Annotated in this window: 53 protein-coding genes (2 of these 53 only partly in view); 36 read left to right on the top strand and 17 right to left on the bottom strand. The window is 64.7% G+C overall.

Translation table 11 applies throughout. The annotated features are described in order from the left end of the window. Positions 1–840, top strand: partial view of a non-homologous end-joining DNA ligase gene (ligD, locus tag ACVIW0_RS31625; RefSeq protein WP_461355921.1) — the 3' portion only. The gene continues 84 nt to the left of window position 1, outside the view; the window shows 840 of its 924 coding nt (coding positions 85–924); the start codon falls outside the window, past its left edge; its stop codon occupies positions 838–840. Between the two features lie 275 nt (positions 841–1115). Here ligD and ACVIW0_RS31620 read toward each other — a convergent pair whose 3' ends face one another. From ACVIW0_RS31620 to ACVIW0_RS31610, 3 genes are all read right to left on the bottom strand, one after another. Next, positions 1116–1316, bottom strand: coding sequence for a hypothetical protein (locus ACVIW0_RS31620; protein WP_461355920.1), 201 nt, complete (start codon positions 1314–1316; stop codon positions 1116–1118). A 260-nt stretch (positions 1317–1576) separates the two neighbouring features. Next, positions 1577–1843 carry an HGGxSTG domain-containing protein gene (locus ACVIW0_RS31615; RefSeq protein WP_461355919.1) on the bottom strand — a complete coding sequence of 89 codons (267 nt, stop codon included), beginning with the start codon at positions 1841–1843 and terminating at the stop codon, positions 1577–1579. Then, positions 1840–2502 carry a hypothetical protein gene (locus tag ACVIW0_RS31610; RefSeq protein WP_461355918.1) on the bottom strand — a complete coding sequence of 221 codons (663 nt, stop codon included), beginning with the start codon at positions 2500–2502 and terminating at the stop codon, positions 1840–1842. The genes ACVIW0_RS31615 and ACVIW0_RS31610 overlap by 4 nt, the downstream gene beginning before the upstream one ends. A gap of 431 nt (positions 2503–2933) precedes the next feature. On the opposite strand from ACVIW0_RS31610, the gene ACVIW0_RS31605 reads away from it, so the two are divergent. Together ACVIW0_RS31605 and ACVIW0_RS31600 are read left to right on the top strand one after the other, a co-directional pair. After that, positions 2934–5255 carry a molybdopterin guanine dinucleotide-containing S/N-oxide reductase gene (locus ACVIW0_RS31605; protein ID WP_461355917.1) on the top strand — a complete coding sequence of 774 codons (2322 nt, stop codon included), beginning with the start codon at positions 2934–2936 and terminating at the stop codon, positions 5253–5255. 118 nt (positions 5256–5373) lie between these two features. Then, complete coding sequence (locus ACVIW0_RS31600) at positions 5374–6414, top strand: alpha/beta fold hydrolase (protein WP_461355916.1); 1041 nt, start codon at positions 5374–5376, stop codon at positions 6412–6414. A 41-nt stretch (positions 6415–6455) separates the two neighbouring features. On the opposite strand, the gene ACVIW0_RS31595 is transcribed toward ACVIW0_RS31600, so the two are convergent. Next, positions 6456–6968 (bottom strand): winged helix-turn-helix transcriptional regulator, encoded by a 513-nt coding sequence (locus tag ACVIW0_RS31595; protein WP_461355915.1) that lies wholly within the window; start codon positions 6966–6968, stop codon positions 6456–6458. A 210-nt stretch (positions 6969–7178) separates the two neighbouring features. Between ACVIW0_RS31595 and ACVIW0_RS31590 the strand changes: the two genes are divergently transcribed. From ACVIW0_RS31590 to ACVIW0_RS31535, 12 genes are all read left to right on the top strand, one after another. Further along, complete coding sequence (locus ACVIW0_RS31590; protein ID WP_461355914.1) at positions 7179–7817, top strand: DsbA family protein; 639 nt, start codon at positions 7179–7181, stop codon at positions 7815–7817. 86 nt (positions 7818–7903) lie between these two features. Further along, the gene (locus ACVIW0_RS31585) at positions 7904–9418 is read left to right on the top strand and encodes a class I adenylate-forming enzyme family protein (protein WP_461355913.1); all 1515 of its coding nucleotides are present in this window, start codon (positions 7904–7906) and stop codon (positions 9416–9418) included. A 50-nt stretch (positions 9419–9468) separates the two neighbouring features. Then, positions 9469–10206, top strand: a complete 738-nt coding sequence (locus ACVIW0_RS31580) for an SDR family oxidoreductase (protein ID WP_461355912.1) — start codon at positions 9469–9471, stop codon at positions 10204–10206. Positions 10207–10218: 12 nt separating this feature from the next. Continuing rightward, positions 10219–11400 carry an acyl-CoA dehydrogenase family protein gene (locus tag ACVIW0_RS31575; RefSeq protein ID WP_461355911.1) on the top strand — a complete coding sequence of 394 codons (1182 nt, stop codon included), beginning with the start codon at positions 10219–10221 and terminating at the stop codon, positions 11398–11400. Between the two features lie 20 nt (positions 11401–11420). Beyond that, positions 11421–12551: an acyl-CoA dehydrogenase family protein gene (locus tag ACVIW0_RS31570; RefSeq protein WP_461355910.1), complete on the top strand. Its 1131-nt coding sequence runs from the start codon at positions 11421–11423 to the stop codon at positions 12549–12551. 14 nt (positions 12552–12565) lie between these two features. Further along, entirely contained in the window at positions 12566–13756 is a 1191-nt protein-coding gene (locus ACVIW0_RS31565) for an acetyl-CoA C-acyltransferase (protein ID WP_461355909.1), read from the top strand. Positions 13757–13776: 20 nt separating this feature from the next. After that, positions 13777–14787, top strand: coding sequence for an NAD(P)H-dependent flavin oxidoreductase (locus ACVIW0_RS31560; RefSeq protein ID WP_461355908.1), 1011 nt, complete (start codon positions 13777–13779; stop codon positions 14785–14787). 11 nt (positions 14788–14798) lie between these two features. After that, positions 14799–15572 carry an enoyl-CoA hydratase-related protein gene (locus ACVIW0_RS31555; RefSeq protein WP_461355907.1) on the top strand — a complete coding sequence of 258 codons (774 nt, stop codon included), beginning with the start codon at positions 14799–14801 and terminating at the stop codon, positions 15570–15572. A 40-nt stretch (positions 15573–15612) separates the two neighbouring features. Then, the gene (locus tag ACVIW0_RS31550) at positions 15613–16773 is read left to right on the top strand and encodes an iron-containing alcohol dehydrogenase (RefSeq protein WP_461355906.1); all 1161 of its coding nucleotides are present in this window, start codon (positions 15613–15615) and stop codon (positions 16771–16773) included. A gap of 23 nt (positions 16774–16796) precedes the next feature. Beyond that, positions 16797–17603 carry a glutathione S-transferase family protein gene (locus ACVIW0_RS31545; protein WP_461355905.1) on the top strand — a complete coding sequence of 269 codons (807 nt, stop codon included), beginning with the start codon at positions 16797–16799 and terminating at the stop codon, positions 17601–17603. Between the two features lie 33 nt (positions 17604–17636). Continuing rightward, positions 17637–18338, top strand: coding sequence for an SDR family NAD(P)-dependent oxidoreductase (locus tag ACVIW0_RS31540; RefSeq protein WP_461355904.1), 702 nt, complete (start codon positions 17637–17639; stop codon positions 18336–18338). A 56-nt stretch (positions 18339–18394) separates the two neighbouring features. Continuing rightward, positions 18395–19597, top strand: a complete 1203-nt coding sequence (locus ACVIW0_RS31535) for an ABC transporter substrate-binding protein (RefSeq protein ID WP_461355903.1) — start codon at positions 18395–18397, stop codon at positions 19595–19597. Between the two features lie 27 nt (positions 19598–19624). Here ACVIW0_RS31535 and ACVIW0_RS31530 read toward each other — a convergent pair whose 3' ends face one another. Continuing rightward, a complete protein-coding gene (locus ACVIW0_RS31530) occupies positions 19625–21181 on the bottom strand; it encodes a glucosamine inositolphosphorylceramide transferase family protein (protein ID WP_461357482.1) in 1557 nt (518 codons plus the stop codon). A gap of 15 nt (positions 21182–21196) precedes the next feature. After that, positions 21197–22399 (bottom strand): glycosyltransferase family 4 protein, encoded by a 1203-nt coding sequence (locus ACVIW0_RS31525; protein ID WP_461355902.1) that lies wholly within the window; start codon positions 22397–22399, stop codon positions 21197–21199. A gap of 288 nt (positions 22400–22687) precedes the next feature. Between ACVIW0_RS31525 and ACVIW0_RS31520 the strand changes: the two genes are divergently transcribed. Next, complete coding sequence (locus ACVIW0_RS31520; RefSeq protein ID WP_461355901.1) at positions 22688–24790, top strand: GumC family protein; 2103 nt, start codon at positions 22688–22690, stop codon at positions 24788–24790. Between the two features lie 43 nt (positions 24791–24833). On the opposite strand, the gene ACVIW0_RS31515 is transcribed toward ACVIW0_RS31520, so the two are convergent. After that, on the bottom strand, positions 24834–26159 hold the full coding sequence (locus ACVIW0_RS31515) for a lipopolysaccharide biosynthesis protein (protein WP_461355900.1): 1326 nt from the start codon (positions 26157–26159) through the stop codon (positions 24834–24836). A gap of 485 nt (positions 26160–26644) precedes the next feature. On the opposite strand from ACVIW0_RS31515, the gene ACVIW0_RS31510 reads away from it, so the two are divergent. Further along, positions 26645–27865 (top strand): FAD-dependent oxidoreductase, encoded by a 1221-nt coding sequence (locus tag ACVIW0_RS31510; protein WP_461357481.1) that lies wholly within the window; start codon positions 26645–26647, stop codon positions 27863–27865. A 114-nt stretch (positions 27866–27979) separates the two neighbouring features. On the opposite strand, the gene ACVIW0_RS31505 is transcribed toward ACVIW0_RS31510, so the two are convergent. Then, complete coding sequence (locus tag ACVIW0_RS31505; RefSeq protein WP_461355899.1) at positions 27980–29110, bottom strand: GNAT family N-acetyltransferase; 1131 nt, start codon at positions 29108–29110, stop codon at positions 27980–27982. A gap of 505 nt (positions 29111–29615) precedes the next feature. Here ACVIW0_RS31505 and ACVIW0_RS31500 point away from each other — a divergent pair. The 3 genes from ACVIW0_RS31500 to ACVIW0_RS31490 all read left to right on the top strand — a co-directional run bounded on the left by ACVIW0_RS31500 (position 29616) and on the right by ACVIW0_RS31490 (position 32821). Further along, a complete protein-coding gene (locus ACVIW0_RS31500; protein ID WP_461357480.1) occupies positions 29616–30428 on the top strand; it encodes a WecB/TagA/CpsF family glycosyltransferase in 813 nt (270 codons plus the stop codon). 75 nt (positions 30429–30503) lie between these two features. Continuing rightward, complete coding sequence (locus ACVIW0_RS31495) at positions 30504–31793, top strand: O-antigen ligase family protein (protein WP_461355898.1); 1290 nt, start codon at positions 30504–30506, stop codon at positions 31791–31793. Beyond that, positions 31790–32821, top strand: coding sequence for a glycoside hydrolase family 5 protein (locus ACVIW0_RS31490; RefSeq protein WP_461355897.1), 1032 nt, complete (start codon positions 31790–31792; stop codon positions 32819–32821). The genes ACVIW0_RS31495 and ACVIW0_RS31490 overlap by 4 nt, the downstream gene beginning before the upstream one ends. Positions 32822–32967: 146 nt before the next feature. On the opposite strand, the gene ACVIW0_RS31485 is transcribed toward ACVIW0_RS31490, so the two are convergent. Next, on the bottom strand, positions 32968–34179 hold the full coding sequence (locus ACVIW0_RS31485; RefSeq protein WP_461355896.1) for an amidohydrolase family protein: 1212 nt from the start codon (positions 34177–34179) through the stop codon (positions 32968–32970). 133 nt (positions 34180–34312) lie between these two features. On the opposite strand from ACVIW0_RS31485, the gene ACVIW0_RS31480 reads away from it, so the two are divergent. Then, complete coding sequence (locus ACVIW0_RS31480) at positions 34313–35599, top strand: MFS transporter (RefSeq protein WP_461355895.1); 1287 nt, start codon at positions 34313–34315, stop codon at positions 35597–35599. Between the two features lie 67 nt (positions 35600–35666). Here ACVIW0_RS31480 and ACVIW0_RS31475 read toward each other — a convergent pair whose 3' ends face one another. The 6 genes from ACVIW0_RS31475 to ACVIW0_RS31450 form a co-directional block, all read right to left on the bottom strand. Beyond that, entirely contained in the window at positions 35667–35858 is a 192-nt protein-coding gene (locus ACVIW0_RS31475) for a hypothetical protein (RefSeq protein ID WP_461355894.1), read from the bottom strand. A gap of 181 nt (positions 35859–36039) precedes the next feature. Next, positions 36040–36855 carry a family 1 encapsulin nanocompartment shell protein gene (locus ACVIW0_RS31470; protein ID WP_461355893.1) on the bottom strand — a complete coding sequence of 272 codons (816 nt, stop codon included), beginning with the start codon at positions 36853–36855 and terminating at the stop codon, positions 36040–36042. A gap of 1 nt (position 36856) precedes the next feature. Continuing rightward, positions 36857–37909: a Dyp-type peroxidase gene (locus tag ACVIW0_RS31465; RefSeq protein WP_461355892.1), complete on the bottom strand. Its 1053-nt coding sequence runs from the start codon at positions 37907–37909 to the stop codon at positions 36857–36859. Positions 37910–38056: 147 nt separating this feature from the next. Next, positions 38057–38311: a DUF2171 domain-containing protein gene (locus tag ACVIW0_RS31460; protein ID WP_461355891.1), complete on the bottom strand. Its 255-nt coding sequence runs from the start codon at positions 38309–38311 to the stop codon at positions 38057–38059. A 101-nt stretch (positions 38312–38412) separates the two neighbouring features. Continuing rightward, positions 38413–41025 (bottom strand): ATP-dependent chaperone ClpB, encoded by a 2613-nt coding sequence (gene clpB, locus ACVIW0_RS31455; RefSeq protein WP_461355890.1) that lies wholly within the window; start codon positions 41023–41025, stop codon positions 38413–38415. 82 nt (positions 41026–41107) lie between these two features. Continuing rightward, entirely contained in the window at positions 41108–41575 is a 468-nt protein-coding gene (locus tag ACVIW0_RS31450; protein WP_461355889.1) for a hypothetical protein, read from the bottom strand. Between the two features lie 14 nt (positions 41576–41589). On the opposite strand from ACVIW0_RS31450, the gene ACVIW0_RS31445 reads away from it, so the two are divergent. The 5 genes from ACVIW0_RS31445 to ACVIW0_RS31425 all read left to right on the top strand — a co-directional run bounded on the left by ACVIW0_RS31445 (position 41590) and on the right by ACVIW0_RS31425 (position 44801). Continuing rightward, positions 41590–42933: a YXWGXW repeat-containing protein gene (locus tag ACVIW0_RS31445; protein WP_461355888.1), complete on the top strand. Its 1344-nt coding sequence runs from the start codon at positions 41590–41592 to the stop codon at positions 42931–42933. 86 nt (positions 42934–43019) lie between these two features. Then, entirely contained in the window at positions 43020–43202 is a 183-nt protein-coding gene (locus ACVIW0_RS31440) for a hypothetical protein (protein ID WP_456750018.1), read from the top strand. Between the two features lie 124 nt (positions 43203–43326). Then, positions 43327–44229 carry a DnaJ C-terminal domain-containing protein gene (locus tag ACVIW0_RS31435; RefSeq protein ID WP_461355887.1) on the top strand — a complete coding sequence of 301 codons (903 nt, stop codon included), beginning with the start codon at positions 43327–43329 and terminating at the stop codon, positions 44227–44229. Further along, complete coding sequence (locus ACVIW0_RS31430) at positions 44226–44501, top strand: chaperone modulator CbpM (RefSeq protein ID WP_461355886.1); 276 nt, start codon at positions 44226–44228, stop codon at positions 44499–44501. Before ACVIW0_RS31435 ends, ACVIW0_RS31430 begins: the two co-directional genes overlap by 4 nt. Positions 44502–44576: 75 nt before the next feature. Further along, positions 44577–44801 (top strand): hypothetical protein, encoded by a 225-nt coding sequence (locus ACVIW0_RS31425; protein ID WP_461346824.1) that lies wholly within the window; start codon positions 44577–44579, stop codon positions 44799–44801. 62 nt (positions 44802–44863) lie between these two features. On the opposite strand, the gene ACVIW0_RS31420 is transcribed toward ACVIW0_RS31425, so the two are convergent. After that, positions 44864–45097, bottom strand: coding sequence for a hypothetical protein (locus ACVIW0_RS31420; RefSeq protein ID WP_461355885.1), 234 nt, complete (start codon positions 45095–45097; stop codon positions 44864–44866). A gap of 61 nt (positions 45098–45158) precedes the next feature. Further along, positions 45159–46895, bottom strand: coding sequence for a YbaL family putative K(+) efflux transporter (ybaL, locus tag ACVIW0_RS31415; RefSeq protein WP_461355884.1), 1737 nt, complete (start codon positions 46893–46895; stop codon positions 45159–45161). A 114-nt stretch (positions 46896–47009) separates the two neighbouring features. On the opposite strand from ybaL, the gene ACVIW0_RS31410 reads away from it, so the two are divergent. The 10 genes from ACVIW0_RS31410 to ACVIW0_RS31365 all read left to right on the top strand — a co-directional run. Beyond that, entirely contained in the window at positions 47010–47675 is a 666-nt protein-coding gene (locus ACVIW0_RS31410; protein ID WP_461355883.1) for an HAD family hydrolase, read from the top strand. 8 nt (positions 47676–47683) lie between these two features. Next, positions 47684–48637 carry a sugar-binding transcriptional regulator gene (locus tag ACVIW0_RS31405; RefSeq protein ID WP_461355882.1) on the top strand — a complete coding sequence of 318 codons (954 nt, stop codon included), beginning with the start codon at positions 47684–47686 and terminating at the stop codon, positions 48635–48637. A gap of 362 nt (positions 48638–48999) precedes the next feature. Continuing rightward, entirely contained in the window at positions 49000–50313 is a 1314-nt protein-coding gene (locus ACVIW0_RS31400; protein ID WP_461355881.1) for an ABC transporter substrate-binding protein, read from the top strand. Between the two features lie 136 nt (positions 50314–50449). Continuing rightward, positions 50450–51322, top strand: a complete 873-nt coding sequence (locus ACVIW0_RS31395; RefSeq protein WP_461355880.1) for a carbohydrate ABC transporter permease — start codon at positions 50450–50452, stop codon at positions 51320–51322. 4 nt (positions 51323–51326) lie between these two features. Continuing rightward, positions 51327–52157, top strand: a complete 831-nt coding sequence (locus ACVIW0_RS31390) for a carbohydrate ABC transporter permease (RefSeq protein WP_461355879.1) — start codon at positions 51327–51329, stop codon at positions 52155–52157. Between the two features lie 15 nt (positions 52158–52172). Then, entirely contained in the window at positions 52173–53180 is a 1008-nt protein-coding gene (locus tag ACVIW0_RS31385; RefSeq protein WP_461355878.1) for an ABC transporter ATP-binding protein, read from the top strand. Between the two features lie 100 nt (positions 53181–53280). Beyond that, a complete protein-coding gene (locus ACVIW0_RS31380; protein WP_461346830.1) occupies positions 53281–54054 on the top strand; it encodes an SDR family NAD(P)-dependent oxidoreductase in 774 nt (257 codons plus the stop codon). Positions 54055–54170: 116 nt separating this feature from the next. Further along, a complete protein-coding gene (locus ACVIW0_RS31375; protein WP_461355877.1) occupies positions 54171–55823 on the top strand; it encodes an FGGY-family carbohydrate kinase in 1653 nt (550 codons plus the stop codon). A 9-nt stretch (positions 55824–55832) separates the two neighbouring features. Continuing rightward, positions 55833–56771: a carbohydrate kinase family protein gene (locus tag ACVIW0_RS31370; protein WP_461355876.1), complete on the top strand. Its 939-nt coding sequence runs from the start codon at positions 55833–55835 to the stop codon at positions 56769–56771. Between the two features lie 82 nt (positions 56772–56853). Next, positions 56854–57671 carry the 5' portion of an amidase gene (locus ACVIW0_RS31365; protein ID WP_461355875.1) on the top strand. It continues 613 nt past the right edge of the window, so 818 of the gene's 1431 nt are visible here — the first part of the coding sequence; it begins with the start codon at positions 56854–56856; the stop codon falls past the right edge of the window.

The raw sequence follows: 57671 nt of genomic DNA, 5'->3' as shown, positions 1-57671 counted from the left end.
ATCGACAAGGTGCCGAGCGGCGCCCGCTGGATTCACGAGATCAAGTTCGACGGCTATCGCGTCCAGGCTCATCTCGCCAATGAAGAGGTAAGGGTCTACACCCGCCGGGGCAATGACTGGACCAAGCGATTCAAGAAGATTGCCGAGGACGCCTGGCATATCTCCGCGGCCTCCGCAATCATCGATGGTGAAATCGTGGTACCTTCGCCAGACGGCACCACCGACTTTTCAGTGCTGCAGAACGAACTGCGCGGCCACTCGACCCGGATCGTGCTGGTTGCCTTCGATCTGCTCTATCTCAACGGCCGCGATCTGCGAAAATTGCCGTTGAAAGCGCGCAAGGCCGTGCTGAAGAAGCTCATCGCTGGCACGGAGGTCCAGTTCAGCGAAAGCTTCGAGGTCGACGGTCGCGAGATGTTCGCCCATGCCTGCAAGCTCGGCTATGAGGGCGTGGTCTCGAAGGTCACGGACAGCGTCTATCCGACGGGCACGCGCAGCCGCGACTGGGTCAAGAAAACCTGCGCCCAGCGCGAGACACTGACAATCGCGGGATTTGCACTGGACGGCAACGAATGGGACGGCATCTACCTCGGGAGGCGACGGGGCGATGAACTGATCTATGCGGGCAAGGTCGACCACGGCTTTGACAAGGCTTCGGCCGCTGATTTGCGCAAGCGCCTGACCCCGCTGATCCGCAAGACGCAGCCCTACGCCAAGCGCATCAGGCACAAGGGCATATGGGTCGAGCCGAAGGTGCTGGCCGAGATCGAGTACCGCGCCAAATCCGCCGAGGGAAAGGTACGGCATCCGTTCTTTCGCGGTGTGCGAGAAGACCTATGAGCACGCCTCGCCGCAGTTTGTGCGACGACACAAGATGGGTGTGCGAGAACCATCAGGACCAGCCATGGACCGGCCCGCACGCCTGCACCTGCGGCGGTGCCGGCGCGCCCTGTCCGGCCTGCAACCAGCCGGATGACGATCTCCCTCGTTTGCCGCAGGGATTCGAGCCAGAATGAAGCGAGGCTCAAGGGCGGTGCGTCCCCGCATGTCGCTGCGCCCTTGCTGGCCGGTCAGTTTCAGTGACAGTGCACTTAAGTTGGTGATTTAATGCACTGTCACCCGTAATTGGAACGGATCAAACGTCTCGGCTTAGCTTCACGCAGATACTGGGCCTGAAGGAGGTTCATTTCCGGGCGTGTGATCCGATGCGCGAACAGGCCAATGAGCAACTGCTCGAACTCGTCCAGTTCGACCGCATCACAGGCTAGGGCAGAGATATGATGGGCTAGCCGGTCCGGACCCTCAAAATAAGACACGCGGTACCTCCGAGCGAGGGCGATGCCCGTCACTTCTTCCAGTAGGGCCCGGCGCGACCGGCGCTTAAGCGTCGGCCGCGCCCAACAAATTATCTTGGCTCCGCTACGCAGGGCTGATTCAATTCAGCGGTTGATTCGGGCGCAGGAAACCCAATGGCGGCCAGCCAGCCACGGCAAGACCTTCTGGTTAGTATCCGCCCGCAGTATGCGGCTAAAGGGGCCTGCGAAATATCCGTGTAGCCTAGCCTGCGGAAACCCAGTCACTTTATCCCCTCCAGCATCCTCCGCGCTTCCACCAACAACGCCCGTATCTCCCTCCGCTCCGCGATCGCATCCCCGCCGAACCAGCCATGCTTCCGCGCATTCCGGTTCGCCCTCGGCGCGCCGGATCCCTTGGCGCAGCCGTGCATGCGGCAGCGCCTCTTGCCGTGCACTGCCGGCGCGCGGCATGCGCTGCCAGAGCGGGTTTTGGCGCCGCAGCGTGGGCTCGCCAGCATCGGGCCGATATGCCTGGCATGATCGCTCATGCCTGTGCGTCCTGCGTGCTATCTGCGGCTTCGCGCCGTCGCCTGGCGCCCACGGCCGGCGGCGCTTGCCGCGGCGCGGATGTCGGGGGCTGGTCGGAGACGATCACGCTCGCATGCTGGGTGACGTTGCCGAGAACCGCGTTGCCGCCGTCCGTCACCTTCACGTTCTGCACCCTGATGGCGGGCTCGCCCTGGCTGCGGTAGCGGCTCAGCGCCTCGATCTGGGCGGGAAAGGTGCGGGTCAGCCGGCCCAGCGCGCGCGCCGCGCTGTCGTGCTGGGCGAGGTCCTCGCTATAGGCGAGCTGATGGGCGCAGCGCATCGCCATCACATGAACCGACACCATCTGCGCCACCAGCATGGCCTCGACGGAATCCCGCGGGCCGATGCTCTTCACCATCGAGATCATGAAGGCAACGTTGACCTTGTCGGCTTTCCTGCGGCTCACGCCGGCCTTGACCAATTGCCTGAGGATACCCTCCATCGCCTCGCGATCGGGGGCGCCGAGCGCGTTCGCCATCAGCCGTTCGCCGAGCACGGGATCGGGATGGTCGATGGCGAAACCTTGCGGCGAGAACGTCACCCGCGGGGCGGCGGTGGCTTGGGTCGGGCCTGATGCGGCGATCGCCGGCGCCGGCGTGAGGTCGGGAGCGGTGTCCAAAGACGGTGTCCATGTCGAGTTCTCCTGGCGGGCGCGCGGCACGCGCGCGCGTTTGTGGCCACGCAGCGGCGTTGGCTCGCCGCGGCGAGGCGGTGCAGTTGCAATGGTGGGTGAGGATTGGCGGCCGCAATCGCGCCGCCGCCGCGCTCCGCCTGGGGCGGGACGACGCGGGTGTGCACGATTTCGGAATATTGGAAGTGTGCCCCTGAGTTGCCCGACGTGTCAAGTCGTCATTTACGCGCCGGCGGCCGTCTGCTCCTTTGCATGGGGTTGTTCCTCCATATTTGATGGGCACGGTGCGATCCGCATCGCAGCGCGGGGGTTCCTGCGTTTTCAGCAACCCTGCATTCGGAGACATCGGGATGCGGATCGTTATACTGGCGGCATTGTGATGACCGGGCCCGCTGCCCGCTTGCGAAGGACGCCGCTGAATGTCTGAGACCATTGGCCATCCCGATCCAGCCCTCGATCTGTCCGATGGTTTCAAGCCGCACACCTCGCATTGGGGGGTGTTTTCCGCGCGGTTCGGCCGGGCCGGGCTCGAGGTGCGGCCCTATGGCGGCGATCCCGATCCGAACGGCATCATCAACAACTTCCCCGGCGCGCTGCGCCACCAGGCCCGCATCGCGCGGCCTGCGATCCGCCGCGGCTGGCTGGAGCGCGGGCCGGGGCCCGACGACCGCCGCGGCCGCGACGAATTCGTCTCGGTCAGTTGGGACAAGGCGATCGACCTGCTCGGCGGCGAACTGGCGCGGATCCGCGACACGATCGGCCCCGGCGCGGTATTCGGCGGCTCCTATGGCTGGTCGAGCGCAGGCCGCTTCCACCACGCGCAGAGCCAGGTGCATCGCTTCCTCAACGTCGCGATGGGCGGCTATGTGCGTTCGGTGAACACCTATTCCTCCGGCGCCTCCTCGGTGCTGCTGCCGCAGATCCTCACCGGCTATGAGGACATCACCAAGCGCAACGTCACCTGGGAGCAGATCGTAGCCGAAACCGAGATCGTGCTGGCGTTCGGCGGCATGGCGCTGAAGAACTCGATGGTGGCCGGCGGCTCGATCAGCAAGCATGTCGAGCGCGGCGCGATGGAAGCCGCGCACCGCCGCGGCTGCCAGTTCGTGCTGGTCAGCCCGCTGCGCGACGATCTCCCCGTCGAGGCCGGCGCCGAATGGCTGACCGCGACACCCGGCACCGACACCGCGCTGATGCTCGGCATCGTCCACACGCTGGTCCGCGAAGGCCTGCACGACCAAGCCTTCCTCGATCGCTACACCGAGGGCTGGCCGGTGTTCCTGCGCTATCTCACCGGCGAGAGCGACGGCGTGCCCAAGAGCGCCGCATGGGCCGCCGCGATCTGCGGCATCGATGCCGGCACCATCACGGCGCTGGCGCGGCGGCTCGCCGGGCGGCGCGCGCTGATCACCGTGTCGCATTCCCTGCAGCGCGCCGAGCATGGCGAGCAGCCGGTGTGGATGGGCATGGTGCTGGCGGCCGCCCTCGGCCAGATCGGCCTGCCCGGCGGCGGCTATGCCTATTCGCTCGGCGCGATCGGCTACTACGGGCGCCGCGTCAACGCGGTGCCGGGGCCGACGCTCGGCCAGGGCCGCAACGGCGTCGCCGATTTCATTCCGGTGGCGCGCATCGCCGACATGCTGCTCAATCCCGGCACGTCCTATCGCTACAATGGCGAGACGCGGACCTATCCGGATATCCGGCTGGTCTACTGGGCCGGCGGCAACCCGTTCCACCATCACCAGGACCTCAATCGCCTGCGCAAGGCGTTTGCGCGGCTCGATACGCTGGTGGTGCACGAACTCGCCTGGACCGCCACCGCGCGTCACGCCGACATCGTGCTGCCTTCGACCATGACGCTGGAGCGCGAGGACATCGGCTATTCCAGCAACGATCCCCTGATGGTCGCGATGCACCGGATCGCCGAGCCGTTCGGCCTTGCGCGCGACGACTACGAGATCTTTGCCGATCTCGCCGAGCGGCTCGGGGCGCGCGAGCCCTTCACCGAGGGCCGCACGTCGCGCGAGTGGCTGGAACATCTCTATGAGCCGACGCGCAAGGCGCTCGCCGCGCGCGGGCTGGAGGCGCCGACTTTTGACGAATTCTGGACGCGGGGCAGCCTGGTGGTGCCGCAACAGCCTGACGACGGCGGCTCGCTGCGGCGTTTCCGCGAAGACCCGGTGGCGCGGCCGTTGCCGACGCCGAGCGGGCGGATCGAGATCTTCTCGCAGAAGATCGCTAGCCACGGCGATGCGGATTGTCCGGGTCATCCGGTCTGGCTCGCGAAATCAGACACGCCGACATCAGACGCGCCGTGCTTCCTGGTCGCCAACCAGCCGGTGACGCGCCTGCACAGCCAACTCGATTTCGGCGGCCACTCGCTCGACGCCAAGCATCGCGGCCGCGAGGTCGCGCGGATGAACCCGCGCGACGCCAAGTCGCGCGGCATCGCCGACGGCGACATCATACGCATCTTCAATTCGCGCGGCGCCTGCCTCGCCGCGGTGCACGTCACCGACGGCATCGCGCCCGGCGTGGTGCAGCTGCCGACCGGCGCCTGGTACGACCCGATGGATCCCGAGGACGAGGCGCCGCTCTGCGTGCACGGCAATCCCAACGTGCTGACCCGCGACATCGGCACGTCATCTTTCGCGCAGGGCTGCACGGGACAGCTGACGACCGTTCAGGTGGAACGCTTCAACGGCAATCTGCCGCCGATCCGGGCGTTCGATCCGGCGTGATTTCACCTGTTTGTCGCAGATTCACGGCCGATCACGAACAAATCATCTGTCGACGCTGGATGGCGCCCACACGTTCGGCTACGGCATCAGGAAATCACCTGATCTTGGACCTGTCGAGATGCACCTGAAAGCCCTGTTTGTTGCCGTCGCCGCGACCGTCGCGCTCGGTTCGTCCAATGCATGGGCGCAATCGGCCACTGAGCCGGCCTATGGGCCGGAGTTGCAGGGTTTTGAATATCCCTATCCGGTCGAGCATTATCGCTTCAGCTCGCAGGGCCAGGAGCTCGACATGGCCTATCTCGACGTCAAGCCGGCGACGCCGAACGGCCAGACCGCGGTGCTGCTGCACGGCAAGAACTTCTGCGCCGCCACCTGGGACGGCACCATCAAGGCGCTCAGCGGTGCCGGCTATCGCGTGCTCGCGCTGGACCAGGTCGGCTTTTGCAAATCAAGCAAGCCGGAACGCTATCAGTTCACCTTCCAGCAGCTCGCCGGCAACAGCCGCGCGCTGCTTGCCTCGCTCGGCATCGAGCATGCGATCATGGTCGGCCATTCGACCGGCGGCATGCTCGCGATGCGCTACGCGCTGATGTATCCGGAGGCCACCGACCGCCTGGTGCTGGTCGATCCGATCGGGCTGGAAGACTGGAAGGCCAAGGGCGTGCCGTGGCTCAGCCTCGACGGCTGGATGCAGCGCGAGACCCGCGTCACCGCCGACAGCATCCGCGCCTATGAGCGCGCGACTTACTACGCCGACACCTGGGATGCATCCTACGAGACCTGGGTCCAGATGCTCGCTGGCATGTATCGCGGCGAGGGCCGCGCCGCCGTGGCATCGAGCTCGGCGCGGCTCTACGACATGATCGCGACCCAGCCGGTGTTCTACGAATTCGAGCAGATCAAGCCGCCGACGCTGCTGTTCGTCGGCGACAAGGACACCACCGCGATCGCCAAGGACACCGCGCCGCCGGAGATCCGCAAGACACTCGGCAATTATCCGGTGCTGGGCAAGGAAGCCGCCAAGCGGATCCCGCATGCGCAGCTGATCGAATTCCCCGACCTCGGCCATTCGCCGCAGATCCAGGCGCCGGCGCGCTTCCATGACGCGCTGCTCGGCTGGCTGCAGCATCCGGAAACCGGCGCGATGCTGGTCAAGTAGGGCGGCCGGCCGGCTGTTTGCGCCGGCTGGTTCTGCAAAATCTAGCTTTGCCCGGCGACGCGCTTGGTGCGCTCCCGCGCGCTGGCGTGCACCGGCGACGATCGCCGGGCGCCGGGACCAGGATGCACATGGACGTGCTTCGCGCTCAGCGGTTCGCCGCATTCCGAGCAGACCATCACAGGGTCGAACATCTTGCCGCAGCTCTTGTGTTCGTGCAGCAACGGCCGGCCGCGCGCGTCGACCATGTGGATGTTGCCCCAGTGCACGATCGACATGATGATCGGATAGAGGTCGAGCCCCTTCTGCGTCAGGATGTATTCGTAGCGCTTCGGCGCGTCCTGATAGGGAATCTTGCGCAGCACGCCGAAGCGCACCAGCTTCTTCAGCCGGTCGGCGAGCAGATGCCGAGTGATGCCGAGCGATGCCTGGAAGTCATCGAACCTGCGGATGCGCAGGAAGCATTCGCGCAGGATCAAGAGGCTCCAGCGGTCGCCGATCACAGCCACGGTGCGAGCCAGCGAGCACGGCTCTTCTTCGAGGGCATCCCATTTCATCGGCGTCTCCAGCGATCTGCGACGACATCGCAACTCAAATTCTAAAACAGAACTGACGCGATCTCAATAGGATGCGCAGAAAACAGCAGCAGATCGGCTATTGCATGATAAATATCATATTGACAGTTCTAAAATAGAACTTAAGGTCCGGGCCACGATCAATCCAGGCCGTGGCAGACGGCCGATGCCAATCGAAGGGAAGAGCGTTCCATGGCAGCTCCGCTGAAGGTCGAATTCCACTTCGATTTCGGAAGCCCTAACGCGTATCTCGCCGAGCTCGCGCTGGCCGCCATCGAGAAGCGCACCGGTGTCAAGTTCGACTACATTCCGGTGCTGCTCGGCGGTGTCTACAAGGCGACCGGCAACATGTCGCCCGGCGAGTCGCTGCGCGGCATCAAGAACAAGCCGGAATACAATGCGCTCGAGACCGAGCGCTTCCTGCGCCGCCATAACATCACGAAGTTCACCATGAACCCGTTCTTCCCGGTCAACACGCTGGCGCTGATGCGCGGCGCAGTGGCCGCACAGTTCGAAGGCGTGTTCGAACCGTATTTCCGCGCGGCCTATCATCACATGTGGGTCGAGCCGAAGAAGATGGACGACCCGCAGGTGTTCCGCGAAGCGTTCCTGTCCTCGGGTCTCGACATCGACCGCATCATCGCTCGCGCCCAGCACGACGACGTCAAGAAGAGGCTGATCGACAATACCAGCGATGCGGTGGCGCGCGGCTCGTTCGGATCGCCGACGTTCTTTGTCGGCCACGAGATCTTCTTCGGCAAGGACAAGGTGCGCGAGGTCGAGGAAGAGATCGTCGCGCAGCTGGCAACAGGGCAGCGCAAGACCGCCTGAGCGGGAAATTCCTCAACACAACAAGCCCAAAGGGCAGCGACAGGGAGGTTTCAGTGCAGGCGTTGACGCAAGTGACGGAAGGAAGCGTGGAAGGCTTGCCCAACCGTATCCATGAGGTGATCAATCATCACGTGGTGGCGACGCCAGATCATTTGGCGCTGATCGACGACAAGATGCGGCTGACCTATCGCGAGCTCGATCAGGCGGTCGATCGCGTTGCAGGGGCTCTGCAGGCGTTGGGAATCCGCGCCGGCGACCGCATGATGATCGTGAGCGAGAACTCGATCCCACTGGCGTGTCTGCTGCTGGCGGCGAGCCGGCTCGATGTCTGGTCGATCGTGGTCAATCCGCGGCTGTCGCCGCGCGAGCTGGACCAGATCAGGGATCACAGCGGCGCCCGCCGCGTGTTGTTGACGGCCGACGTTTCGCAGGAGGCGGCCACACACGCCGCGCGTTATGAGGCCGGCATACAGGATGTCGGCCCGCTGCGCGGCATCGCCGTCACCAGCCTCAATCTGGCAACCGTCGCCGAGCCGGTCGAATCCGACGGCGCAAGCCAGGTCGCGGTTCTGATCTACACGTCCGGAACCACCGGCACGCCAAAGGGCGTGATGTTGACGCATCGCAATCTGCTGTTCAGCGCCCGCGGCACCGCCGCGTTCCGCAAGATGACGGCTGACGACGTGCAATATTGCGTGCTGCCGATCTCGCATATCGTCGGCATTTCGCTGCTGACGATGACCCTGATGGTCGGTGCCACCGTGCGGCTGGTCGCGAAATACGATCCGGCCGCGCTGGTCAAGGCGATGACCGAAGAGGGCATCACGATCCTGAACGGCGTGCCCGCGACGTATCAGCGTCTGCTGGAATACCGCCGCAACGCCGGTCTGCCGAAGCTGGATCGCGGTCGGTTGCGGGTCATCTCGGTGGCCGGCGCGCCGCTCGATCTTGAGCTCAAATCCCGCGTCGAGCAGGAACTCGGCCTGCCGCTGCTCAATGGCTACGGCATCACCGAATGCTCGCCGGGCATATCCGGCGTGCGTCCCGACAATCCGCGGGCCGACCACGCAGTCGGCACCGTGATGCCGGGCCTCGAAGCAAAGCTGGTCGGCCGCGACCTCAAGCCGGTTGCCCCAGGCGAAGTCGGCGAGCTGCATGTTCGCGGCCCCAATGTGATGCGCGGCTACTACCGCGCGCCCGATCTCACCGCCAAGGCGATCGATCCCGACGGCTGGTTCAACACCGGCGATCTGGCCCGTTTCGAGAATGACGCACTCTATATCGTCGGGCGGACCAAGGAGATGATCATCCGCTCCGGCTTCAACGTCTATCCGGCCGAGATCGAGGCGGTACTGAGCACCCACGATGCCGTGGTGCAATGCGCCGTGGTCGGTCGGGCGGTCGAGGGCAACGAGGAGGTCGTCGCCTTCGTTCAGCTGATCAAGGGCTCGACCGTCACCGCGGCGGACCTGATGGCCCATGTTGCTCCGCAACTGACCTCGTACAAGCGGCCGTCGGAGATTATCCTGATGGATGCGCTGCCCGCCACATCGACGGGCAAGCTCCTGAAGCACAAGCTTGCGGAATCGTTGCGCAGCTGAAGCTGCCGCGCCGCTGATCAGTTCACTCAGACAAACGACCGGAGAACACCATGCAGAAGAGAAACAGGACGGTTGCCGTCATTGGTGCCGGTGATTTCATCGGCGGCGAGATCGCCAAGAAGTTCGCCTCCGAGGGCTTTACGATCTTCGCCGGCCGCCGCAACGGCGACAAGCTCGCGCCGTTGGTCAAGGAGATCGAGGCGGCCGGCGGCGAGATCCACGCGCGCTCACTCGACGCGCGCAAGGAGGAGGAGATCACCGCGTTCCTCAACGACGCCGACAAGCATGCGCCGCTCGAGGTCTGTATCTTCAACATCGGCGCCAACGTCAATTTCCCGATTCTGGAAACCACCGAACGGGTGTTCCGCAAGGTCTGGGAGATGGCCTGCTATTCCGGCTTCCTGGCCGGACGCGAGGCGGCGCGGCTGATGACGGCGCGCGGCGAGGGCAATATCTTCTTCACCGGCGCCACTGCGTCGCTGCGCGGCGGCAGCGGTTATGCCGCCTTCGCCAGCGCCAAGTTCGGCCTGCGCGCCGTGGCGCAGGCGATGGCGCGTGAGCTCGGTCCGAAGAACATCCATGTCGCGCATCTGATCATCGATTCCGGCGTCGACACCGAATGGGTGCGGCAGCGCCGCCTCGAGGCGCTCGGCCCGAACGCGCTCGACAATCCCGATCTGCTGATGCCGCCGGCATCGGTCGCCGGCGCTTATTGGCAGCTCTACCAGCAGCCGAAGAGCGCCTGGACTTTCGAGCTGGAGATCCGGCCGTTCGGCGAGAAGTGGTAGGGAGCAGGTCAGATGGAGCTCGCGCTATCCCCGGAAGATGCGGCGTTTCGTGACGAGGTTCGCGCCTTCATCAAGGATAATTATCCGGCGGAGATGCGCGTCGCCAACCCGGAGACCGATCTCAGCAAGGAGCAGATGCTGCTGTGGCATCGCATCCTGCACAAGAAAGGCTGGATCGCGCCGCTCTGGCCCAAGGAATATGGCGGGCCCGGCTGGTCGATCACCCGCCGCTTCATCTTCGAGCAGGAGACGACGCGTGCGGGCACGATGCCGCCGCTGGCGTTCAGCGTCACCATGGTCGGCCCCGTGATCTATACATTCGGCAACGACGCGCAGAAGCAGAAGTTCTTGCCGCGCATCCTGTCCGGCGAGGACTGGTGGTGCCAGGGCTATTCGGAGCCGGGCTCCGGCTCGGATCTCGCCACCGTCCGCACCAAGGCGGTGCGCGACGGCGATCACTATATCGTCAACGGCCACAAGACCTGGACCACGCTGGCGCAGCACGCCGACTGGATCTTCTGCCTGGTTCGCACCGATCCCACGGCGAAGCCGCAGTCCGGCATCTCGTTCCTGTTGATCGACATGAAATCGCCGGGCGTCACCGTGCGTCCGATCATCACCATCGACGGTTCGCACGAGGTCAACGACGTATTTCTGGAGAACGTCCGCGTCCCCGCCGAGAATTTGATCGGTGAGGAGAACAAGGGCTGGACCTACGCAAAATTCCTGCTGGGCAATGAGCGCACCAGCATGGCCGGCATCGGCCGCTCGACGCGCTATCTCAATCGGCTGAAGAAGATCGTCAAGGCCGAAATCCCGGAAGACGATCCGGCGCATCTTGAATTCATCCGGGACATCGCCCGCGTCGAGCTCGACGTGCTGGCGCTCGAGGCAACCGAGTTGCGCGTCGTCGCCCAGATGGCGCGCGGCATCGACCCCGGGCCTGCGGCCTCGCTGTTCAAGATTCGCGGCACCGAGATCTTCCAGAATATCACCGAGCTGACGCATCGGGCGATCGGCAATTACGGGCTTGCGATTCGCGAGCATCCGGTCAGCGCCAACCACTTCATGCCGGGGCCGGATTATGGCCACACGGCGTCGGAGAAATATCTCAACTCGCGCAAGCTCTCGATCTACGGCGGATCGAACGAGATTCAGCGCAACATCATCGCCAAGGCGGTGCTTGGTCTCTAGTTACAGCCGACGAGGATCGGATGGATATCCAGTTCACGGAAGAGCAGGAATTGTTGCGGTCCAGCGTGCAGCGGTTGCTGCGGGACCAGTATGATTTCGAGGCCCGCCGCAAGATCGTCGCGAGCGAGGATGGTTTGGGCCGTGAGCAATGGGCCGCTTTCGCAGAGCTTGGCCTGCTCGCTGCGCCGTTCTCGGAAGCCGCCGGCGGGCTCGGCGGCGGACCGCTGTCGACCATGATCATCATGCAGGAGTTCGGCCGGCATCTTGTCGTGGAGCCGTTTGTCGAGACCGTCGTCGTTGCCGGCGGCCTGATCGAGCAGGTTGGTTCCGACGCGCAGAAGCAGGCGTACATCGCCGACATCATCGCCGGATCGAAGCTCTGGGCACTCGCCTGGACCGAGAAGGACTCGCGGTTCGATCTCGCGACCGTCACCACCGCCGCGCGCCGGGATGGCGACGGCTATGTGCTCACCGGCGAGAAGACCGCGGTGCTGGCCGCGCCCTGGGCGGATTACCTGATCGTCTCCGCCCGTACCTCGGGCCATCGGCATGATCGCGGGGGCGTCAGCCTGTTCGTGGTCGATCGCCGCGCTGCCAATCTCGATTTGCAGAGCTTCAAGACGATCGATGGCCGCAGGGCGGCCGAGATCAGCCTGCGCGGCGTGCGCGCGGAATTGCTCGGCAGGGAAGGCGAGGGCGTGGCTGCGCTGGAGGCCTGCCGCAACCGCGCCATCGGCGCGCTCTGCGCCGAGGCGGTCGGCGCAATCGGCGAGCTGAATGCGGCGACCCTGGAATATTCCAAGGCGCGCAAGCAGTTCGGTGTCACGATCGGCAGCTTCCAGGTGCTGCAGCACCGGATGGTCGACATGTTTATCGCGCATCAGGAGACGCTGTCCCTGATGCAGCATCTCAGCCTCAGTCTTCGGGACGATGAGGCCGGCGTCTCGCGGCTGGCTTCGGGGGCCAAATCGAAGATCGGCTATGCCGGCAAGTTCGTGGCCGACCAGGCGGTGCAGCTGCACGGCGGCATGGGCATGACCGACGAGCTCAATGTCGGCCATTACTTCAAGCGGATTTCCTCCATCAACATCCAGTTCGGCGATCCCGCCTACCACGTGCTGCGCTATGCGCAGCTCGACGCGGCCGCCTAAGCAGAGAGGCAAGCATGTCATCGTCAGACGCAGTCATCGTTTCCACCGCGCGCACCGGCGTCGGCAAGGCTTATCGCGGCGCGCTCAACAACACCGACGGGCCAACCCTGGCCGGGCACGTCATGGCCGAAGCCGTGAAACGCGCCGGCATCGCGCCCGGCGAAGTCGAGGACGTGGTGATGGGCTGCGCGATGCAGCAGGGCACCATGGTGATGAACGTCGCGCGCAAGGGCGCGATCCGCGCCGGATTGCCGGTCACGGTGGCCGGCACCACCATCGACCGGCAATGCGCCTCAGGTCTGCAGGCGATCGCGGTCGCCGCGCGCTCGGTGATGCTTGACGGCGTCGAGATCGCGATCGGTGGCGGTATCGAGTCGATCAGCCTGGTGCAGAACGAGCACATGAATCGGTTCCACGCCGTCGACGACGAGCTGATGGCGATGAAGCCCGAGATGTACATGTCGATGCTGGAGACGGCGGAGGTCGTCGCCGAGCGTTACGGGATCGGCCGCGACAAGCAGGACGAGTACAGCCTGGAGTGCCAGCGCCGAGTCGGCGCCGCGCTGCAGGGCGGCCGCTTCAGCGACGAGATCGTGCCGATCACGACCAAGATGGCCGTGGTCAACAAGGACACCAAGGAGGTCAGCTATCAGCAGGTGACACTAGCCAAGGATGAAGGCCCGCGGCCCGACACCACGGCGGAGGGCCTTGCCAAGATCAGGCCGGTGTTCGAGGGCAAGACCATCAGCGCCGGCAATGCCAGCCAGCTCTCCGACGGCGCCTCGGCCTGCGTGATCATGAGCGACAAGATCGCCGCGCAGAAGGGCCTGAAGCCGCTCGGCATCTTCCGCGGCTTCGTCGCCGCCGGCGTCGAGCCGGACGAGATGGGCGTCGGCCCGGTTGCCGCGATCCCGCGGCTGTTGAAGCGGCACAATCTGAAGATCGACGACATCGATCTCTGGGAGCTCAACGAGGCCTATGCGGTGCAGGTGATCTATTGCCGCGACAAGCTTGGCATCGATCCGCAGAAGCTCAACGTCAATGGCGGTTCGATCGCGATCGGCCACCCCTATGGGATGACCGGCGCGCGGCTGACCGGCCACTTGCTGATCGAGGGCCGGCGGCGCAAGGCGAAGTATGGCGTGGTGACCATGTGCATCGGCGGCGGCATGGGGGCGGCCGGCCTGTTCGAAATTATCAATTGACCGAAACGCGGGAGCGACTTGTGAAGACAGCAATCACTGAACTGTTCGGCATCCAGCACCCGATCATCCAGGGCGGCATGCATTATGTCGGCTTTGCCGAGATGGCGGCCGCGGTGTCCAATGCCGGCGGCCTCGGCATCATCACCGGCCTGACCCAGCGGACGCCGGAATTGCTGGCCAAGGAGATCGCGCGCTGCCGCGACATGACCGACAAACCGATCGGCGTGAACCTCACCTTCCTGCCGAGCTTCACCGCGCCGCCCTATCCGGAATACATCGCCGCGATCCGCGAGGGCGGCGTCAAGGCGGTGGAGACCGCGGGCCGCAGCCCCGAACAATACATGCCGGCGCTGAAAGCGGCCGGCATCAAGGTGATCCACAAATGCACCTCGGTGCGGCATTCGCTGAAGGCCGAGAAGATCGGCTGCGACGCGGTCAGCGTCGACGGCTTCGAGTGCGGCGGCCATCCCGGCGAGGACGACATCCCGAACATGATCCTGCTGCCGCGCGCAGCCGACGAGCTGACAATCCCGTTTGTCGCCTCGGGCGGCATGGCGGACGCGCGCAGCCTCGTCGCGGCGCTGTCGATGGGTGCCGCCGGCATGAACATGGGCACGCGCTTCATCGCGACCAAGGAGGCGCCGGTGCATCCCAATGTGAAGCAGGCGCTGCTCGATGCCGACGAGCTCGACACCCGCTTGGTGATGCGGGCGCTGCGCAACACCGAGCGGGTGCTGAAGAACAAGGGCGTCGATGAGCTGCTCGAGATCGAGCGCGAGAAAGGCGCCAAGCTCAAGATCGAGGACATCCACGAGCAGGTCGCCGGCGTCTACCCCAAGGTGATGATCGACGGCGAGATGGATGCCGGCGCCTGGAGCTGCGGCATGGTGGTCGGCCTGATCCACGACATTCCGACGGTCAAGGAACTGATCGACCGCATCATGACCGAGGCCGAAGCGATCATCCGGCAGCGGCTGACTGGCTTTCTCGACGGCAGGTTTGAAACCACGGCGGCCCGCGCGGTCGCTTAAGGGAGATTGCCATGACCGAGCGCGTCCAAGTCGAAATCGCCGCCGGCGTCATGACGCTGACCTTGCGCCGGCCCGAGAAGAAGAACGCGTTGACCGGCGCCATGTATGACGCGATGTCGAACGCGCTGAAGCAGGCCGAGGCGGATCCGTCCGTCCGCGTGATCCTGTTCCAGGGTGATGGCGACAGTTTTACCGCGGGCAATGATCTCGCCGATTTCGCGAGCCAAGCGCGCGGCGAAAGCGCGGTCGACAGCCCGGCGCATCGCTTCATCGAGACCATCAGCAAGGTCGGCAAGCCAGTGGTCGCCGCGGTGCAGGGCAATGCGGTCGGCGTCGGCACCACCATGCTGCTGCATTGCGACCTGGTTTATCTCGCTGAGAACGCCCGGCTGATCACGCCATTCGTCAATCTGGCGCTGGTGCCGGAGGCGGCATCGAGCTGGCTGCTACCCTTGCGGATCGGGCACGCGCGCGCCTATGCGATGTTTGCGCTCGGCGAGCCGATGGACGCGCCGGGTGCCCTGGCATCCGGTCTCGCCAATGCTGTGGTGCCGCCGGCCGATCTTCGGAACAAAGCCCATGATGCGGCAATCGCGCTGACCAAGCGGCCGGCGGGTTCGCTCAGCCTGACCAAGCAGCTGATGCGCGAGCAGCAGCGCATCGCGGCGCAGATCGCAGCGGAGGGTGCGCTGTTCAAGGAACGTCTGACGACGCCCGAGGCGCGCGAGGCCTTCGCCGCCTTCGCCGAGCGGCGTCAGCCCGATTTCACCAAGCTGTCGGCCTGACCGACAGCGCCATTCACGGATACATCGAGGGAGCGAAAGCATGCACGTAACCGGCAGCCATCAATACCCCAGCATGGAAACCGTGATCTACGGCAAGCCGGCAGCCGAGGCGCTGCGCGAGGAGGCCGAGCGGCTGGGCGCCAAACGCGTCTATCTGATCGCCAGCCGGACGTTGAACACTACGACCGACGAGATCGAGAAGATCCGCAAAGCGCTCGGCGATCGCCATGCCGCGACCTTCGACGGCGTGCCGCAGCACACGACCAGGGACGCGGTGACGCAGATCGCGCGGCTCGCCAGCGAGGCCAAGGCCGACCTCGTCGTCGCGATCGGCGGCGGCTCGGTGGTCGATGCGGCAAAGATCGTGCTGATGTGCATCGAGCACGAGATCTTCGCGCCCGCAGGGCTCGACGGCTTCGAGACTACGCCGGATCGCCGCTTCGGCGCGTTTCGAAACCCGAAGGTCCGGATGATCGCGATCCCGAGCACGCTGTCGGGCGGCGAATACAATTCGGGCGCACTGGTCACCGACACCAGCCGCAAGCTGAAGCAGATCTTCAACCACCCGATGATGATGCCGCGCAGCATCATTCTCGATCCCGCGATCACGAAGTATACGCCGGAGAAGCTCTGGCTCGGCTCCGGCACGCGCGCGATGGACCACGGCATCGAGGCGATCTGCTCGAGCCGCCCCAACGTGCTGGTCGATGCGGTGTGCCAGCAGGGGCTGCGCTATCTGCACGACGGCCTGCTGCGCACCAAGGCCAATCCCGACGACGAGGCGGCAAGGCTGAATTGCCAGCTCGGTTCCTGGCTGTCCGCGTTCGGATTGCAGTCGCGGGTGCCGATGGGCGCCAGCCACGCCATCGGTCACGTGCTCGGCGGCACCTGCAACGTCCCGCATTATTTTTGCACGGCGGTCATGATGCCGAGCGTGCTGCGCTACAACCGTCCTGCGACGGAAGCGGCCCAGCAATCGATCGCCGCCGCGCTCGGCGCGCCGGGACGCGACGCCGGCGAGGCATTTGCCGCATTCATCGCGGAGCTCGGCCTGCCGCGGCGGCTTGCCGATGTCGGTGTCGGCGAGGATCGCTTCGAGCTGATCGGCAAGAACGCGATGCTGTCGATCTTCACCCGCGCCAACCCGCAGCCGATCCGCGAGCCCGCCGACGTCGTCAAGATCCTGAAGCTGGCGGCCTGACGCAGCAGCACCCGGAGCACGCCATGGCCGCCTTGCGCATTTTCTCCTATCTGCCGAATCCGCGGGTCTGGAAGGCGACCGTCGCCGCGCGGTTCTGCGGCGTCGACGTCGAGGTCAGGGGCGCCTCGGGCAGGGAATTGCGCGACTGGTTGTGGGACTATGATGCCCGTCCGCTGGCGGAGCAGGAACGCGCCGAGCTGGCCTCTCTGGCGCGGACCGGCCGGGTCGGGCTGACCGGCGCGCAGCTGTTCAAGACCGACGCATTCATGGCAGCGCAGCCGTTCGGCAACGTGCCGGCCGCGTTCGGGGCCGATGGCAGGGTCGGTATCTTCGAATCGAACAGCATCATGCGCGCGGTGGCGCGGCTTGGCGAAGCGAAGTTTCCGCTCTACGGGCATGACGCCTATGAGGCGTCGCGGATCGACAGCTTTCTCGATGTCAGCCTGGTCTTCGCGCGGGACTCGCAGATCTATCTGCTGGCGCTGTCGGGCGGCACGGTCGATGCGGCCATTCACGCGCGCGCGAAAGACGCGTTCGCGATTTATGCCTCCGGGATCGAGCAGGCCCTGTCGGCACAGCGAGCGACGCTGGTCGGTGACGGAATCTCGATAGCCGACATCTGCTTTGCCGCCGAGCTCGCGCTGTTCATGAATGAGCATGCGCGGACCGAGCAACTGAGCAAGCTGGGCTTGCAGAAGATTCTGCATCCGGGCGCAAGGGATGAATATCCGCTGACGTTCGCGCACTTTGCCCGGCTGGTCGATCACGAACATTTCAGACCGGAGCTCAAGCCTTACGTCGAGAAGCTGTTGTCGAAGGCGGCCGCCTGAAATGCGTTGGCCGCAACGCCGAGGAGTGATCGCATGACCGCACCTATCTGTCTGATATCCGGCGTTGGTCCCGGCACCGGTTCGGCGCTCGCCCGGCGGTTCGCGGAGGGCGGCTATCGCGTCGCGCTGCTTGCCAGGAACGAGGAGCGTCTTGCCGCGCTCGCGCAGCAACTGCCGGGCGCCAAGGCCTATCGCTGCGATGTGTCCGATCCCGCGCAGGTCGAGGCGGTGGCGTCGGCCGTGGAACGCGATCTCGGCAACCCCGGCGTCGTGATCCACAACGCCGTCGGCGGCGCGTTCGGCACCTTCCGCGAGATCGATCCCGAAATTCTCAATCGCAACTTCCAGGTCAACACGATGGGCCTGCTGTATTTGGCGCGGCGCTTTGCGCCGGCGATGATCGGCGCAGGCAAGGGCGCCATCGTTGCCACCGGCAACACCTCGGCATTGCGCGGCAAGGCCGGCTTCGCGGGGTTCGCGCCGACCAAGGCGGCGCAGCGCATTCTCGCCGAAGCGATGGCGCGCGATTTGGGACCGCAGGGCATCCACGTGGCCTATCTCGTGATCGATGCAGTGATCGATCTCGCGTGGACCCGGAAGCGCTGGCCGGACCGGCCGGACGATTTCTTCATCAAGCCGCGGGCGATCGCGGACGAGGTCTGGCACATCGCCCATCAGGATCGCAGCGCGTGGTCGTTCAACGTCGAGATCAGGCCGTTCGGCGAGGCCTGGTAGGCAGCGCGGCGGCGGTCAAGAGCAAATTCAATTCATAAAAGCTCAGGGGGAATTTCATGTCGTTGAAGACGTTTGCTTTGTCCATTGCCGCGCTCGCGGCCTTTGCGGCAGCTTCGGTCCGCGCCGAAACGCCAGGGGTTTCGGAGTCGGAAATCAAGGTCGGGGCGACGTTCCCGTTCAGCGGTCCGGCATCCCCGCTCAGTAACGTTGGCAAGGGCCTGATCGCCTATGTCCATTCCGTCAATGACCGCGGCGGCATCAATGGCCGCAAGATCAACCTCATCACCTATGACGACGCCTACACGCCGCCGAAGGCGGTGGAGCAGACCCGCAAGCTGATCGAGAGCGACGAGGTGGCGTTCCTGTTCAGCCCGCTCGGCACACCTGGGATCGGTGCGACCATCAAATACGTCACAGCGAAGAAGGTGCCGCATCTGTTCGTGGTCAGCGGCGCCACCAAATTCGCGAATTTCAGCGAGTTTCCGCTGACCACCACCGGATTGCCGAGCTACAACACCGAAGGCAAGATCTACGCAAGATACATCACCCAGACGGCGCCCGATGCGAAGATCGCGATCCTCTACCAGAACGACGATCTCGGCCGCGATTTCGTCGCCGCGTTCAAGGAGGTGCTGAAGGCCGATTTCGACAGGAAGGTGGTGACGTCTCCCTATGAGGTCACCGAGCCCACCATCGAATCCCGCGTGGTCACGCTCAAAGCGTCCGGCGCCCAGGCGTTCCTGATCGCCGGCACGCCGAAATTCGCCGCACAGGCGATCAAGAAGGCGAACGAGATCGGCTGGACGCCGCTCACCATCGTCAATTATGTGTCGAGCTCGGTCTCCTCGACCATCGTGCCGGCCGGCGCGGACAAGGCGGTCGGCGTCGTGGTCGCGACCATCGCGAAGGACCCGAACGACAAGAAGTGGGCCGACGATCCCGGCATCAAATGGTATCGCGCCCATTTCGAGAAGTATCTTCCGGGCTCCGATATCGGCGACAGCAACTATCTGTTCGGCACCCATCAGGGCCAGATCCTGGAGCAGGTGCTGAAACAGTGCGGCGACGATCTGTCGCGCGAGAACATCGTCAAGCAGGCGCGCAACATCAAGGGGCTGGTGCTGCCGACCCTGATGCCGGGCATCACCGTCAACACTGGTCCTGACAACAGCATGGCGTACACGCAGCTGCAGCTGCAGCGCTGGACCGGAAGCTCATGGGAGCAGTTCGGCGGCGTGCTCAGCGCCGACACGAACTGAGCGCGGGCCGGCGGTCAATGCAGCGCGCTAGTGCGGCCTTCGCGCGATCGGCTTCGCCAGCGCGCTGCGCCAATCCCATTGCGACGACCGGTCGCTCGACCGAAGGCTCGCCAGCAAGGCCGCGGTCTTAGGCTGAACCCGCGAGCCGTCGATCACCTCGAGCCGGCCGCAGCGGTTGAGCGTGTGCAGCTTGCGTCCGGTCCACAACGGCCCGGGCTTGAGCAGGTGTCGCACGGCCTGCTTGTACGTCGTCGGCGACAGTTCGAGCACTTCCGCAAGGCCGAGCGCCGCGCCATATCCGGTGCTGCAATCCTGCACCGGCCGCCATAGCTTGCCATCGATGGTTACGAAATTGCCTGCCGGCCGCGTGGTTGCGCGATCCATCAGGATCGGATTGGCGGCATGCGGTTGCCAGGGGCCGAACAAATGCTCGGCGTAGTAGATCGCCAGCGTGTCGGAATACCCGCCGGTGCCGTCGCGCCAGGCGCCGAACATGTAATAGAGGCCATTGTGCTGCGTGATGGTCACGTCAGCCAGTTCGAGCCCCGACAGCAGCGTGGAGTGCCGCTCCCATTTGTCCGGAAAGCGGATGCATTTGTAGATGGGAACGTCGCGATGCGCGGTGCTCTCCGGGATCATCCAGAGTTCGCCATCGCTCTCGATCAGGAACGGGTACGACAGGTGCCAGGGCTCCTCCAGCACGGGCAGCACCGTGCCGACCGGTCCGTTGCCGTCGAACTCGATCGTGGAGATGATGCCCTTGCCGGTCCGGTGATCGAGATCTTCGAAGAAGACGAACGTCCGACCCTGCCATTTCACGGGGAAGGGATCTGCATAGAAATGGTTGCCGGGATCGCCGAGTACGTTCCAGGACGGCCCCGACAGATCGCCGGTACGCCAGACATCGGCGTTCTCGGCGTAGCGCCAGCCGACATGCCAATGCGGCGCGTAGCAGCACAGGCGGTAGATTTCCTTTGCGATCGAGGTCGCCACGCCGCGCAGGACAAAGGGCGCGGGATTGGGCGCTGCGCCGCCGGTCGCCGGAGCGGCCAGTTGCGGCACCAGCCGCGGCGCCCCCGACAGGATCGGCGGCAGCATCGACAGCGTTCGTGTCATCACCGTTTCCAGCCCGCCGCTCAGGCCGGTCGCGATTTCCGCCGACGGATGGCCGCGGTCCATGACCGTGCCGTCGCGCTCATTGACGATTTCGATCACCGGCAAGTCACCAACGAGAATGGCCGCGAGCGCGGCATCTTCTCCGGCGTGCCCGTTGAACCGTGGACGGAGGTAGAGCCGGGCGGCGCAGTTCGGATCGCGCTCGGCCGCGGTGAAGTCGACCACCACGTCGGGGTCGCCTGCGCGCGGCCGCTCCGGGATCACCTTCAGCCTGTCGGCGCCTCCGGTCTTGCCCTTGCGCAGAACGATGCGCTCCAGCTCGAACAGTGCGTCGAGGCCCGCTGGGCGCGGGCCCGGCGTCGTGATCCAGGTGATTTGAACGGGAATATCCTGATCGTTGATGCGCAGCGACTCGCGGCACATCCAGAGCCGCGCCTGCCCACGATCGCAGCGAAACTCGATAATCATGGCCAACCCAACTTCCTAGTGCGCGTCAGCTCCCACGGCATTGCCGAGAATGCGGACGTATTCCTCTATCATGGCATCCAACGAATAGCGCGACTTGAGGCCCACGGCGCTTTGCCGCAGCTGGTCGCTCAACAAACGGTCGGTCAGGACTTTCGATACGGCGGCGGCAAACTCGGCATCGTTCGCGGCGTCAACGAACACCGCGGCAGGTTGTCCCTGGTACGACAGCACCTCGCGCAGCACGGGAAGATCATTGACGACGCAGGGAATGCCGGCGCTCGCGGCCTCCACCGCCGCAAGGCCGAAGGTCTCGGCTTGTGACGGGAAGACGAAGACGTCGAGGCAGGCCAAAAAGTCGGCCATCTGGCGCGGCGGGATCTCGCCGATGAAGTGCAGCCGGTCCGAGACATCAAGTTGATTCGCCAGCGTGCGCAGCCGGTCTTCATCCGCGCCCTGGCCGGCGAGGGCAAGGTGCCAGGACGGGTCGGCAGCAAGCAGGCGAATGGCCGCATCGAGCCGCTTGTGCGGATGCAGTCTCGCGGCGCAGCCGAGCAGGGTGCGATCCGGCGGCAACTTGAACTGCTGCCGCGCAATAGCCTTTGGCAGGCTGTGCGACTTGTCGTCGAAGCCATGCGGGACATGCTTCATGCGCGATCGATAAGGCGCGGGATAGCGGGCGTATTCCCGTTCCATGTCGCGCGAGTTCAGCGTGATGCACTGGAAGAAGCCGGTCGAGCCCATGATGATGTCGGCGGCGCGCACCGGCATGCTCATCGACAGCGCCGAGGAAACCTGGTTGGCGACGACAGGCGCGCGGCTGACCAGGCGCGACACGCCGCCGCCGATCACGTTGCCGAAATGCTGGAAGGTCAGGACGACATCGGGCCTGATGCGCCTGAGATGACCGGCGAGCGTCCACAGCATGCGCAGCAGCGCCACCGGGTTTCCCGGACGGCTCGGCGCGCAATAATACGTATTGGGCGGCTCGTCGAACGAATCCGACTTGCGGAAGAAGAACAGGTTGGTGACGTGATAGCCGCGTGCGCTAAGGCCGGCGCCGAGCAGCCGCGATATCTCCTGCGCGCCGGCGTTCTCGGCCTGGGTTTGCACCAGGACAACGCGCAGCTTTGGCTTGCTCTCGTTCGGTCGATCGCCTGCTGCGATCGATGCGTCGCGCAGCTCTATGCTCAGTTCTGTACTTGGCGTGTAATGGAGCACGGATTCCTCACCCGTCGGGGGAGTGGATTGGTCTTCCCCATTTTTGCGCGCGTACTTATCACGCGAAGCGTGCTCGTGCACCGAGTAGCGCGTGGTGAGGTTACTGCTCATTTAGTGCGATCAGACATTGCCAGCAATCGAGAGCCATCGTCTCACACACAGAGTACAGCTGGCTCGTTAACTAATTGGTTACGGCCGCGCAAGGAGAGGGTAACCGCAGGTTAACCATAGATATTTACGTTGGGCGCGCGCTGAGCAGCGCCGTCAGTTGAATTTGAGTTAGAGCCCATGAAGTTCGGTAGCCGCGTCGGCCCGAGACGTTCCGAAGCCACGGGACCCGCAGCGTCGTGGGAGGGTTCCGGCGTGCCGACCGGCCAAGCTTCCCCGGAAACCACCAAGGGCGTGCTGAGCCTTTCCGGCGTGCTGGCGTTTTTTCGCGAGAACGGCCAACGCATCCTGATGCTCGCCGCGGTCATTTTCGCCGTCGGTATCATCTTGCTGATGTTGATCCCGGCGCGCTACGCCGCGACTGCGCTCGTCGTGGTCGACCCGCGGGAACAACGTGTCACCACCGATCAGGACGTCCTGCCGGGGATCGGTCAAGATGCCGCGGCATTGCAGAGCTATGTCGAGATCGCCAAATCCGATGGATTTCTCGGGCCGCTGATCGAGCAGCTCAAGGTTGCCCAGGACGATGACATCGCAGGCGGCAGAACCGACGCCACGCGCCTGCTCGACCGGTTTCGCAACCGGCTCGACATCAGCAGGCGTGGGTTGACCTATGTCATCGCCATCAAGTTCACGTCCAACGACCCGCAGCGGGCAGCGTATTACGCCAATGCGGTGGCCGAAGCGTTCGTCGCCAGCCAGCGCGGAACCCGCAGCGTGGCAACCGACGAAGCCGCCGACTGGCTGAAGAGCCGGCTCAAGACATTGAACGAACGGCTGCGGTCGTCGGAAGATGCCGTCGCCAAATTCAAGCTCGAGCACCGCATCGTCAATGCCGGCAAGGAATCCACCACGCAGCAGCTGCGCGTCACCGACCTGACGCAGCAGGTCGCCGCCGCGCGCGCCCGCGCCGAAGAGGCCAAGGCTCGCTACGAGCAGTCGCAACGCGATCTGAAGGCCAATGTCGACGGGCCGGTCAAGCAGGACCTGCTGAGCGCGCTGCGCGCCCAGCGCTCGGCGCTCAACGACCAGATCGCGCAGAAGCGCGGGGTGCTCGGCGATCGTCATCCCGATCTCGTGATGGCGCTGAGCCAGCTCAGCGACCTCAACAGGCAGATCGAGATCGAGCGCAAGAAGAACATCGCCACCGCGAAGTCCGAATACGAGGCGCAGCGCGATCAGCAGAAGGCGCTCGAGGACCAGCTGAAGGCGGCCGAACAGCAGATCCTGGTCGACGGTCAGGCGCTGGTGAAGCTGCAGGAATTGCAGCGCGACGCCGACGCCAACAAGAATATCTACGAGCAGTTCCTGTCGCGCTACAAGACGACCGACGAGCAGCGCCTGCTGCAGGCTTCGCAGACCAAGGTTGCGTCGCCCGCGACGCCGCCAGTGCGTTCGACGCTTCCGCCGCTTCCGTTGTTGCTCGCCGCGCTCGCGATCGTCTCGCTGCTGACGTCGACCGCGATTGTCGCGATTCCCGGTCTTAATCTGGCGCAGCTCCCGCTCAAGACTATCCAGCCGCTGCGTCGTGCCGAGGCACCTGCGCTGCAACCCGCGCCGCAGCCTGCGCTGCCGCCGGGATTGCCGGTGTTGGCGCGCATACCCGACATGGTGTCGCCGGATGCGGTCCGGAGCGTCTGGCAGACCCCGATTGCGACGACGGCCGAGCCCGATCTTAGCGAGCATCTTCAGTTGCTGATCGAGAACATCGAGCAGCTTCCAGGCGACCACGGCAAGGTGGCGCTGCTGATGTCGGCCGAGGCCGGTGCAGGCGGCAGCACCGTTGCACGGTGGCTCAATCGATCGGCCGTGAAGAACGGCTTGCTCAGCGTCCTGATCGAGATGGAATCCAGGCGCGCAGAAGCTGCACCGCCACAGGGTTCCGGGATCATCAAGGCCGATCTGCCGTCCGTCATCGAACTCTTGGGCGGCAGCAGCAAGGCGCCGCCTTATCCGCCGGACGATATCCGCGCCGATTTCGGCCTGATCATCGTCGATGCGTCGTCACTTGCCATGGAGCCGGCTGCGGTGGCGCTGGCCGTCCACGCCGATCTGGTCATCCTGGTGGTTCGCGAGGGGGCCGCCAACTCGGCCGCGATTGGCAAGGCGCGGGCCGATCTCGCCAAGCTTGGTTCTGTCCCCACCGCGCTTGTCGTCAATCGTGTGGCGGTCAATGCCGCCGTTCGCGCGCCTCAGGGTAAAGCCCTGGGTTTTGCAAGCTGAAGCCGGATTAACTTCCCCTAGGGGGAAGTCTGGTCGTTGGCGTCTAGTCGTTGCTATCCGCAACGCGGACGGTGTAGACGCCAGCCTTCGACGACGATAGATGCGACAACACCAGAACAGACGGGTCGACGCCGGTCCGCCGGCGGCACAGCACATTGAGCGCGATGGTGACAAGCACCAGCGACACGGTGGCCGAGATCGCGGCGCCGAGCACGCCGAGCCAGGGGATCAGCACGACAAATCCGACCAGCCGCAACGCCACGTTGGCGGCGACGACCGGAACATAATCGCGCTCATGCCCCGTCAGCTGCAGCACCGCAGCCGACGGCCCGCCTGCCGCCTGGAAGGCCGTGCCGATCGCGAGCACGATCAACACCCATTGCTGCGCGGCGAAATGCGGTCCGAACAAGCCGAGCAGATAGGGAGCGCCGATCCAGACGATCACGAGTCCACTGAGCACGCAGAGCGCGGTCACCTCGGCCATCAGCTTCAGCGTATGTTCGAGCTCGCGGTGGTTCTTGCTGAAATAAAGCGAGGGCAGCCGGCGCGCGCCGAATGTGTAAAGCGCCGCCGAGAGCATGGCGAAGATGTTCGCGAGCCGCGAGGCGGCGAAATAGACACCTGCCGTGGCCGGATCCAGCATCCAGTAGACCAGGATGACGTCGAAATACTGGTTTGCCGCTTCGAGGATGGACGCGAGCCAGAAGCGGAATGCGCTCCGGTTCCAGCGCGAGCTTTCGAAGCGTGCCGTGACCTCGCGCAGGTTCGGCAGCGCGCGCAGGATCGACACGACCTGCACGACCAGCCCTAGGGCCATCGCGACCGTCATCGCGGTGAAGAGTTCGGCGGGAGTGAGCTCGCGGTGGCCGAACAGCACGGCGATCAGGAACAGGACAACGGCAACCCGCCAGAAGAACTCGCGATTGCCCTCGCCCATCAGGATGCTGACCAGGGATCGCGCGATCTGGCTGCCAAGCATCAACCCGGCATTGACGGCGGCGAACGCCGAGACCGAGAGGATCAAGAGCCACCACTCGCCGCGAACGCTCGCCACCGCGGCGATCGCCGCGATCGAGATCAGCATCCCGATCGCGGAATTCCTCAGGCTCGACAGCAGCACGCCCTTGGTGAACTCGGCCTGGCCGCGTACCTGGTACTCGTTGAGGAAGCGAACCAGCAGCAGCTCCTGGCCGACCAGGCCCGCGACCGAAGCGATCTGGGCGATGGAAAGCAAGGTCGCAAAATCTCCAAACGCGTCGGGCGTCATTGCCCGCGCGGCCAGCGAGAACAGGGCAAATGCGAGCCCGCCGCTGCCGACCTTGAGGAGGATGGTCCCGGCAACACCGCGCGTGACATCGCGCCGTAGCATTTGAAGTACAGAGGCAATCACCGGAGATGTCTCAATATCCAGTCAGGCTGTTGACCCTAGCAGTCGGTGAGATCAGGAGTGTTAATGTTCTCTTGCTAAAATTTCGTTCCTTCCGACTGCCCTCCAGGTGGCGCAGTCGTGCACCCGGCCACTATGTCGCGCTGCTCCATTCTGGAACGTCGCCGTCCGCGCTGTCTCCAAACGACGCAGCTTTGCTTTCTCCCCCGCACCGGCCGGGTTTGCGCGTCAAGAACACGCCGCGAAGCTCCACGGCCGGGCAATTGCCCCGCCATTCGGCTGCGGAAGCTCACAGGGGTCAGTGTCATCACCGCTCCTGGTGCAAGCCATGTGCCGAGAACCCGCTGATCGTGCGCAGAGTGCTGGCGTTAACCTCAATAACGGAAGTCGTCATGCTGGTTCGGCGAGGCGGCAGGGCAGGCAAGGAAATTGCAGTTCCGTGCCAATTAGCCGTCGGAGCGGACATGATGATTGCCGAGGACACCATGACCCAGCCGATTGCAGCCGGCGAGGCTGAGGTCATCGAAGCGGACGTTGCCATTGTTGGCGCCGGTTTGGCAGGCTCGCTCGCGCGGGCCGTGCTCTCCCGTGCCGGGCACCGGGTCGTGCTGATCGACAAGCGCTCGATCCCGCCGGATGAATTCCGCGTCGAGAAGGTCGCGGGACGGCAGATCGATATCTTCCGCCGCCTGGGCTTCATCAACGACGTCGAGGCTGTCGCCTCGTCATACGACCGGGTGCTGAACATCCGGGGCGGCAGACTGGTCGATATCGGTGTCGGCCGATCTTATGGCGTCTCCTATGCCGACCTCGTCAACATGGCCCGCGGCCTGACGCCTGATACGTCGACCTTCCTGCTCGACCAGGTCACCAATGTCAGCTGCAGCGAGGACCGCCAGCAACTGACGCTGGCCTCCGGCAAGCGCGTCGTCTCGCGGCTGGTCGTTCTGGCGACCGGCATGGCGAGCGCGCTCGGCTACAATCTCGGAATGCGCCGGCAGGTGATCGCCGCGCGCCACTCGGTGACGTTCGGCTTCACGATCGCGCGGCCGGATCATGCGCCGTTCGGCTTCGACGCGCTGACCTGCTACGGCAAGGAGGCGGCCGACGGCGTCGACTATCTCAGCCTGTTTCCGATGTCGGGCGGCATGCGGGCGAACCTGTTCATGTTCCGCGATCCGACCGACCCGATCATGCGCGAGCTGCGCCGCGACACCAGGCGGACGCTGCTCCGTCTGATGCCGGGTCTGGAGCGCTATCTCGGCGATTTCCAGATCGTCGGCCAGGTGCAGAACTGGGTCATGGACCTGTCCGTGACCGAGGGCCATCTGCAGCCGGGCGTCGTGCTGATCGGCGATGCGTTCCAGACCAACTGTCCGGCCGCCGGTACCGGCGTGAGCCGCCTGCTGGTGGATGTCGAGCGTCTTTGCACCGAATATGTGCCGCGCTGGCTTGAGACCGAGGGCATGGGCACGGAGAAGATCGCACAATTCTATTCCGATCAGCACAAACTCGCTGCCGACCGCCACTCGCTGCAACTGGCGCGTTACCGGGAGGCCTTAACTTCCAAGACCGATGTACGCTGGACCATGCAGCGGAAGCTGCACTTCCTGCGCCGCATGATCACGCACCGGCTGGACCGCATTCATCCGGGATGGGTTATGCGCGTCCGCAGCGCGCTTCGCTAGAGCGCGATGAGATCGGGTTGAATCGTCGTCGCGCTTTTTGGCTCCTTGTTGAGCATGATCTCCGCGCAAACGCCTACCGCTTCGCACTTTTCCGGATCATGCTTTTAGGCGACCTTACCGTGTGCCGGTCGAGGCGCGGACCGGCCTGAGGTCGGTCATCCGCTTGGCGGCCTGCTTGATCCAGGGCGCCTGCTTCAACGCAAACAGGGCAAGCGAACCGGCCGCGCTGCCGGCCTGCGTCACCGCCGACATCGGCGTGGGTTGGCCGCCGAACTGCTTCTTGTAGGGCTCGTCGCCGATCGTGAAATCGAGCACGCGATCGCCGCGCGCGATGCAATCCTTGGCGACGCTCTCGAATGTCAGCGCGCCGATCGACTGGCTCTTGTATCCTTCGATGTCGAATGCCGTCATGACGACGAGGACGCTGCCGCGATGGACCAGCCCGAGCGCGGCGGCGATGACGTTGCCGTCCATCTTCATGGCATAGAGCCGGGCGAACGAGCCCATGCCGCGGAGCGCGACGTCGGAGTAGAAATCGAAATATTCCGAACGCTGCAGCAGGTCGCCGTCACCCTGTTCGTGAAACCGCGGACCGCGGAACTTGCGCATCGTCTCCATCGCCTCGCCGATCGAAGCGCTGTCGTCGCAGCACGCGAAGGTGAGCGTGCCCTTCTTCTGGATCTGGCGCCATTTCTTTGCCAGCTCTTTCTGGTAGGACTTCCCGAGCGCGTTGACTTGCCATTGCTCGAACGGCGCGATCAGCACCGTCGCATAGGCGTTGGTGTCCATCAGGCTGCGGTGGGGCGCCCCGAGCAAATTCTCGATTGGCATCCTTGCATCGAGCAGCTTGGGCATGCGCAGAAGATCGAACGGCCGCACCAGCTGTCGAATCCGCGCGCAGGCCGCCTGGTCCTGCAACAGCTCGGCAAATGTCGCGATACTGCAGACCGGCGACAAATAGTCGGACACGCGAAGATCGGCGAATTCGATCGTGCGCATCGGCCCGCGCCGCACGCGCAGCATCGGCAGCACGGCTGCGAGTGCCTTGCTTGCGCGACGACGGACGACGACGACCAGCGGCTTCGCCGCGGCTGGAGCAGCGAGCTTGCGATAGAGGCTATCCAGCCACAGCGGATGCTGGAAGGCGGTCGCGTCCGATCCTTCGAACAATTCCGCATATTCTTCGGATAAGAAGTCGAATGCGTCGTCGATGCTGGCATCGAACGCGTCATCATCCTTATTCATGTGAGACCAAACAAAACGACAGCTTCAAAGCGCCGATCAAGCCGACGCGGCGTTGTTATAGCAAAGGCTGATCGGATCGGGCAGCGAAAGAATATGATTTGTATTAATGTAGTTCATCGATCTTTGCATAGTGTTGCTGGTCGAGCGTCACTTCGCTGGATCAGTTGCGAACGCTGCCGTCCTCCTGCCGCGCAACGAGCATCGTTAACAATCCACTTACGGTTCGAGCCGAATCCGGATGCGACGAGATATCACGCGTGATCTGGACCGGATATTGCAGTTGAGGGCAGATAAGTTCTGGAGCCCCGCTGAAATGTCGAGTCACTGCCCAAAAGCCCGTGTTTCCTACGCAATTTCGTCCTCGCAGACCGATCGCGAGCGGCCTCGGCGTATCAATTCGGACATGGCTGCTCCGCCTGTCCGGATTTGCAACACTTCGCGTGGCGAGGCTGTGTCCTCCGCGAGCGGGCCGGCGGGATCGTCGATGCCTAACGGCGTGGCCGGCATGCCGGAGCGTCGCATCAATCCGGTCGGCAGGGCTGCGACCGCCAGCGTTCCGCGGGAAACCATCGGCGGGCTGCGGCTCGCCGTGCTCGATCGCGAGCAGACCGCCGACTTCATGGTCGAGGCGGTGCATCCGAACCGGCGGGTCGACCGCCCGCTGTATTTGACCTCCGCCAATGGCGAGGTGCTGTCGCGTTGCTCGACCGAGCCGATGACCGATCGGCTGTTTCGCGCCGCCGACCTCATCAACGCCGACGGGCAGCCGCTCGTCATGGTGTCCAGGCTGCGCTCGTCGACGCCGCTTCCCGAGCGCGTCGCGACCACGGATTTGTTTCATGACGTTGCATGCAGGGCGGAGAAACTCGGGCTGACCTTCTATCTGTTCGGCGCCAGCGAGGCCGAAAACAAGGCGGCCATTGCCAATGTCCGCCGGGCGTATCCGGCGCTCAAGATCGTCGGACATTCGCACGGCTATCTGCGCGGCGAGGCGCTGCGGGACAAGGTCGACGAGATCAACGCCCTGGCGCCGGATTTCCTCTGGGTCGCGCTCGGCGTGCCCTACGAGCAGGCCTTCGTCGACGAATTCATGCCGCGGCTTGGCAATGTCGGCGTCATCAAGACCTCGGGCGGACTGTTCAACTTCCTGTCCGGCTCGCGGCCGCGCGCGCCGAGATGGATGCAGATCGTCGGCCTCGAATGGGCCTGGCGGCTTTGGCTCGAGCCGCGCCGGCTGTTCTGGCGTTACCTGACGACCAATCCGCACGCGCTCTACCTGCTTTTCAACCGGACCCGGCCACCATCGGCTAAAAACTGAAATACCACGTGCAATGTGCGCTCCGGCCCGATCCTCCGGAATTGCAGGCTCACTAAGTGAGCGGAGTACAATCAAATGGATGGACGCGCGCTCGATAGCTCGGTCTGGCAGACGCCCGGCGTGGCGGCGGAAAACTTCGCACGGACCATCATCAATTGGTCGATCAGCGTCAACGTGATCGTGTCGATGGGGATCTTCAACTTCGCGCTGCTGCCGCCGGAACTGACCCTGCTGCAGCAGGTGGCCGCCCTCTTGATGTGGGGCGTTCTGATCTACGCGAGCCTGTTCGTGCGTCCATGCCTGCGGCTGGACTTCAGTCTCGTCACGCTGGCGGTTGTTGCATTCTACGCCTTTGCCGCGATCTCGGTATTCTGGACCAATTTGAACGTCGAGGCGCTCATGAAAACCGCGGCGCTCGTCATCACGACACTTGGTGCGTTCTGTCTGATCACCCGTGTCGACATCGATGACATCGTGAGATCGATGAACCGCGGCCTCTTCGTCCTGATCGCGGCATCTGCGGCCTGCTCGGTATTCGTTCCGGATATCGGCCTCGACCAGAGCTGGCAGCACATGGGCCAGTGGCAGGGCATCTTCGCATCGAAGCAGGCTCTCGGCTTTACCGGAGCCTATCTGATGTTCTTTGCCTGCTATCGAAAGATCACCGGACAGGCATGGTTGCCCTTCCTCGTGACGTTCGCGCTCGCCTCGGCTTGCGTCATCATGTCGGAGTCGCGCGGCGCCGGCGCGCTGGCGCTGGTTGCCTGTGCGCTGGTCCTGACCTCGCTGTGGTCGGTCAGGTGCATGCAGATCTATGCGGTTCTCCCTTGCGTGATGTGCGTCGCGGCCGTCGTGCTGGTCCTGTACTTCTACACCACCGGGTATGACGCGATCCATGTCTTCGACACCGCGATCGATTTCACCGAGCGAACGTTCATCTGGCAATACGCCATCAGCCATTTCGATGATGCACCACTGTTCGGATTTGGCATCAACGGGTTCTGGACCACTCCGGAGATCTACGATTATTTCAACCAGAGCCGCGGCTGGGTGCTCGACAACTATCACAACGGCTATATCGCGATCCTGATCGAGACCGGCTTCCTGGGCTATTTCCTGTTCACGGCAAGCGTCTTCCTGTTCTCCTACAAAGTGCTCTGCCTGATCGCGGATCGGGCGATCGATCGTCCGCATTGCGCGTTGATCATCGGCTTCGTCTTCCTCAGTTGCCAGACGAATTTTACCGAGACGGTCTTCCTTCGCTCGACGATGTTCACGTCGGTGTTGCTGGTGGCGTTCTTCCTGGCGATCTGCCGGCCGATGCCATTGTCGCGAGCGCAGTCTCGCGGGGTGGAGCAGTCATGACGATTGTCCGGGCGTTTCTGTCAGGAGCCGTCGCCGTGCTGGTGGCGGTCTTCGCGGTCCTGGCGACGGTGCCGATCTCGCCGGTGAATGCGGCCGGGCAGGGCGCGTCCTCCGGCGTCGCGGCCTTGGGGCGCGGCATCAATATTCTCGGCTATGACGGCGTCTGGGAGGGGGTCTGGAACGCGCCCTTCCGCCTGGAAAACTTCGATGCGATCCGCAAGGCCGGCTTCTCGCATGTCAGGATCAACTTCTTCGGCTTCAAGCACATGGACGCGGACAACGTGCTCGACGACGCCGTCCTGCGACGCCTCGACGGCGTCATCGAGGAAACGCTTGCGCGGAAGCTGATCCCGGTCCTCGATGAGCACGACACCGATCTCTGCCAGCGCAACGCTACGGAATGCGCCGTGAAGCTGAAGGCCTTCTGGCGTCAGATCGCGTCGCGCTATGCGCGGAAATACCCGACGCTGGTGTTCGAGATCCTGAACGAGCCCGGTGGGAACATGACGTCGGCCGAGTGGAATGCCTTGCTCGGCGAGTGTCTGGCGATCGTCAGGGATAGCAATCCGACGCGGAAGGTCGTGGTCGCGATCCTGAACACCGAGGAGCTCCCGGTCGATCGGCTGGCGCTGCCGGCGGGCGACAGGAACCTGATCGTCACGTTCCACTATTACCTGCCGCTGCAATTCACCCATCAGGGCGCGCCGTGGTCGCCGAAATTCTCAAAGATGGCTCCGTTGAGCTGGGGCTCGGCGCAAGACGAAGCCAAGACCTCGGCCGACTTCGACAAGATCAGGTCCTGGTCGGAGAAAGAGCAGCGCCCGGTCTATCTCGGCGAGTTCGGCGTCTATGAGCGTGCGCCGGCCGACAGCCGAGTTAAGTACCTGTCGTTCCTGACGCGAAGTGCGGAACGGAATGGCTGGTCGTGGGCGTTCTGGCAGTTCGACCACGATTTCTCGGCCTTCGACGGCGCCCGGCAACGCTGGAAGCGGGACATCCTCAACGCGATCATTCCGCCGGTCCGCTAGAGCATGATCCGGAAAAGTGGAAACCGGTTTTCCCTCGCGACAAACGCCAAAGGCGTTTGCGCGGAGATCATGCTCAAACAAAGAGATGAGATCATGATGCGATTCCGTGGAAACGCATCATGATCTAAAACCTTCGGCGCCCCGCTTCAGGATCGGCTGGCATCCCTGACGACGCGATTGTCGCGCGCCACCAGGACGCCGCCCTTGTAGACGGACCGCCCGGAGGGCCGCGCGACCACGGCCTCCTGAATATGCACGGCGTTCAAGGTGACGAAATCGGCCTTGGCGCCGACATGCAGGCCGTAGCCGTCAAGCCGCAGCGCCTTGGCGCCGGCCGCGGTGACCATGTCGAACGCGATCGCGAGCTCCTCGTCAGTGCAGAAGCCCGAGCGGTATCCGATCATCATGGCGCGGCCCAGCATGTCGCCGTCGCCATAGGGCCACCAGGAGTCGCGGATGTTGTCGTTGCCGCTGAACACCGTGACGCCGGCTTTTCTGAGCGTGGCGACGGGCGGGAACGGCCGCGCACCCGGCGCATTGGTCATGATCGCGACGCCCGAGCGCGCCAGGCTGTCGGCGGTCTTTTTCAGCGCATCGGCAGGGATATCGCCGAGTCCGTAAGCGTGGCTGACCGCGACGCGGCCTTCCATGCCGAGCGCGCGCGTCCGCGCCGCGATCTGCTCGAGCTCGAAGGCACCGAGCATGCCGCCATCATGCAGATGGATGTCGATATCGACGCCGTGCTTCTGCGCGACGCCGAACACGACGTCGAGATGCCCTTCGACATCCCGGTCGAAGCTCGCGGGATCGAGGCCGCCGACGGCGTTGGCGCCGAGCTTGATGGCCTCGTCGAGCAATTGCGGCGTGCCGGGACTGCTGAGGATGCCGCTCTGCGGAAACGCCACGAGCTGGATATCGATCAGATTGCGGTATTCGTCGCGCACCTTGAGGATGGTCTCGAGCGACTTCAGGCCCACCGAGCCGTCGACCATGACGTGGCTGCGCATCTGCGTCGTGCCGTGCCCGATGCAGAGATCGAGCTGGTTGCGCGCCCGCACGTCCATCGGGGCGGCGGCCGCGAGGTTCTCGGCCTGGAACGCAACCCGTTCGTGAACGTCGAATCCATTGCTGCAGGGGCGGTGCGGCCGCCAGGTGTCGCCGTAGAAGCTGGTGTCGAGATGGATGTGGCCCTCGACGAAGCCGGGCACGACCAGCGCATTGCCGAGATCGACGATCTCGACCCCGGCCGGGCGCGCGGCGCTCACCTCGATCGCCGTGATGCGGCCGTCGCGAACCAGTATGTCGCGGCGCGTGCCGTCACCGAGTCTGGCATTGATGAAGAGCATGTCAGCCGGCATCGGATCTGTCCTTCCGTTGATTGTGTCACATGCAAATCGCGCGGCGTGCCATGCCTCAACTCGACCATGCCTTGCCTAACATGATCGGAGGAATAATACTCGCATCGAACGGCCAGACAAGGAACCGAGAGCGTTGCCAGAGATTGCGAGCAGGGAATTCGACGTCAAGCGCGCAGCCTTTGCCGCGACCATCGGCAACATGCTGGAGTTCTACGACTTCATCACCTACAGCTTCTTTGCGACCGAGATCGGGCGCACCTTCTTTCCCGCGCACAGCGAATACGGCAGCCTGATGCTGTCGCTTGCGACCTTCGGCGCCGGTTTCCTGACGCGCCCCGTTGGCGGCATCGTGCTCGGGATCTTCTCCGACCGGGTCGGCCGGCGGCCGGCGATGCTGCTGAGTTTCGCGCTGATGGGTGGCGCAATCCTGACCATCGCGCTGACGCCGTCCTATGCCGCGATCGGCATCGTGGCGCCCTTTATCGTGATCCTGGCGCGGATGGTGCAGGGATTTGCGCTCGGCGGCGAGGTCGGCCCGACCACCGCCTATCTGATCGAGATCGCAGCACCCAGGAATCGCGGCCTGGTGGTGGCCTGGCAGCCGGCCAGCCAGGAGATTGCGGCGACGGTCGGCGCGCTGGTCGGCGTCATCCTGAGCAGCACGATGGCGCCCGACATGCTCGAGGCTTACGGGTGGCGCGTCGCGTTCCTGCTCGGGGCGGTCTGCCTGCCGTTCGGCATCTGGATGCGCCGCACGCTGCCGGAAACGATCTCGCATGGCGAACACGTCGCCGGGCAGGTTGAACGCTCAAGTCACGTCGCGCTGGCGCGCCGGCATCTGCGTGTGATCGCGCTGGCCGTGATGATCCTGGCCAGCGGCACGATCTCGACCTATGTAACGCAGTACATGACGACCTACGCCAGGAACACGCTGCATGTGTCGCCGTCGCTGGCGTTCACCGTGTCGCTGGTCAGCAATGGCTTGCAGATCATCGGCGCCGTGCTCGGCGGCTGGCTGGCCGATCGGCTCGGACGCAAGCCGATCATGATCTGGCCGCAGCTCGTCGTGCTGGTGCTGACCTATCCGGCCTTCCTGTGGATCGTGCGCGACCCCGGCGCCTGGTCGCTCTTGTTCGGCTTCGGCATCCTGTCGTTCATCGGCTCGCTGCCGTTCACGGCCTTCTATGCCGCCTTCACCGAAGCCTTGCCGCAGAACATCCGCGGCGGCGTGTTCGCGACGATCTATGCGGTCGCGATCGCGACGTTCGGCGGCACCGCGCAGCTCGTGGTCACATGGCTGCTGCATGTGACGGGCGATCCGCTGGCGCCGTCCTGGTATCTCCTGCTCGCGGCCGCGGTCGGGATCGTGGCGATGAGCCTGATGCCCGAGACCGCGCCGGTGAAGACAGGCGATAAATAAGGCGTTTTCGAGCGAAGTGGATACCGGTTCGCGTGAAGACAACGCATCAAGACAAAACGCCGCGGCGTTAATCCATGTCGCGGAAGGCGTGGCCGTTGGCCTCGATCTCCTTCACGAGCTGCGCCGGCAGATTGGCCTGCCCGAAGGTTCCGTCAAATACCCAGTCCTTGGCATCGACAAGATCAGGCAGACCGGCGCCCTTGCGAACATAGAGACCGATCGAGGCCTTCTTCGGATTGATATAGAGATCGTAGTCCATTGCGCGCCTCCTCTCCGTTTCACGTTTGGCGGAAGTCCCGGCCACGGCCGGAGACTTCCCGGATGAAGCAACGCCGGAAAGACTAAAGCGCGATGAGATTGGGTTAAACCGCTATCGCGCTTTAGCTCTATTTGAGCATGATCTTCTCGGAAAACCGCTTCGCACTTTTCCGGATCATGCTCTAGGCGGGTTTCTTCGCCTCCGGCGCAAGCACCACCGATGCCTCGCTGGTCAGCATCAGGAAGGCCATGGTCTCCTGGAAATACAACCGGACCGAATCCGCGGAGTGGCTGAGATAGCCGATCGACAGGTCCTGGCCGATCGAGAGCTGGAAATCGCCGCCGCGGGTGGTCAGCAGGACGCCGCCCTCGATCGCGGGCGCCCAGATGATCTTGCCGTCGACCAGTCGCTGGATGTGCTGCAGCACAGGGTAGCCGTCGTCGGTCGCGCCGCCGATCGCAGTATAGGGCTCGGTGCCGAGCAGCAGCGTATAGGGGCCGTTGACGCCGGCGAGCCGCAACTGGCTCACCGCCTGCGCGACCACGGTGGGGTAATTCTTGACGCTCGCCGGCAGCGTCAGCACCGGGTTGCTGCTGCCCTGGCGGATTCCCTGAATGCCGGCGGCGGTGTAGCCGTCGAACACCACGCGATCTTCGGCGAACGCGATTTTTCGCGCGGCGTCCTTCAGTGGGTCCCAGTCGGAATCATTTGCACCGCGCTCGACATCGTCGATCGCCTGGCGCGATAGATCGAACGGCACGCGCAATTCGACCAGCGCGCGGACCTCACGCTGCGTCGCCTCGACCCCGTCGCCGGGCGTCGCGATTTTTTTCAGATGGCCGGTGCCCACGGCGGAGAAATCCGTGCCCTTCGGGCCATCGACGTCGACGACACGGCGCGCCGCCAGATGGCGCTTCAACGTGCGCGCGGCTTCCTCTTCGATCTGGGCCCATGCCGTGTCCGAGATGGGGGCCAGCCCCCGATGCAGATTATTCATGTCAGGTGTTTCCTTTCAGCGAGCCGATACCAAGTGAGCCTTCGGCCGGCGGTCGTGTCGGTGCAGGTGCGTCGTCGGCAGCGGCGTCATCCGGCGATGGCTCAGCGGGCGAGGCCGCCGGTGCTGCATTCGCGGCATCTTCCAGGAAGGTCGCCGACGGAACGAAGTACAGCGTACCGGTCACGGCGCGGCTGAAGTCGAGCAGGCGGTCGTAATTGCCGGGCGGCCTGCCGACGAACATGTTCTCCAGCATCTGCTCGATCCGGTGCGGGGATTTCGCATAGCCGATGAAATAGGTGCCGAACTCGCCCTTGCTGACGCTGCCGAACGGCATGTTGTCGCGCACGATATCGAGCTCTTCGCCGTTTTCGACGATCGTCGTCAGGGCGTTGTGCGCGTAGCTCGGCTTCACCGCATCGTCGAGCTCGATGTCGGACAGTTTTTTGCGGCCGATGATCTTTTCCTGCATCTCGACCGACAGTTCGTTCCACTTCTTCAGATCGTGCAGGTATTTTTGTACGATCACATAGCTGCCGCCGGCGAAGGTTATGTCCTCGTCGCCGATGATGGTGGCCTCCAGCGCGGCCTGGTCTTCCGGATTTTCGGTGCCGTCGACAAAGCCGAGCAGGTCGCGCTCGTCGAAATATTTGAAGCCGTGCACCTCGTCCGAGGTGGCGACCGCATCGCCGAGCCGCGACATGATCTGGGTCGCGAGCTCGAAGCACAAATCCATCGGCACGGCACGGATGTGGAACAGCAGGTCGCCGGGCGTCGCGACCGCGTGGTGGACGCCGTTGATCTCGCGGAACGGATGCAGGCCTTGCGGCTTCGGCGCGCCGAACAGCCGGTCCCATGCATCCGAACCGATCCCCATGACGCAGGACAGCCGGCCTTCGAGATCGCGGAAGCCCACCGCACGCAGCAGCGCGCCCAGATCGGCGCACAGCGACCGTACCACCGCATCATATTCCGGATTGGGCTTGATCGTGACCGCAAGGAAGATGGCCGCGCGCGTCAGCTTCGCAGCGACCGGTTGCGGAACGGCTGATGGCACGCATGTCTCCTTGACTAAACGGCACTTCCACGAGGACAAAAGGCAGGCGCTGGACGCCGGATCGGCGTCCAGACAGGGGCAGAGGAGCATGCCACTGGAACCTTTACAAGGGCTCGAATGGCTCACGCTCTTGCAGAGGTGCCTGCCTCAATCGACGGGCTTGCCGGACTTCTCTTCCTCGAGGGTCACCGCGATCGCGGCGTTGGCCGAGAGCCGAACCTTGGAGCCTTCGACACCCGCCACGAAGCCGAGCTCGATGAAGTGATGATGGCCCTTGTGGAAGCCGTCGCTGTCGCTCTTCTTGAGCTTGATGCGGTTGCCCTCGACGTGATCGAAGGTGCCGACATGCACGCCATCGGCGCCGATGACCTCCATGTTGTCCTTGATCTTGTGCTGCGTCATGGCGCTCTCCTGGTTGCAGGTCAGCTTGTATATTCGGCTTGCATATGATGCGCCCAGACGACGCGGCGATGACACCGCGTCGTTGTCCATTCCGGCCTGTCTCACACCGGCTCGAATTCGTCCGCGGCCGCGTTCTCGGGCTTCTTGCCGTTGAAGGTGAGGCCGGCCTTGGTGGCGGAGAGTTTGACCTGCGAGCCGTCGCGCACCTCGCCGGCGAGGATCATCTCGGCGAGCGGATCCTGCACGCTACGCTGGATCACCCGCTTCAGCGGGCGGGCGCCATAGGCCGGATCCCAACCCTTCTCCGCCAGCCAATCGCGCGCCTTCGGCTCGAGCTCCAGATCGATCTTGCGATCCTCCAGCAGCTTGCGCAGCCGCGAGAACTGGATCTCCACGATGCGGCCCATGTCGCTCTTCTGCAGCCGGTGGAACAGGATGATCTCGTCGATGCGGTTGAGGAACTCGGGGCGGAAATGCGCCCGCACCATGTTCATCACCTGCTCGCGCACGGCGCTCGTGCTCTGGCCCTCCGGCTGGTTGACGAGATATTCGGCGCCGATGTTCGAGGTCATGATGATCAGCGTGTTGCGGAAGTCGACGGTGCGGCCCTGACCGTCGGTGAGACGGCCGTCGTCGAGCACCTGCAGCAGTACGTTGAAGACATCGGGGTGCGCCTTCTCGATCTCGTCGAACAGCACCACCTGATAGGGCCGCCGCCGCACCGCTTCGGTCAGCGCGCCGCCCTCGTCATAGCCGACATAGCCGGGCGGGGCGCCGATCAGCCGCGACACCGAGTGCTTCTCCATGTATTCGGACATGTCGAGCCGGATCATCGCGGTCTCGTCGTCGAACAGATATTCGGCGAGCGCCTTGGCGAGCTCGGTTTTGCCGACGCCGGTCGGCCCCAAGAACATGAACGAGCCGATCGGCCGGTTCGGATCCTGCAATCCGGCGCGGGCACGGCGCACCGCGGTCGACACCGCACGTACGGCCTCGGCCTGGCCGACGACGCGCTTGCCGAGCATCTCCTCCATGCGCAGCAACTTGTCTTTTTCGCCTTCCAGCATCTTGTCGACCGGCACGCCGGTCCAGCGCGAGACCACCTGTGCGATGTTGTCGGCGGTCACGGTCTCGCTGGCGGACGAGGTTTCGCTGGCCTCGACCGCCGCGAGTTTTTTCTCGAGCTCCGGGATCCGGCCATAGGCCAGTTCGCCGGCCTTCTGGAATTCGCCCCTACGCTGCGCATTGGCAAGCTCGGTGCGCAGCTGCTCGAGTTCGCCCTTCATCTTCTGTGCATCCGACAGCTTGCTCTTCTCGGAGCGCCATTTCGACGTCATGTCCGCCGACTTCTTCTCCAGATCGACGAGATCCTTCTCGAGCGTCTGCAGTCGGCTCCTGGAGCCGAGATCGGTCTCCTTCCTCAGCGCCTCCTGCTCGATCTTGAGCCGGATGATCTCGCGGTCGAGCGAGTCGAGGTCTTCGGGCTTGGAATCGACCTGCATCTTCAGCCGTGCCGCGGCCTCGTCCATCAGGTCGATGGCCTTGTCGGGCAGGAAGCGGTCGGTGATGTAGCGGTTCGACAACGTCGCGGCGGCGACGAGCGCCGAATCCGCGATACGCACGCCGTGATGCTGTTCGTATTTGTCCTTCAGCCCGCGCAGGATCGAGATGGTGTCTTCGACCGTGGGCTCCGAGACGAATACCGGCTGGAAACGTCGAGCCAGCGCCGGGTCCTTCTCAACATGCTTGCGGTATTCGTCGAGCGTGGTCGCGCCGATGCAATGCAGTTCGCCGCGCGCGAGCGCGGGCTTCAACAGGTTCGATGCGTCCATCGCGCCGTCGCCCTTGCCGGCGCCGATCAGGGTGTGCATCTCGTCGATGAACAGGATGATGCCGCCCTCGGCCGACGTCACCTCCTGCAGCACCGCCTTGAGCCGTTCCTCGAACTCGCCGCGATATTTCGCGCCGGCAATCAGCGCACCGAGATCGAGCGCGAGCAGCGCCTTGTCCTGCAGGCTTTCCGGCACGTCGCCATTGACGATGCGCAGCGCCAGGCCTTCGACGATCGCGGTCTTGCCGACACCGGGCTCGCCGATCAAGACGGGATTGTTCTTGGTGCGGCGCGACAGCACCTGGATGGTGCGGCGGATCTCCTCGTCGCGGCCGATGACGGGATCGAGCTTGCCGTCGCGCGCGGCCTGGGTCAGGTCGCGGGCGTATTTCTTCAACGCGTCATAGGCATTCTCGGCCGACGCGCTGTCGGCGGTGCGGCCCTTGCGCAGCGCGTTGATGGCGGCATTCAGGTTCTGCGGATTGACGCCACCCTTGGCGAGCAGCTTGCCGGCCTCGCTGTCCTTGTCGGCCGCGAGCGCCTGCAGCAGGCGTTCGACCGAGACGAAACTGTCGCCGGCCTTGTCGGCGGCCTGTTCCGCCGCGGTGAAAGCGCGCGCGGTCTCGGGCGCCAGGTAGATTTGACCGGAGCCGCCGCCGCTGACCTTCGGCACCTTCGCCAGCGCCTCTTCGGTTGCCTTGAGGATCGCGCGCGAGTTGCCGCCGGCGCGGTCGATCAGGCCGGCTGCAAGGCCTTCGGGATCATCGAGCAGCACCTTCAGGATATGGAGCGTCGAGAATTGCTGGTGTCCCTCGCGCATCGCGAGCGATTGTGCCGACTGAATGAAGCCGCGCACGCGATCGGTATATTTTTCTATGTTCATCGTGGCACCTCAAGGCAACGCGGGCTCATCGAGATCTCGTCATGCCACCGCGCGCGCATCGTGTGGTCGTTTCAGGGGAGTGTCAATCGCCCCGCGCGGCCGCCGGAATGTTGCACCTAAACTCTTGCGCCGGCACCTGTTCGTCCCTGGCACTCGGCCGGGCGCACTGCCACGGACGCGCCGTCAGACCCGGCGTCCCCACATCACGCCGATGGGCGGTCCGGTGATCGCCGAAATGTCTGGGTCGACGGGCCTGGATCACGACAATCGTATGAAGCAAGAAGGTCATATTCGCGCTTTCGGAAACGATCACGTCGCATCGAGTGGTGCGTGCGATCGATGATGCATTGCGCGTCGCGATGTTCCATTGAATCGCACGATACGACGTCACCGCACACTCTGAACTGTCGATGAATGGCCGCGTGATTGCGTTTCCATTTGCATCGGCGTGTTTCAGGCTGGTGTAAGGTGAAGGGTCTAGCGATGAGTGTGTCGGTGCATTGCCGACGCGCGGAACTCTTGTTCCGCTTCTCACGTTGAAGTTGCTCATCGAAGAGGCTCCCAATGACCATTCGTCTTCTGTCGACCGCGTCGTGTGCAGCGACTGCCGCGGTGCTGTTCTCAGTGGCAGCTGTTCCAGCAATCGCGCAGGATGCGGCATGCGCGCCGGTCTCTGCCGTCGAGACCGCGCCGCCGCCATTGCCGACCTACGACCAGCCGCCGATTCCCGGTCCTGGCTACATGTGGTCGCCGGGCAATTGGTCGTGGGACGAAGATCGCGGCGATTACTACTGGGTGCCCGGCACCTGGGTGCAGCCGCCGCGGGTCGGGTTGCTGTGGACTCCCGGCTACTGGGGCGCGTTCGGTGGCGGCTTCATTTTCCATCAGGGCTATTGGGGCGATCGCGTCGGCTTCTACGGCGGCATCAATTACGGCTTCGGCTACGGCGGTACGGGCTACCAAGGCGGCCGCTGGGATCACGGCAATTTCTTCTACAATCGCACCGTGAACAATCTCGGCGGTGCGCGGATCACCACCGTCTACGAGAAGAACGTCACGATCAGTCAGACCACCATCAGCAACGTCAGCTACAATGGCGGCCGCGGCGGCATCGAGGTGCGGCCGACGCCCGCCGAGCGCGCGATCGCCAAGGAGCCGCACTTCGCGGCGACGCCGTTGCAGCGCAAGCAGGTCGAGACCGCGAGCCAGGATCCGAGCCTGTTCAAGCGTGCCAATAACGGCGTGCCGGCGGTTGGCGCGACGGCGCGTCCCGGCGAATTGAAGGGACCGGGCGTGGTCCGCGCGCGGCCGGCCGGCGAGGCGGTGCCTGCCACCGCGGCAAAGCCGGCTGCTGCAGAGCCGGCGCGACCGGGCGCTCCGGCTGCACCGGCTGAATCGCATGCGCTTCCGGTCCCCGGGAAAGAGGTTCCGGCCGCCCACCCGCAAGCTCAGGAGAACCAGCCGGCGGTCGAGGAGAAGCCCGCAACGCCTGCGCCCGAGACCAAGGTCGCGCCGCGGCCTGCGCCGGCGGAGTCCCATGCGCTCCCGGTCCCCGGCAAGGAAGTTCCGGCGGCGCATCCTTCAGCGCAGGAGAACAGGCCCGGGGTCGAGGAGAAGCGCGCAGCACCTGCCGCCGAGCCGAAGGTCGAGCCGCGTCCCGCAACGGAAGCGGCGCGTCCCGCCGTGCAGGAGAAGCGACCCGAGGAGGTCCGCAAGGAAGAGCCGCGGGCCGAGCCCCGACCGGAGACTGCCGCAAGGCCGGAAGCGCGGCCGGAAACGGCGGCACGCCCTGAGCCACATCCGCAACCGGCGGCACGGCCGGAGCCGCATGTTCAGGCCGCACCGCACGTCCAGGCGCCGCCGCATGCCGCTCCTCGTCCTGTAGAGGAGAAGCGGCCGGAGCATTAAGGTCGCATCGCGCTCCGCTGGCTCGTTCCGGCGGAGCGCGGTATCTTTCCTGCCCGCGCGCAAGCGATCATCACTGGAGGTCGGTCATGGCACAAAGTCACGGTGGCAGCGGACAGCTTGACGATGGAAAGCCTCGCCTCAGCGAGGACGACATGCAGCGGGCCCTGCTCGGTCCGCGGGGTGTACCCGGCAAGGCGGATACCGCCAAGATGACGCCGCAGCAGCAAAAGAACATGCCGAACTATCTGGATCCCGGACATACGTCTTAACGCGGCGGTAACATGAGTGCGCGCTGCACCGCCCATCGCCGGGCGGCGGGCCAGCGCACTTGCAAATCGCCTGCTTTTGCGCCCTCATGAATGCAGGCGCACTCACGGTGTTGCGGAGCAGGTTGTGAGAAATCCGTACGAGATTCTTGGCGTTGCCCCGACGGCGTCTGCGGCCGATATCCAGAAGGCCTATCGCAAGCTTGCGAAGAAACTGCATCCGGATCTCAATCCGGGTGACAAGGCGGCCGAGGAGAAGTTCAAGGAAGTCGCCGCCGCGAACGATCTGCTTGGTGATGCCGACAAGCGCAAGCGCTTCGACGCCGGCGAGATCGACGAGAGCGGCGCCGAGCGGCCGCAGCATCGCTACTACCGGGATTTCGCTACCGCGGGTGAGGGGCATCCCTATGCCGACAGTTCCGGCTATGCCGACTATATGGATCAGGACGATGCGTTCGCCGAACTGCTCCGGCGCAGCGAGCAGGCGCGCGCCAACCGGCGCGGCCGCGACCTGCATTACAGCCTCGCGATCGACTTCGCGGAATCGATCACCGGCGCGAGCAAGCGCCTGACGCTTCCCGATGGCGGCACGCTCGACGTGACGATCCCGCCGGGCCTCGTCGACGGACAAATCATCCGCCTGCGCGGCAAGGGCATGCCGGGCAGCGGCAAGGGCGGTCCCGGCGATGCGCTGATCGAGGTCGAGGTGCGTCCCGATCCGCGCTTCACCCGCGACGGTGACGACATCTCGCTGGAATTGCCGATCTCGCTGTCCGAGGCGGTGCTCGGCGGCAAGGTCAACGTGCCGACGCCGACCGGCGCCGTGACCATGACAGTGCCGAAGGGCTCCAACACCGGAACCACGATGCGGTTGCGCGGCAAGGGAGCGCCCAAGGTCGGCGGCGGTCATGGCGACGAGTTCGTCAAGCTCAGGGTGGTCCTGCCCAAGGGACCCGATCCCGCGCTTGAGGCGTTTGTGTCGAACTGGGATCGCAAGGCATTCAATCCGCGCGAGGATGGTGCATCATGAACAAGCAGCAATTCCTCGACGATGCGGGTCTCGAGGTCCAGACCCTGGAGTTCTGGATCGAGCAGCAATGGCTAGTGCCTGACGAGACCGGGCAGGAGATCAGCTTCTCCGCCGCCGACGTGGCGCGCGCGCATCTGATCCGGGATCTGAAGGGCGATTTCGGCGTCAACGACGAGGGGATCGACGTCATCCTGCATCTGGTCGATCAGCTGCACGGGCTGCGCCGCGCGTTCGACGAGTTGCACAGGGATATCGCGTCACCATCGCGCTAGCTGTCTCGCTTGCCACGAACCTCAGCCTTGAGATCGGTCTTGGATCAGTCTTGAGATAATCCTTGGGAGACCATCATGACGGACAAGCCGACGCCGCTGGCCCATGGCGAGATCGATGTTCTGATTTTGCAGGCGCTGGTGCGCAAGCTGATCGCGAAGGGTGTGCTGACACAAGACGACGTCCGCTCGATGCTGTTCGAGGCTGCCAAGAACCTCGATCTGGTCGGCAGCGAGCTGACAACCGAAGCCGCCAACATCATCGTGCAGGAAGATCTGGCGCCGGCGTTCCTTGGCGGCTAGAGCATGATCCGGAAAAGTGGAAGCCGGTTTTCCGAAAAGATCATGCTCAAACAAAGAGTCTCTCAGGTCTGGCCGCCGCGGGTGGAGACCAGCCGGATTTGCGTGATCTGGTCGGCATTGCCGGCGAGATAGGCCTGCGCGTCGCGCACCAGCCGCTCCACTGCGGCGGCGTCGTAGCTCGGATGGCGGGTGTTGAGATGCAAGTCGGTCTCGATCTGCATCGCATTGGTGGTGCGGCCCGCGCCGATCTCAATCGAGAACGATACCAGCGAAACGTGTGGGCTCTTGAACGCCATGTCCTGATCTCCATCGATCCCGCGCGCGGCGCGGGCTCACGCCTTCGGCCGGTGCCTTATGTCAGGCAGCTGAATCTTCCCGGGTCGCCTGCGCATGATGCGGGGCAACCGCCGGATGTCTCCGGTCGAGCTCCTCGATCATGCCGCGGGCGATCTCGCGCTCGCCCATGATGACGATGTCGGCCCCGAGCCGTTTCAGGTGATCGACTTCCGCGTCGGAATGCGCGCGCGCGATGATCTGGATCGCGGGATTGGTGGCGCGCGCCTGCTCGACGATCTGTCCGGCCTCGAACGCTTCGGGAATCGCGATCACCAGCGATCGTGCGCCGGCCGGATTGGTCGCGCGCAGCACGCTGGCGCGCGCGGCATTGCCCATCAGCGCTTCGATGCCGCGCTGCTTGAGCTTTGCCACCATGTCGTCGGACGCCTCGACCGCGAGGAATGGTGCGTTGCGCTGATGCAAGGCGTCGCCGACGATGCTGCCGACCCGGCCGTAGCCGACCAGGATGGTGTGATTCTGCAAGTTGGTGACCGGGATCGGCTCGGCGATTGCGGCGGTCGGCGAAGCGGCCTGCGGCTGCTCCAGCCGCGACGTCAGCCAGTCGACCACCGCGAACACCAGCGGGTTGAGCATGATCGAGAAGATCGCGCCGGCCAGGATCAGATCGCGGCCGGCCTTCGGCAGCAGATCGAGTGCGACGCCGAGCTCGGCGAGGATGAAGGAGAACTCGCCGATCTGGGCGAGGCTTGCCGAGATCATCAGGGCGGTCGCCATCGGGTGACGGAACAGCACGACGATCAGGAGCGCGGCGAGCGACTTGCCGACCACGATGACGAACAGTGTCGCGACAAACGGCCAGGGTTCGCGCACCACGCTGAGCGGATCGAACAGCATGCCGACCGAGACGAAGAACAGCACCGCAAAGGCGTCGCGCAACGGCAGGGTTTCCTGGGCGGCGCGCTGGCTGAGCGGCGATTCCCGCAGCATCATCCCCGCGAAGAACGCGCCGAGCGCCAGCGAGACCCCGAACAGCTTGGTCGCGCCGAACGCGATGCAGAGCGCGATCGCGAGCACGGTCAGCCGGAACAGCTCGCGCGAGCCGGTATGCGCGATGTAATGCAGCACCCATGGGATCAGCCGGCGTCCGACCACCAGCATCAGCGCGATGAACAATGCGATTTTGATCAGCGTCAGCACCAGCACGCCGGTCAGGCCGATGCCGAAACGGGTTGCAAGCGGGTCGGAGGTGAGCGCCGCACCATCACCGCCGCTCTGGAAGCTCGCCACCGCCGGGAACAGCACCAGCGCCAGCACCATCGCGAGGTCCTCGACGATCAGCCAGCCGACCGCGATCTTGCCGCGCTCGGTGTCCATCAGCCGGCGCTCCTGCAGCGCGCGCAACAGCACGACGGTGCTTGCGACCGACAATGCCAATCCGAACACCAGGCCCGCGCCGACGGTCCAGCCCATCAGCAAGGCGAGAGCGAGGCCCATCAGCGTCGCGACCGCGATCTGCGCGACCGCGCCGGGCACCGCGATCTTGCGCACCGACAGCAGGTCGTTCAGCGAGAAATGCAGGCCGACGCCGAACATCAGCAGGATGATACCGAGCTCCGCGAGTTCGGTTGCCAGCGCCTGATCCGCGACGAAGCCGGGCGTGAAGGGCCCGACGGCGACGCCTGCGAGCAGATAACCGACCAGTGGCGGAACCCGGAAGCGCTGCGCGATGGTTCCGAAGACGAAAGCTAATCCGAGGCCCGCGACGACGGTCGCGATAAGAGGTGTGTCATGCGGCATTTCGCCTTGTCGCACAGCATGGTTGACGGTGCACCGCGACCATTTGAGGCGCGGCATCACACCACGGAACTGTGATCTATTGCTCATGGCGTGAGCATATGATCTCATGCCGCGATGGATCCGCGGCTCCCGGACACTGATCTGGTCATCTTCGACTGCGACGGCGTGCTCGTCGACAGCGAGGCATTGAGCTGTCGCTGCCTCGCCGAGGCGATGGTCCGGGCCGGCTTCGCGATGACGACCGAGCGGGCGCTCGAACTCTTCCTCGGGCGCAGCACCTCCGCGCTGCTTGAGTATTGCCGTGACGTGGGCGAGCCGTTGCCGGCGACTTTCCTGCCCGATCTGGCGGCCCAGGTCCGCGAGACATTCCGCATCCAGCTCAAGCCGATCGCGGGCATCGCGGCGGTGCTCGCGGAACTGCAGCTGCCGTATTGCGTCGCCTCGTCCAGTGATCTCGAGCGGGTGAAATTCTCGCTGGAATTGACCGGTCTTGCCGCAAGCTTCGGACCGCGGCTCTACACCGCGCAGATGGTCAGGCACGGCAAGCCGGCGCCGGATCTGTTCCTGCATGCGGCCAGCGCGATGGGCGCCGAACCCGGCCGCACGCTTGTGATCGAGGACAGCATCAGCGGGGTGACGGCGGCAAAGGCCGCGGGCATGAAAGTGTGGGGATTCGTCGGCGGCACCCACTATCGGTTGGCGGACGGCAATGCTCTGCTGCGGCAGGCTGGCGCGGATCGAATCTTCGCCGCGATGACGGATTTCTGGATCAAAGGCTGACACGGACGATGGCTGCGCCCGACAATGAAAAGTCTCGCCTCGACGATGCGGCGCGCGCCGGCTGGCTGTATTTCATCGCCGGCCACACCCAGGATGAAATTGCAAAGATGCTGCAGGTGTCCCGCGCCTCGGCGCAGCGACTGGTGTCGCTGTGCCTGGCCGAGCGGCTGATCACGTTTCGGCTCGAACACCCCATCGCAGCCTGCATGGAGCTCGCCTCGCGGCTGAAGGCGCGGTTCGATCTGGTGCATTGCGACGTGGTGCCGACTGACCCGGCGGCGCCGCTGTCGAATGCAGGGATTGCCAAGCGCAGTGCCAATCTGCTGGAGACGACGCTGCGCTCGGAGACGCCGGTGATCGTCGCGCTCGGCACCGGCCGCGCGGTGCGCGCCGCGGTCGAGCGGGTCTCGCCGATCGAGCGGCCGGATCACCAGATCGTCTCGCTGGTCGGCAATATTTCCGCCGACGGCTCGGCGAGCTTCTACGACACGGTGGGACGGCTGGCCGACCGCACCGGCGCGCGGCATTACCCGATGCCGCTGCCGTTCCTGATGTCGAGCGAGGACGAGCGCAATCGCATGGTGCGCATCGACCCGATCGCGCGGGTGAGGGCGGTCGCCGCCAAGGCCGATCTCAGGCTAATCGGGATCGGCCAAATGGACCAGAAGGCCCAGGTCCATGTCGACGGCTTCGTCACCCGCGAAGAGCTGCTTGAGATGATGCGGCTCGGGGCGGTCGGTGAGGTGACCGGCTGGGCCTACGACGCCAAGGGCCGCCTGATCAAGGGCGGCACCAACAAGCGGCTGACCAGCATTCCGCCGCAGATCCCCGCGCTCTCGACCACGATCGCGGCCGCCGTCGGCGTCGCCAAGGTGCCGTCGATCAAGGCGGCATTGGCGGGCCGGGTGATCAACGGCCTGATCACCGATGAGGCCACCGCGCGCGCCGTGCTGGACCGCTAGGGCTGGATGGTTCGAGTCGAGCAGCGCACCGCTTCACCTCGCCCCGCTTGCGGGGAGAGGTCGGAATGCATCGCCAGATGCATTCCGGGTGAGGGGGACTCTCCACGCACTCGTCTGCTTTCGTATGCGCGGAGAAAGCCCCTCACCCCAGCCCACTCCCCGTAAGAACGGGGCGAGGGAGCGCTGTCCCGGCGCGGTCGCTAATCGCTTTCTTCGCTCCCGCAAAAACTCCATTCCAGCGTGCCGTGGAACCGGCAATCGTGCGGGGACGGCGCAGCCGTGCGCTTGACAAAATTTGGCGACAGTATGAACATACGCTCAACACGTGGGCATATGCTCAACGTGGCATAAGGGAGGTCACCGTGAAAAACGTCCTTTGCGCCGTTGCGGGCGCGGCCAGTCTTTTGATCTCTGCCCCCTCGATCGCCCAGACCACGCTGACGGTGGCGACCGTCAACAACGGCGACATGATCCGCATGCAGGGGCTCACCAGCGAATTCACCGCGAAGAATCCCGACATCACCGTGAAATGGGTGACGCTCGAGGAAAACGTGCTGCGCCAGCGCGTGACCACCGACATCGCCACCAAGGGCGGCCAGTTCGACGTGCTCACCATCGGCACCTATGAGGTGCCGATCTGGGCCAAGAAGAGCTGGCTGGTGCCGCTCGACAAGCTTGGTGCCGATTACGACGTCAATGACCTGCTGCCGAAGATCAGGGACGCGGTCTCGGTCGACGGCAAGCTCTATGCCGCGCCGTTCTACGGCGAGAGCTCGATGGTGATGTACCGCACCGACCTGTTCGACAAGGCCGGCCTGAAGATGCCGGACAGCCCGACATGGGATTTCGTGGTCGACGCCGCCAAGAAGCTGACCGACAAGTCGGCCGGCGTCTACGGCATCTGCCTGCGCGGCAAGGCCGGCTGGGGCGAGAACATGGCGTTCCTGACCGCGATGTCCAATTCCTTCGGCGCGCGCTGGTTCGACGAGAAGTGGGAGCCGCAGTTCAATTCGCCGGAATGGAAGAAGACGCTGACGACCTATGTCGACCTGATGAAGCAGGCCGGCCCTCCGGGCGCCTCTTCCAACGGTTTCAACGAGAACCTCGCCTTGTTCAACGCCGGCAAATGCGCGATGTGGATCGACGCCACGGTGGCGGCGTCGTTCGTGACCAACCCGGCGCAGTCCACGGTCGCTGGCAAGGTCGGCTTCGCGCTGGCGCCGAACACTGGTCTCGGCAAGAACGCCAATTGGCTGTGGGCGTGGAGTCTAGCGGTCCCCGCCGGCTCGAAGAAGGTCGAGGCGGCCGAGAAGTTCATCGCCTGGGCGACCAGCAAGGAGTATTCCAAGCTCGTCGCGTCCAAGGAAGGCTGGTCCAACGTGCCTCCGGGAACGCGGACCTCGCTGTACCAGAATCCCGAATATCTAAAGGCGGCGCCGTTCGCCAAGATGACCTTGGCCTCAATCGATGCGGCTGATCCGAGCCACCCGACCGTGAAGCCGGTGCCCTATGTCGGCGTGCAATATGCGGCGATCCCTGAATTTCAGGGTATCGGCACCCAAGTCGGCCAGCAGTTCTCGGCCGCACTGTCCGGCTCGACCACGGTCGATGCTGCGCTGTCAGCTGCGCAGTCCGCGACCGAGCGCGAGATGAAGCGCGCGGGTTATATCAAGTAATCCACGCGATCCGATCGCCAGGGCGTGTCGAACGCCCTGGCTGCCCGACCAGCTTAGACCTCCCGAGCTGGATCACTCGCGACCATCCTGTCCCGCAGTGGGATGGTCGCTCCTTTCGCGAAAGAAGGAGGCGGGGATGGCGACCCAGCAGACCCAACTGCTCGCACGCACGCTGCTCACGCCGGCGGTGGCGCTGCTGTTCATCTGGATGATCGTGCCGCTGGCGCTCACGATCTATTTCGCGACCCTGCACTACAATCTGCTCGATCCCGGCTCCGAATCCTTCGTCGGCCTGGAGAACTTCCGCTACTTCCTTACCGATCCGGCCTTCCTCGCCTCGTTGCAGAATACGTTGGTGCTGGTCGGCTCGGTGCTCGCGATCACGATCATTCTCGGCGTGCCGGTGGCGCTATTGCTCGACCAGCAGGTGGTCGGGCTCTCGATCGTCCGCCTGATGGTGATCGCGCCGTTCTTCGTGATGCCGACGGTCAGTGCGCTGGTCTGGAAGAACCTGCTGATGCATCCGGTGTCCGGCCTGTTCGCCTGGATCGCGCATCTGTTCGGCCTGCCGGCGATCGACTGGTTCAACGACGCGCCGCTGTTCTCGGTGATCCTGATCATCTCCTGGCAGTGGCTGCCGTTCGCGACCCTGATCCTCTTGACCGCGCTGCAATCGCTCGACGAGGAGCAGAAGGAGGCGGCCGAGATGGACGGCGCGAGCGCGATCTCGACCTTCATCTACATCACGCTGCCGCACTTGGCACGCCCGATCACCGTGGTGATCCTGATCGAGACCATCTTCCTGCTCACGGTGTTCGCGGAGATCTTCGTCACCACAGGCGGCGGCCCCGGCCTGCAGACCACCAACATCGCCTTCCTGATCTACTCGCAGGCGCTGATCCAGTACGACGTCGGCAGCGCCTCGGCGGGCGGCCTGGTCGCGGTGGTGCTCGCCAACATCGTCGCGTTCTTCCTCGTTCGCATCGTCGGCCGGAATCTGGAGGCGTAACGTCATGGCGCGGATGGTCACGACACGACGCAAGGCGATCTCGACGGCGGCGGCCTGGCTGGTCGGCTTCCTGATCTTCTTCCCGATTCTCTGGATGGTGCTGGCGAGCTTCAAGACCGAGCTTGAAGCGTTCGCGATCCCGCCGTCGTTCCTGTTCTTCCACTGGACCACGGAGAACTACGCCACGGTGCAGGAGCGCAGCGATTATTTCCACCACGCGCTCAACTCGATCATCATCGCCGGCGGCTCGACCCTGATCGCGATGCTGATCGCGATCCCGGCGGCGTGGTCGATGGCGTTCTCGCCGACCAAGCGCACCAAGGACGTGCTGCTCTGGATGCTCTCCACCAAGATGATGCCGCCGGTCGGCGTGTTGGTGCCGATCTACCTGATCTTCCGCTCGGTCGGCCTGCTCGACACCCGCACCGGCCTGATCTTCATCCTGTGCCTCGGCAACCTGCCGATCGTGATCTGGATGCTGTTCACCTATTTCAAGGAGATCCCGAAGGACATTCTCGAGGCGGCGCGGATGGACGGCGCCACGATCGGGCGCGAGCTGATCTACGTGCTCACGCCGATGGCGGTGCCGGGCCTGGCCTCGACCATGCTGCTCAACCTGATTCTGGCGTGGAACGAGGCGTTCTGGACCCTCAATCTGTCGACGCTCGAGGCTGCGCCGCTCACCGTGTTCATCGCATCCTATTCGAGTCCCGAAGGATTGTTCTGGGCGAAATTGTCGGCGGCGTCGACGCTCGCGATCGCGCCCATTCTCGTGCTCGGCTGGTTCAGTCAGCGGCAACTCGTCCGCGGCCTGACCTTCGGCGCGGTCAAGTAGCAGAAAGGCTTCTCCATGGGTCAGATTACGCTGCAGGGTGTGCAAAAATCGTTCGGGCCGGTCCACATCATCAAGGGCGCCGACCTCGACATCGCCGACGGCTCCTTCGTCGTGTTCGTCGGTCCGTCCGGCTGCGGCAAGACCACGCTGCTGCGGCTGATCGCGGGGCTTGAGGACGTCACGGGCGGCGCCATCCTGATCGATGGCCGTAACGTGGTCGACGTGCCGCCGGCCAAGCGCGGGCTGTCGATGGTGTTCCAGTCGTATGCGCTCTATCCGCATATGAGCGTGCGCGGCAATATCGCGTTCGGCCTGAAGATGGCGGGGATCGCCAAGGACGAGATCAACCGCAAGGTCGAGGCCGCCGCGGCCACGCTCAATCTCACGCCCTACCTCGAGCGCAAGCCGCGCGAACTCTCCGGCGGCCAGCGCCAACGCGTCGCGATCGGGCGCGCCATCGTGCGCGAGCCCAAGGCGTTCCTGTTCGACGAGCCGCTGTCGAACCTCGATGCCGCGCTGCGGGTGCAGATGCGGCTCGAGGTGACGCGGTTACAGAAGCAGCTCGGCACCACGGCGATCTACGTCACCCACGACCAGGTCGAGGCCATGACCATGGCCGACAAGATCGTGGTGCTGAACGGCGGCAAGATCGAGCAATATGGCTCGCCGCTCGAGCTGTACGAAAAGCCGGCGAACCTGTTCGTCGCCGGTTTCATCGGCTCGCCGAAGATGAACTTCGTCACCGGCGATCTCGCCAAGCAGCAGGGCGCGACCACGATTGGCGTGCGGCCCGAGCATCTGAGGGTCGAGCGCAACGGCCAGGGCGGCTGGCACGGCACGGTCTCGGTTGCCGAGCATCTCGGCAGCGACACCTTCCTCTATGTCGATGCCGGGCCGCAGGGCATGCTGACCGCGCGCTACATCGGCGAGCTCGACCTGCATCCGGGCGACAAGGTGTCGCTGATCCCGGATCCGGCGCGCATCCATCGTTTCGACGACAGCGGAAAATCGATCCGGGCATAGAGCATGCTCAAGAAAAGCACGGACGATCTCCGCCGTCGATCTCGCTCTGGCCGGGGCGGCACGCCCGCGACATGCGGGCTCTAGGCAAAGGAAGAAGAAAATGTATCTCGAGAAATTCAAGCTCGGCGGCAAGACCGCCATCATCACCGGCGCCGGTCAGGGCATCGGGCTCGCCTGCGCCGAAGCGCTGGCGGAAGCCGGCGCCAAGGTCATCATCGGCGACCGCGACGCCAAGGTCGCCAATGACGCGCAGGCGGCTCTGAAGGCCAAAGGTTTTGACGCCGATATCGCGCTGATGGACGTGACGGATTCCGGTCGCGTCGCCGCGGTCGCCGACGAACTGGTGCGCAAATACGGCAAGGTCGACATCCTGGTCAACAATGCCGGCATCGCCCGCAGCGAGACGCCGGCCGAGACTGTGACCGACGAGCACTGGCTCAACGTCATCGACGTCAATTTGAACGGCACGTTCTGGTGCTGCCGCGCCTTCGGCAATCACATGCTGAAGGCCAAATCCGGCACCATCGTCAATGTCGGCTCGATGTCCGGCTTCATCGTCAACAAGCCGCAGGAACAGTGCTTCTACAACGCCTCCAAGGCCGCGGTGCACCATCTCACCAAATCGCTCGCCGCCGAATGGGGCGCGCGCGGGGTCCGCGTCAACGCCGTGGCGCCGACCTATATCGAGACGCCGCTGAACGCCTTTGTGAAGAACAGCCCCAAAATGTACGACGCCTGGATCGGTGGAACCCCGATGGCGCGGATGGGGCAGGTCGACGAGATCGCCTCCGTGGTCTTGTTCCTGGCCTCCGACGCAGCGAGCCTGATGACCGGAAGCATCGTTCTGGTCGATGGCGGTTACACTTGCTGGTAGGCTCGCGCCGACGCATGATCCGGACGGATGGGGACCGGCTTCCGGACAGTGCTGACACAGAAGCAAGAGCGCGATGACGTTTCGAAGACACGTCGTCGCGTTCCGACGGAGCGAACATGCGGCAAGCCTATATCGGGGTGGACGTCGGAAGCACCAGCGCCCGCGCCGGCGTCTTCGACGCGGCCGGCAAGCTATTGGGCTCGGCCCGGCATCCGATCCGGGTCTGGCATGAGCCGGGCGACATCGTCGAGCAATCGTCCGAAGACATCTGGACGGCCTGCATTGCCTCCGTGCGCAACGCCATGCGGGAGGCCGCCGTCGCCGCCGAACACGTCAAGGGCATCGGCTTCGACGCGACCTGCTCGCTGGTCGTGCTCGACCGGGCAGGTCGGCCGTTGACCGTCAGTCCGTCCGGCGATCCCGCGCGCAACGTCGTGGTCTGGATGGATCACCGCGCGATGGGCGAGACCGAGTTCATCAACGCGACCGGCGACCGGGTGCTGCGTTATGTCGGCGGCGCCATCTCGCCGGAGATGGAGATCCCGAAGATCCTCTGGCTGAAGCGGCATCTGCCGGCGAGCTTCGAGGCTGCCGGGCACTTCTTCGATCTCGCCGACTATCTCTCGTTCCGCGCCAGTGGCTCGCTGGCGCGCTCGACCTGCACGGTGACCTGCAAATGGACCTATGTCGCCGGTGAGGGCGGCTGGAGCGAATCCTTCCTCAAGCGGGTCGGGCTCGAGGCGCTCGCCGCCGATCGCTTTGCCCGCATCGGCAACGAGATCGTGCCGCCCGGTTCGCCGCTTGGCGGCGGGTTGTCGGAGGGTGCCGCGCGCGATCTCGGCCTGATGCCGGGGACCGCGGTCGGCGCCTCGCTGATCGATGCCCATGCCGGCGGCGTCGGCGCGATCGGCGGCCGTGACGGCTCCGGCGCCGAGGTCGATGTCTGCAAGCGGCTCGCCTATATCATGGGAACGTCGGCCTGCATCATGGCGACGACCGTCGAGCCCTGTTTCGTGCCGGGTGTCTGGGGCCCGTATTTCGAAGGCATGGTGCCGGGCTTCTGGCTGAACGAGGGCGGGCAGTCCGCTGCCGGCGCCGCGATCGATCATCTGCTCAAGTCGCACCCGGCGCATGCCGAGGTCTCGGCCGCGGCCAAGACCGACGGCGTCGATGTCATCGAATACCTCGAGAAGCGCATCCTGGCGCGCAGCGGCAATGCCGGCGCGGCCGCGCTGCTCGCACGCAACGTGCATGTCCTGCCGGAATTCCTCGGCAACCGCTCGCCCTATGCCGATCCGGGCTCGCGTGCGGTGATCGCGGGGCTCGATCTCGACACCGATGTGTCAGCGCTGGAGCGGCTGTTCGTCGCTGGCCTGTGCGGGCTGGCCTATGGCCTGGCCGACGTCATCGAGGCCTTGCAGGCCCACGGCGTCGACGGCAAGACCATCGTGATCGGCGGCGGCGCCAGCCGCAGCCCACTGGTGCGCCAGATCATGGCCGACACCACAGGCTACACGGTGGCATTGCCGCAGACCCAGGAGCCGGTGTTGCTGGGCGCCGCGATGCTCGGCGCGGTCGCCAGCGGCGCGCACAACTCGATCAATGCCGCGATGGCCGGCATGTCGGCGCTCGGGCGGCTGAGCGAGCCGACCAAGCCCGAGCTTGCAGATTTCCACCGCCGGAAGCGCGGCGTACACAAGATGCTGCGGCAGCTCGATCGCGACAGCCGCGAGGCGATGAAGCAGGCGTCCGGTGCGGCGCCGGGTTGAGGTGTTTGCATGCTGCTGAGTTGCGGAGATGCACTGATCGATTTCCTGCCGTCGCGGACGGCGGATGGACGCGAGGCCCTGACGCCCGCGGTCGGCGGATCCTGCCTCAACATCGCAATCGGTAGCGCCCGGCTCGATGTTTCCACCGGTTTTGTCGGCGGCATCTCGACCGACACGTTCGGCCGGATGATCGCCGATCATGCCACGGCTTCAGGTGTCGATCTCGGCCGCGCGATGCGCAGCGATCACCAGGCGACGCTGGCCTTTGCTCGTGTGACAGGAACCGAGACGCAATACGCCTTCTATGACGCCGACACGGCATCGCGGAATTGGATCTATCGGCGCGAGGCGATCGCGCTCGAGGGCATCTCCGGCCTTCACATCGGCTCGACCACGCTGGTCCATGACAAGGGCGCCGCCGAGACGCTGGCCTTCATCAATGACGCGCGTTCCAATGTGACGATCTCGCTTGATCCGAACTGCCGGCCGAATTTGGTCAAGGACAAGGACGCTTATCGCACACGCATGCTGGCGTTCTGCGGCAAGGCCGACATTGTGAAGATGTCCGACGTCGACTTCGCCTATCTGTTCGGCGACGAGGCCTATGCTGCGCGGGCCGAGGCGCTGCTGTCGGCGGGCGTATCGCTCGTCGTCATCACCCGCGGCAACGACGGCGCCGTGGCCTGGCATCGCAGGGCTGGACCCATCGAGGTCAAGGCACCGGTGGTGACCGTCGTCGATACGATCGGCGCCGGCGACAGCTTCCAGGCCGCACTGCTCGCCGCGTTGCATCGGCTGGACCGGATCGCGCGGCCGCGGCTCGCCGAGATCTCCACCGCCGAACTCGCCCGCGCGTTGTCCTTTGCCTGCACATGCGCCGCCTTCACCTGCACACGCGCTGGCGCCGATCCGCCGCGGAGCCGGGAGTTGCCCGCAGGCACCTGGTAAGCCATGCAGCCGAGGCGATGGACTTGCCGCACGAGCCACGGCACGATGCCGTCATCGAAGACCGATGCGAGCCCGTGCCCGAATGAGCGACGATCTGTGCCTGCTATCAGCCGTTGAACTTCGCGCCCGGATCGCCCGCAAGGAGGCGTCTCCGGTCGAGATCACCCAGGCGGTACTGACCCGCGCCGAACGGCTCCAGCCCGAATTGAACTGCTTCATCACGCTATGCAACGACGAGGCGATGGCGCAGGCGAAGGCCGCGGAGCACAAGGTGATGGCCGGCGAGCCCCTCGGTCTGCTGCACGGCATCCCCTTTACCGTGAAAGACATCGTCAGCACCAGGGGCGTGCGCACGACGTTCGGCGCGGTGCCATACAAGGACAACGTGCCGGACCATGATGCCGTGGCAGTGGCCCGGCTCCATGCGCAGGGCGGCATCCTGATCGGCAAGACCACGACGCCGGAGTTCGGCAGCAAGTGCCTGACCGACTCGCCGCTGTTCGGTCGCACCCGCAATGCGTGGAGCGCCGAGCGCTCCAGCGGCGGCTCGAGCGGCGGCGCGGCAGTCGCGGTCGCGAGCGGCCTCGCGCCGCTGGCGGTGGCGACCGATGGCGGCGGCTCGACGCGGATTCCCGCGGCCTGCAACGGCGTGGTCGGGATCAAGCAGAGCAACGGCGTGATCCCGCACAGCCAGGTGCAGGATGCCTTCGGCAACCAGACCTACGTCACGCCGACCACGCGCACCGTCGCCGACACCGCACTGATGATGCAGGCGATGGCCGGCGAGGACCCGTCCGATCCCTGGTCGATCGGCGTGCCGGCGCCTGATTATCCCGACCTTGCCGCGCCGCGCGGCGATCTTCGCGGCAGGCGAGTGCTGTTCTGCGTGTCGCCGCCTGG

Source organism: Bradyrhizobium sp. USDA 4454, assembly GCF_054822705.1.
The sequence above is the reverse complement of the archived record's forward strand: the minus strand, read 5'-3'. Positions and strand labels throughout refer to the sequence as shown.

Bases quoted from the DNA above. Each gene is read 5' to 3' on its own strand.
- ACVIW0_RS31405 (WP_461355882.1), top strand. From the start codon at position 47,684: ATGGCTGCGCCCGACAATGAAAAGTCTCGCCTCGACGATGCGGCGCGC.
- ACVIW0_RS31375 (WP_461355877.1), top strand. From the start codon at position 54,171: ATGCGGCAAGCCTATATCGGGGTGGACGTCGGAAGCACCAGCGCCCGC.
- ACVIW0_RS31390 (WP_461355879.1), top strand. From the start codon at position 51,327: ATGGCGCGGATGGTCACGACACGACGCAAGGCGATCTCGACGGCGGCG.
- ACVIW0_RS31580 (WP_461355912.1), top strand. From the start codon at position 9,469: ATGCAGAAGAGAAACAGGACGGTTGCCGTCATTGGTGCCGGTGATTTC.
- ACVIW0_RS31495 (WP_461355898.1), top strand. From the start codon at position 30,504: ATGGATGGACGCGCGCTCGATAGCTCGGTCTGGCAGACGCCCGGCGTG.
- ACVIW0_RS31520 (WP_461355901.1), top strand. From the start codon at position 22,688: ATGAAGTTCGGTAGCCGCGTCGGCCCGAGACGTTCCGAAGCCACGGGA.
- ACVIW0_RS31460 (WP_461355891.1), bottom strand. From the start codon at position 38,311: ATGACGCAGCACAAGATCAAGGACAACATGGAGGTCATCGGCGCCGAT.
- ACVIW0_RS31385 (WP_461355878.1), top strand. From the start codon at position 52,173: ATGGGTCAGATTACGCTGCAGGGTGTGCAAAAATCGTTCGGGCCGGTC.
- ACVIW0_RS31395 (WP_461355880.1), top strand. From the start codon at position 50,450: ATGGCGACCCAGCAGACCCAACTGCTCGCACGCACGCTGCTCACGCCG.
- ACVIW0_RS31490 (WP_461355897.1), top strand. From the start codon at position 31,790: ATGACGATTGTCCGGGCGTTTCTGTCAGGAGCCGTCGCCGTGCTGGTG.
- ACVIW0_RS31410 (WP_461355883.1), top strand. From the start codon at position 47,010: ATGGATCCGCGGCTCCCGGACACTGATCTGGTCATCTTCGACTGCGAC.
- ACVIW0_RS31535 (WP_461355903.1), top strand. From the start codon at position 18,395: ATGTCGTTGAAGACGTTTGCTTTGTCCATTGCCGCGCTCGCGGCCTTT.
- ACVIW0_RS31570 (WP_461355910.1), top strand. From the start codon at position 11,421: ATGGATATCCAGTTCACGGAAGAGCAGGAATTGTTGCGGTCCAGCGTG.
- ACVIW0_RS31515 (WP_461355900.1), bottom strand. From the start codon at position 26,159: ATGCTACGGCGCGATGTCACGCGCGGTGTTGCCGGGACCATCCTCCTC.
- ACVIW0_RS31600 (WP_461355916.1), top strand. From the start codon at position 5,374: ATGCACCTGAAAGCCCTGTTTGTTGCCGTCGCCGCGACCGTCGCGCTC.
- ACVIW0_RS31605 (WP_461355917.1), top strand. From the start codon at position 2,934: ATGTCTGAGACCATTGGCCATCCCGATCCAGCCCTCGATCTGTCCGAT.
- ACVIW0_RS31370 (WP_461355876.1), top strand. From the start codon at position 55,833: ATGCTGCTGAGTTGCGGAGATGCACTGATCGATTTCCTGCCGTCGCGG.
- ACVIW0_RS31590 (WP_461355914.1), top strand. From the start codon at position 7,179: ATGGCAGCTCCGCTGAAGGTCGAATTCCACTTCGATTTCGGAAGCCCT.
- ACVIW0_RS31575 (WP_461355911.1), top strand. From the start codon at position 10,219: ATGGAGCTCGCGCTATCCCCGGAAGATGCGGCGTTTCGTGACGAGGTT.
- ybaL (WP_461355884.1), bottom strand. From the start codon at position 46,895: ATGCCGCATGACACACCTCTTATCGCGACCGTCGTCGCGGGCCTCGGA.
- ACVIW0_RS31505 (WP_461355899.1), bottom strand. From the start codon at position 29,110: ATGAATAAGGATGATGACGCGTTCGATGCCAGCATCGACGACGCATTC.
- ACVIW0_RS31530 (WP_461357482.1), bottom strand. From the start codon at position 21,181: ATGATTATCGAGTTTCGCTGCGATCGTGGGCAGGCGCGGCTCTGGATG.
- ACVIW0_RS31555 (WP_461355907.1), top strand. From the start codon at position 14,799: ATGACCGAGCGCGTCCAAGTCGAAATCGCCGCCGGCGTCATGACGCTG.
- ACVIW0_RS31420 (WP_461355885.1), bottom strand. From the start codon at position 45,097: ATGGCGTTCAAGAGCCCACACGTTTCGCTGGTATCGTTCTCGATTGAG.
- ACVIW0_RS31565 (WP_461355909.1), top strand. From the start codon at position 12,566: ATGTCATCGTCAGACGCAGTCATCGTTTCCACCGCGCGCACCGGCGTC.
- ACVIW0_RS31445 (WP_461355888.1), top strand. From the start codon at position 41,590: ATGACCATTCGTCTTCTGTCGACCGCGTCGTGTGCAGCGACTGCCGCG.
- ACVIW0_RS31440 (WP_456750018.1), top strand. From the start codon at position 43,020: ATGGCACAAAGTCACGGTGGCAGCGGACAGCTTGACGATGGAAAGCCT.
- ACVIW0_RS31595 (WP_461355915.1), bottom strand. From the start codon at position 6,968: ATGAAATGGGATGCCCTCGAAGAAGAGCCGTGCTCGCTGGCTCGCACC.
- clpB (WP_461355890.1), bottom strand. From the start codon at position 41,025: ATGAACATAGAAAAATATACCGATCGCGTGCGCGGCTTCATTCAGTCG.
- ACVIW0_RS31380 (WP_461346830.1), top strand. From the start codon at position 53,281: ATGTATCTCGAGAAATTCAAGCTCGGCGGCAAGACCGCCATCATCACC.
- ACVIW0_RS31545 (WP_461355905.1), top strand. From the start codon at position 16,797: ATGGCCGCCTTGCGCATTTTCTCCTATCTGCCGAATCCGCGGGTCTGG.
- ACVIW0_RS31450 (WP_461355889.1), bottom strand. From the start codon at position 41,575: ATGAGCAACTTCAACGTGAGAAGCGGAACAAGAGTTCCGCGCGTCGGC.
- ACVIW0_RS31485 (WP_461355896.1), bottom strand. From the start codon at position 34,179: ATGCCGGCTGACATGCTCTTCATCAATGCCAGACTCGGTGACGGCACG.
- ACVIW0_RS31475 (WP_461355894.1), bottom strand. From the start codon at position 35,858: ATGGACTACGATCTCTATATCAATCCGAAGAAGGCCTCGATCGGTCTC.
- ACVIW0_RS31430 (WP_461355886.1), top strand. From the start codon at position 44,226: ATGAACAAGCAGCAATTCCTCGACGATGCGGGTCTCGAGGTCCAGACC.
- ACVIW0_RS31615 (WP_461355919.1), bottom strand. From the start codon at position 1,843: ATGAGCGATCATGCCAGGCATATCGGCCCGATGCTGGCGAGCCCACGC.
- ACVIW0_RS31510 (WP_461357481.1), top strand. From the start codon at position 26,645: ATGATTGCCGAGGACACCATGACCCAGCCGATTGCAGCCGGCGAGGCT.
- ACVIW0_RS31540 (WP_461355904.1), top strand. From the start codon at position 17,637: ATGACCGCACCTATCTGTCTGATATCCGGCGTTGGTCCCGGCACCGGT.
- ACVIW0_RS31470 (WP_461355893.1), bottom strand. From the start codon at position 36,855: ATGAATAATCTGCATCGGGGGCTGGCCCCCATCTCGGACACGGCATGG.
- ACVIW0_RS31425 (WP_461346824.1), top strand. From the start codon at position 44,577: ATGACGGACAAGCCGACGCCGCTGGCCCATGGCGAGATCGATGTTCTG.
- ACVIW0_RS31550 (WP_461355906.1), top strand. From the start codon at position 15,613: ATGCACGTAACCGGCAGCCATCAATACCCCAGCATGGAAACCGTGATC.
- ACVIW0_RS31500 (WP_461357480.1), top strand. From the start codon at position 29,616: ATGCCGGAGCGTCGCATCAATCCGGTCGGCAGGGCTGCGACCGCCAGC.